Here is a 43,243-nt window from a genome sequence, read left to right on the forward strand (position 1 = left end):
GGAATCCGTGATCTTTTTTACGTGCCTGCCCTTGATGCGCTATCGCGGCAGGCACAATGAAAGGGACATGGAGGGACCGAAATGGACGAAAAACCGGATAAAAAACCACATGTTTCCATCCATTACTGCACGCGCTGCAACTGGCTGCTGCGCGCGGCATGGATGGCACAGGAACTGCTTGCGACATTTGGCGAGGAACTGGGCGCCGTGACCCTTGTACCGGGAAGCGGCGGCCGTTTTGAAATCCATGTCGGTCCCCACCTGATATGGGAACGCAAACGCGATGGCGGCTTCCCCGGCCCGAAGGAACTGAAGCAGAAGGTCCGCGATGTCATCGCGCCCGAACGGGACATGGGGCATATCGACCGGTAGAGAAGACACGATCCCCGCCATTGTCTGCGCCGCACCGCCACCCCATATGCGCAGTCATGGCACATACCGCTTCATCCTCGCCCCCGTTCACGACCCGCCCGTCCCTTGACGGCACGGAAATCAGGCGCCGCGTCCAGCGCCTGCGGCGGCTGGCGACCCTGCTGGACGCAGCCTTTACGATACCGGGCACGCGCGTGCGCTGGGGGCTCGATACGCTGATCGGAGCCCTGCCGGTGGCCGGAACTGCGGTGATGGCGATCCCCTCGCTTTATATCATCTGGGAAGCATACCGGATGAACGTGCCGGGGAAGGTCATCCTCAGGATGCTGGCGAACGTGGGGGTGGAATTGCTGTTCGACTTCGTTCCCGTCCTCGGTGACCTCGCGGATACGGTGTACAAGGCGAACCTGCGCAATATCGACCTGCTGGAACGTCATTTCGGCATGACGGTGGACGTTCCCCCTCCCGGACGCTGAACCTGTGCAGTGATCCCTGTACGCTGATCCCTGTGCACCGACCTTGCGATCCGGCGCCTGTACGGATAACCCGGAACAGGATTACCGCCTGATGGGACCGCCGTTCATGTTCTCTGCGCTTTCGCCCTCCATCGCCACGGTCGCCCGGATCCTGCATCAGCAGATGGGTGAACGGGTCACGACCAATGAATCGATCCGTGAACAGCACAGCCATGGCGAGGGATGGAAACGCGCCAGCCTGCCCGCGCTGGTGGTGTTCGCCGAAGGCACCGAGGACGTGGCGCTGGTCCTGCGCACCTGCCATGAACATGGGGTGGCGGTCGTGGCCTTCGGGGGCGGCACATCGGTCGAAGGCCACGTCACCCCCGCAACGGACGCCATCAGCCTTGATCTTTCGCGCATGACCCGCGTCCTGGCGGTCAATGCCGATGACCTCGACTGTCGGGTGGAAGCCGGGGTCACGCGCCAGTCGCTCAATGCGCATCTGCGCGATATGGGCATGTTCTTTCCGGTCGATCCGGGTGGGGAGGCCACGTTTGGCGGGATGTGCGCCACGCGTGCCTCCGGCACGGCGGCCGTGCGTTACGGCACCATGCGCGAAAATGTGCTGGGACTGCGGGTCGTCATGGCTGACGGGCGGATCGTCGATACGGGCGGGCGGGTGCGCAAGTCATCCACCGGTTATGACCTGACCGGCCTGTTCATCGGTTCGGAAGGCACGCTGGGCATCATTACCGAAATCCAGCTGCGGCTGCATGGCATCCCCGAAACCATTGCCGCCGCGACGTGCCAGTTCGAAGATCTGGCCGATGCGGTGCGCACGGCGGTCTCCACCATTCAGGTGGGCGTGCCGATCGGGCGGATCGAGCTTCTTGACGACGCCCAGATGGAAGCCTGCATCGCCTATTCCAAGCTGGAGGACTACCGCCCCATCACGACCTTGTTCTTCGAATTCCAGGGGTCGCCGGAGGCCGTGCGCGAACAGGTGGAAATGGTGGAGGCCATCGCCGCCGACAATAACGGCCTCGGCTTCATATGGAGCACGAGCCAGGAAGAACGCACCCGTCTCTGGAAAGCGCGCCACAGCGCCTATTGGGCGGCCCTTGCCGCGTATCCCGGTCGCAACGGCATCGCGACGGACGCCATCGTTCCCATTTCCGCGCTGACGGAACTCATCACGGGGGTCAAGGCGGATATCGAGGCATCTGGACTGCCGGCCCCCATCGTGGGGCATGTGGGGGACGGGAATTTCCATACCATCATCATGGTGCCCCCCGAACCCGATGGATATGAACGGGCGATGGAACTGGACCGCAGGATCGTGCGCCGGGCGCTGGCGCTGAACGGGTCATGCAGCGGCGAACACGGGATCGGCAGTGGCAAGATGGAGTTCATGGCCGCCGAACACGGCGAAAATGCGCTGGAGGTCATGCGCGCAATCAAGAAGGCCCTCGATCCGCAGAACATCCTGAACCCCGGCAAGCTGCTTCCGCCCGCCCCAGACGCGACGGCCGCCTGAACCTTTCACACGGGGGGATGGCCGTGGCGAACGCATCGGACAAGACGGCAGAACGCACGCAGCGGCTGCGCCAGGCGATGCAGAACCTGGACGCGGGACATTTCGCGCAGGCCCGCGCGCTGGTCGAACCGATGTGCGGCGACGGACGGGCCGATATCATCCTTGCCCATGCGCTGGCGGGCAGTGGTCGCGCAGCCAGGGCGGCGCGGCTGCTATGCCGTCTGGCGCATGACAATCCGACGGCAGGTCATCCCGCGCAGGACATGATGGCGCTTCTTTTGCGTCATTCGCGCATCGCGGAAATCGAGGCGACGCTGCACGCGACCATGATGCAGACGCCCAACGATATCCGCCTGTATGACCTGCTGGGTGAATTCCTGCTGTTGCAGAACCGCATGACCGATGCGGTTGAGGTGCTGGTGGAAGGATGCAGGCGCCATCCCGCCGCCCTGCGGACCGGCAACCTGCTGGCGGTGACACAGAATGAACTGGGTCAGGCCCGCGACGCGCAGGCGCTGCTGCGTCACCTGCTGGAATATCATCCGCGCAGCGCGATGACGCATGCCAATCTGGCGCATATCCTGACCATCGACAACCAGATGGATCAGGCCCTGCATCATCACCGGCAGGCGCTGGCGCTGCGTCCCGATGACCCGCAGATCCACCTCAATCACGCCATGACCCTGCTAAAGGCGGGGCGGCATGCGCAGGGCTGGCCCGAATATGAATGGCGCCTGCGCATGCCGGGACGCCAGAAACACCCGTTTGAACGTCTTCTGCCAACGCTGGAGCAGAATACGGACCTGACGGGACAGCGCATCGTGGTCCTGTCAGAGGCCGGGCTGGGCGACATGCTGATGTATCTGCGCTTTGTCCCCGCGCTGGTCCGGCGTGGCGCGCGCGTTATCCTTCAGCTTCCGCGTGAGATACTGCCCCTTGGCACGCGTATTTACGGGGTGGAACGGGTTATCGATCCGCTGCGCCCGCTGCCCGCGCATGACTGGCACTGTCCGTTCGGAAGCCTTGCGCGCGCCCTGGGCCGCACATCCGATATCGTCGGCGCGCCAATCCCCTACCTGCAGGCCGACCCGGAAAAAATCCTGCGATGGGAAGAATACCTGCCGTCGCGCCCGGGCCTGCGGGTCGGGATCGTCTGGGGTGGCGCCAGCCGTCCGGGCGTAGCACAGGCGCAGGCCATCGACCGCAAGCGTTCGATGCACATTTCCCAGCTTGCGCCCCTGACCACGATAAAGGGGATCCATCTGGTCAACCTGCAACGTGGCCAGCATGCGCAGCAGATGACGGACATGCCCGAGGGCATGCAGCTTTATGATCCCATGGATGACGTGCGCGACATGGATGACACCGCCGCGATCATCATGAACCTCGATATCGTCGTATCGGTCGATACGTCGGTCGTCCATCTTGCCGGTGCACTGGGCAGGCCGACCATCATGATGGACCGGTACGACAATTGCTGGCGATGGCAGTCCGGCCGTCATGACAGCCAGTGGTACCCACAACTGCGTATCGTACGCCAGTCCCGTCCGGGGGACTGGGAAGGCGTCGTGGCACAGGTCCGCGAACTGCTGGCAACCGCCGCCGCCAGCCATTCCTGAAAAAGTGGCCGTCTAGGCCTGCGACATCGCCGTCAGCAGGGGCGTTACGGCCTCCCGCGCCGCGCGCTCCGCCCCGGCGGGGTCCTGATTGCGGATCGCATCAAGGATCCGCACATGTGCCGCCAGTCCCGGTTCCGGCAGGGCGGGCTCCATCACGGCGGTATGGGTGCCGCGCCGCACTTCGGAGACGAAATAGCGATAAAGCTCGCTCAACGCCCTGTTATGCGACGCTTCTGCAATCGCAAGGTGAAAGGCCGTGTCACGCGCGACAAAAGCCTCCATGTCCACACTGCCGGACACTTTTTCGCCCCGCGCCTCCAGCAGCTTTTCCAGACGCTTCAGGTCGCGCTCCGTCCGGCGCAGGGCGGCCAGACGCGCGGCCTCGGCCTCCAGCACGACACGCAGCTCGAAATGATCGCGCAGCCCTGATCGGCTGATGCGGTGCATCACATCGGCAGGGTCGGTCCGTGAACGGACATAGGTGCCATCGCCCTGCCGCACCTCCAGCATGCCGGCATGGGATAGGACACGCACCGCCTCGCGCACGGTGTTGCGCCCGACCTGCAACAGCTGCGCCAGTTCCGTTTCCTTGGGAATGCGTTCGCCCAGCGCCCATTCCCCTTTCGCGACGCGTTCGCGCATGACTGCAATGGCCTGTTCCACAAGGGAATGTCGCGGAAGGGGAGGAAAAGAAGACATAGGCTGTTTCATATCCCAAAGATGACGCGTGGGACAGTCCGTCGCCGCCAGCACGTCATCAGAGCCTCAGTCAAGGCGCACCGCAGGGCGGACAAACACGTCCAGCCAGTCCACCAGACATGATATCATGCCCCGGAAAGGTCCATAGAGTTCGAACTGGTGCTGGCGATAGAGCATCAGATGGACCAGCCGGGCGGAAAGGCCATGAAGCCATCCGCCACCAAAGACGGTGCCGCCGGGGAACGTGCCCCAGCCGTTATAATCGCCCAGCGCGACCACCGCCCCCTTGTTGTTGAACACGAACGGCGGCAGCGGACGCCCGTCCATCCATGCAGGCAGGTGACGCGCCAGATGGTGTGCCTGCTGCCGGGCGGCCTGCGCCGTCGGGGCCACAGGCTTTTCCGCGATGAAGGCGCAATCCCCCATGGCAAAGACATTGTCGTCATCCATCACCTGAAGCGTGGGACGCACCTCAAGCTGTCCCGAACGCGAAAGCTTCATGCCCCCGAATTTCGTGGTCACGTCGGGGGCCTTCACCCCGGCGGCCCAGACACGCAGCGTGGCGGGCACGCGGCTTCCGTCCTTGAGCATGAAGCCATTTTCGTCCGCGCCGCTGACCATGGCGGAGGTCTGCACGGTCACGCCGATGGCCTCCAGCTGCTTCATCGCGGCCTGCGATACCTTTTCGGGAAAGGCGGGCAGGATGCGCGGCCCGGCCTCCAGCAGCGTGATCTTAAGCGCGGGGGGCTTTTCTCCGAAACTGTAAAGCGCGGCAAGGCCCAGCGCCTTGTGAAGTTCGGCGGCAAGCTGCGTTCCGGTCGCCCCGCCACCGACAATGGCGATGTCGAGTTCGCGGTGATAGGCAAATGCCTTGAGCAGTTCCATGCGGAAACGGTCATTGAAGCCGTTTGCATCGACAAGGTTGTCAATGAACATGCAGTGCTCGGCCACGCCCGGCGTCCCGAAATCATTGGCGCGACTGCCAATGGACAGGATCACGGCGTCATATTCCAGGCTGCGTTCCTCCAGGATCGTTTCCCCATTGGGGTCGATCACCGGAGCAAGGGTAATGGTCCTGGCCTTACGGTCCATGCCCGAAATCTCGCCGGGCCAGAAATCGAAATGATGGCGGCTGGCCTGCGACATGAAGCTGATGCGGTCATTCTCGTTCGCCGCAGTGCCCGCGGCGAAGCAGTGGAGCATCGGCTTCCATACATGGGCAAAGCTTTTATCCACGAGGGTAATTTCCGCGCGTCCGGATTTCCCGACCGTCTTGCCCAGGCGTGTGGCCAGCGCCAGCCCCGCGACCCCCCCGCCAACAATCACGATCCGAAACTTCTGCGCCATCTTGCTCTGCTCCAACCCATTCGCACGACATGCGGGACGTCCCTGCGATACCCGCCGTCTCTCGTATTTCGTCGCCATCACACTCAAGGCATGGCCGTTCCTGTCCGGACACACCCTATTGCAAAATGCGCCATCGACAATGCCACGTCCCAGGGCACGGCGAAGGTTATACCCCATTCCCCTTGACAAAAATCAAAAAACGGCGCGCGGACACGGCCATATCCGCCCCGAAGTGCGGCCTGCGCCGCGTGGCCGCCGGCAGGAGGCGCACAATATCTTTATCCATTCCGAACCGGTGCGATGCGCATGCAGAATGCGTGATATGCCAATTGTCCACACGATCCCGCGCCGTGACAGGAAAGCCGTGACTGGGAAAGCGGAAATGACCACGCCACCGATGCCTCTTCTCGATAACCTTCTCCCCCATTACCAGTTTCAGGAATGTCACCGGATCGCCATCCGCGCGCCTGCCGCTGCCATCATGCGCAGCATCCACGCCTATCGCGCCCTTCATGATCCGCTGGTCCGGCTGGCGATCGGCCTGCGCGAAGCTCCGGCCCGCCTTATGGGGCGCAGGCCGGGGCCGATGCTGGATCTGGACGATTTCACCATCCTGGGACACGAAGGAGAACGGGAAATCGTTTTCGGCCTGATGGGCGCGTTCTGGAAAGCCGATTATGGGCTGGTTCCCCTGGCATCGGCCACCGGCTTTCGTGAAGGCCCTCACCCCGACCTGTGCAGACTGGCCATGGGGTTCGTCATCGCGCCCGGTTCCGGTAATGCCTGCCGGGTTACGACACGGACCCGCGTCTTCTGCCCGACGCCGGCATCGCAACGGCGCTTTTCACCTTACTGGTACGCCATCCGGCCCGTCAGCGGCCTGATCAGGCGCCGGATGCTGGGTCGCATCCGTGCAATGGCGGAAAGTCCGCCTGTTTCCTGACCCGCACCCTGTCCCGCGATGCATCGGCGCGTCAGGAAATGGACTGACCTCTGACAAGGTATAATATTTACGTGCGATAATATTTTTGATTTTTCAGCGATAATGGTCCCGTCGCCGTCCCGTCAGGATGAAAAAACGGGATCACATGCCGGAAATGCCGCCTTCCCAGCCCGTATCAGGGCGCCTCGTCATCCGATGACCTGCTTGCCACGTGCAATTGCACGTTGTTTGCCTTGAGGATCTGGCGGATCCGCGCGGAGGGTTCGCGGTCGGTGAAAAAACCATGGATGTTGGACAGGTGTCCCAGCCGCCCCATCGGACGGCGACCGAATTTGCCCTGATCGGCCAGCAGAAACACCTTGCGCGCATTGCGCATCATCGCCTGCGCGACATTGATTTCATCGGCGTCAAAATCCAGCAGGGTGCCGTCTTCCTCGATTCCGCTTATGCCGATGACGGCAAAATCCGTCCTGTACTGGTCAATGGACGTGCTTGCGGTCGACCCGGTAATGCCGCCGTCGGAAAACCTGACCTGCCCCCCCGTCACGATGACCTGAAAATCGGTCCGTGACGACAGGGTGGAGGCCACATGCAGGTTGTTCGTGATGACCCGCAGGGCCTTGTGCCGGCGCAATGCCTGGGCAAAGGCCTCGGTCGTGGTGCCGATACTGATGAACAGGGAGGAATTGTCGGGAATGGCGCGGGCCGCGATGCGCCCGATCGCCTCCTTGGCATTGCGGTTCAGGACCTGCCGTTCCGCATAGGCGATATTTTCAACCGAGGACGCCAGCCCCGCCCCGCCATGATGGCGGGTCACCTGCCCCTGTCGCGCCAGGGCGTTGACGTCCCGACGGATGGTCTGCACCGCCACATTCAGCCGCTGGGCCAGATCCTCGTTCGAGACGTACCCCTGCAGGCGCACCAGTTCCATGATTTCGCGGTGTCGTTCCTCTGCCGATACGCTGGCCATATATTCCTGATCCTGCCCTTGCCACATCATTTCCGGCACACGATCCCGCGCGCCGACGCAAGTGCAATCTACTGCAATTGAGGACCACACAAAACCACGGGCGCGAGGCTGACGGAGGGAGGGTATCCCCCTTCCCCCGTTCCTGTCATTGTCTCAGGCGGAAACGGCCAGCGTCCTGCCCGTCGCCCCCAGGTCGGCAAATGTCTTGTCCAGACGGGCGACGATGCCACATTCGCCCACGCGCAGCCATTTGCGCGGATCATAAATCTTCTTCAGCGGCTTGCCCGTCGATGGGGAAATCTGGTGGCGGAACGCCTCGGAATGTTCCAGCACGTATCCGCCCACGCTTTCGGCAAAGGCAAACTGGATGTCCGTATCAATGTTCATCTTGAACACGCCGTAGGAAACCGCCTCCGCGATCTGGCGCTGTTCCGAACCGGACCCCCCATGGAAGACGAGCGCGAGCGGCCGTTCCCCCTGCCCCGTCGCTTCCGACACCGCCTGTTGCGAATGCAGCAGGATTTCCGGGCGCAGCTTGACATTGCCGGGGGCATAGACTCCATGCACGTTACCAAATGACGCCGCGATCGTCACGAATCCCAGCGGGGAAAGTTCGTTATAGGCACGCAGCACATCCGCCGGCTGGGTATAGAGGTGGGCATTATCGGCGCCATCATCCAGATCGTGCCCGATCCCGTCCTCTTCCCCGCCGGTCACGCCAAGTTCGATTTCCAGGCCGATCCCCAGCGGCGCCATGCGGCGCAGGAACCGGGCGCATTCGGCGATGTTTTCCTCCAGCGGTTCGGCCGAAAGGTCGATCATGTGCGATGAAAACAGCGGACGCCCGGTTTCACGCACCGCGATTTCGCTTTCATCAATCAGGCCCGACACCCACGGCAGCAGCTTCCGGTCGGCGTGATCCGTATGCAGGATCACGCAGATGCCGTATTCCGCCGCAAGCGTATGCACATGCCGCGCCGCCGCGACCGCGCCAAGGATACGCGCGCGGTTCTGGTCCTTCATCCCCTCGCCCGCGTAAAAGCGCGCGCCGCCATTCGACAGCTGGATGATGACATCCGAACGGTTGCGGGCCGCGGCCTCCAGCACGGCATTGATGCTGTCGGTCCCGACAACATTGACCGCAGGCAGGGCATATCCCTCGCTACAGCATGTCGCGACCAGCCTGCGGTAATCCGCGCCCGTGACGACACCGGGCGACAGGGATGCACGCGCGGACAGGGGACGTTCCTGATTTGTCATGATCGAACCAGCCTTTCGTGGTTTTTGTTTTTATCGCCAGGTCTTGGTGGAATAATCGTGATGTCCTTCGACAAAACGCAGGGTGCCGGATTTTGAACGCATGACCAGCGAATGGGTGATCGTCCATCCGTTGCTCTGCGTGATACCGCGCAACAGCGTGCCGCCCGTGACGCCCGTCGCGGAAAACAGCACGTCGCCGCTTGCGATATCCGTCAGGTCCAGCTTGCGCGACGGGTCGGCGCCGGGGTTCATTTCCTTCGCGCGGGTGATCTGGCTTTCATCCTCGAACAGCAGGCGGCCCTGCATCTGCCCATGCACGCAGCGTACCGCCGCCGCCGCCAGAACGCCCTCCGGCGCGCCGCCCGACCCCAGATAGATATCGACCTCGTTATTTTCCAGACACGCCGCGATGGCCGCCGCGACGTCCCCGTCGCTGAGCAGCGTCACGCGCGCGCCCATCGCACGCGCGCGACCGATGATCTCCTCATGGCGCGGACGATCCAGCGTGCACAGCATCAGGTCGCGGATATCCTTGTCTTTCGCCTTTGCAAGGGCCTTCAGGTTGGCCTCCACGCTGGCGTCGAGATCCACGACATTCTCGGGCAGGTCGGGGCCGACCACGATCTTGTCCATGTAGATGTCAGGCGCGTGCAGGAAATGCCCTTCTTCGGCCAGGGCCACCACCGTCAGCGCATTGGGTAGGTTCTTGGCGCACAGGTTGGTGCCCTCCAGCGGATCGACGGCGATGTCCATCGCCGGGCCGCCCGCGCCCACATGCTCCCCGATGAACAGCATCGGGGCCTCGTCCATCTCGCCCTCGCCGATGACGACGGTGCCGTTGATCGCCACGGTGTCAAACGCGCGGCGCATCGCCTCGACCGCCGCGCCGTCGGCCTCGTTCTTCTTTCCGCGTCCGGTCCAGGCGGATGCCGCAACCGCCGCCGCCTCCGTCACGCGCACCAGTTCGAGGGCAAGGTTACGGTCAGTGACCTGATAGGGGGTCGGCGTGACGGTCATGTAACAATCCTTCCTGTAGGGTTCTTATCGTCGTTCAAGAGGCAACAGTACTGGTCAGGGTACGCTTCACGGCCTGATGCCATCCCCGGACCAGCACATCGCGCTGATCCGCGGACATCAACGGCTGGAACAGACGCCCCCGCGTCCAGGTTCCGGCCAGTTCGGGAATACTGTCCCATACCCCGACGGCAAGTCCCGCAAGGAATGCCGCCCCGAGCGCCGTCGTTTCCACCTGCCGGGGACGTTCCACCGGAGTCTGGAGCATATCCGCCAGAAACTGACAGAACCAGTCATTGACCGACATTCCCCCATCAACACGTAGCGCGCTGAGCTTGCCGCCGCCGTCCTCGAACATGGCACCGACCAGATCAAGGGTCTGGTACGCCACGGATTCCAGCGCCGCGCGCGCGATATGCGCCGCCGTCGCATCCAGCGTCAGCCCGCAGATCAGGCCACGCGCATCGGGATCCCAGTGCGGCGCGCCCAGCCCGACGAAACCCGGCACCATATAGACGCCGTGGCTGTGCGGCACGCGGGTTGCCATGTCATCCGTCTGGGACGCATGGGTAATCAGGTTCAGGCCGTCACGCAGCCAGCGTATCGCCGCCCCCGCCACGAAAATCGAACCTTCGAGCGCATAGGTCGTCGTATCGCCGATCCGGTAGCCGATGGTCGTCAGCATCCGGTTGTTCGACATGACCGGACGATCACCGGTATTGAGCAGGGCGAAACACCCCGTGCCATACGTCGCCTTTGCCATCCCCGGCGTGAAGCAGGCCTGCCCCACCAGCGCCGCGTTCTGGTCCCCCGCCATGCCAGCCACCATGATCGGGCATCCGAACAGTTCCGGATCGGTTTCACCGAACGGTTCGCTGTTGCCCTGTATGCGCGGCAGGATCGCGGCGGGGATGCGGAACAGGTCCAGCAGGTCCCTGTCCCACTCCCCGGTATGGATGTTGAACAGCAGGGTGCGCGCGGCGTTGGTGATGTCGGTCGCATGCACCCGTCCGCCCGTCAGGCGCCACAGCAGGAAACTATCGATCGTGCCGCATGCCAGTTCCCCGGCCTCCGCCCGGTTGCGGGCACCGGGAACGTTGTCGAGGATCCATGCAAGCTTGGTCGCCGAAAAGTACGGGTCCAGCAGCAGGCCGGTGCGTTCGCGCACCAGTGCCTCATGTCCTTCCTGGCGCATGCGCGCGCACTGCGCCGTGGTGCGGCGGTCCTGCCACACGATGGCGCGATGGATGGGTTCGCCCGTCCTGCGGTCCCATACGACAATGGTTTCGCGCTGGTTGGTGATGCCGATGGCCGCGATCTGCTCCGGGCCGCCCACCTGCTCCATCGCTTCGCGCGCGGTGGAGACAACATTGCCCCAGATCTCGACCGGATCATGTTCGACCCAGCCCTGATCGGGATAATGCTGCTGGAATTCAACACGCGCCGTGGCAAGTGCCGCGGTGTCACGGTTGAACACGATGCTGCGTGTCGATGTCGTACCCTGGTCAATGGCCAGAATTTTGTTCTTCTTGTTCATTGTCGTTTCCTGTCCCATCAGGATCGAGATATCGATAGCACGGCTTGCATGGCCGCAATGAAATGGATCAACGCGCCTGACGCTGCCGGATATAGGCGTCAAGGCGGGCGGCATCCTCATCCGTGACATGCAGCCCCATGCGCGACCGCCGCCACAGGACGTCCTCCACCGTTTCGGCGCGTTCATGGTCCATCAGGTAATCGATTTCGCGTGCCGTCAGGCCACCGCCAAAACTTTCGCCCATATCTTCCGCCGATTTCGCATCGCCCACGATATCCATCGCGCACGACCCGTAATTGCGCACCAGACGCCAGTGCTGGCTGGCATCAAGGAATGGCGTCGCCCGCGCGAAACGGGCCAGCGCGCCATCGAACCCGCCCGCGCCCAGATCACCGCCCGGCAGCACACGATCGGCCGTCCACCCCGCCGCCGACAGCACCGGCAGGAAGGGCCGCAGCTTTTCCAGCGCATGTTCGGCAAGGCGGCGATAGGTCGTGATCTTGCCCCCGAAAATCGACAGCAGCGGCGCCTGTCCGTTGGCCGCGTCGATATCAAGGACATAATCGCGCGTCACGGCCGATGCATTTTTCGACGCGTCGTCATAAAGCGGCCGCACCCCGGCATAGCTCCAGACTACATCATCGGGGGTCACCGGTTTCTTGAAATAGCGGCTGACGCTTTCACACAGGTAACGGATTTCCTCGGGTGAGATCTCGACCCGGCCCGGCGCCTGTGTCCACGGCACGTCGGTCGTGCCGATCAGGGTGAATTTCTGCTCATAGGGAATGGCAAACACGATCCGCTTGTCAGGATTCTGCAGGATATAGGCCTGCTCCCCGTCGAACATGCGCGGCACGACGATATGGCTACCCTTGACCAGGCGGACATGCTTGTCGGTCTGGATACGGGCACGGTCACGCAGGATTTCACTGACCCACGGGCCGCCGGCATTGACCAGGACACGGGCACGCACGGTCTCGCGTGAGCCGTCGCGCACGTTCTCGATCACCACCGACCATACACCATCGGTGCGCTGCGCGCTGACCATGCGGGTGCGGGTGCGGACATCCGCGCCACGGGCCACCGCGTCCATGGCGTTGAGCACCACAAGCCGGCTGTCCTGCACCCACCCGTCAGAATAGGCAAAGCCCTTGACGCAGTTGCCGTTCAGCGGAGCCCCGACGGGACTGGTGGTGAAGTTCACCGACTTTGACTTCGGCAGGGTCATGCGGCCGGCCAGATGGTCGTACAGGAACAGCCCCATCCGCAGCATCCACGCCGGTCGCGCCTGCGGGGTATAGGGCAGGATGAAACGCATCGGCCAGATGATGTGCGGCGCAATGCGCAGCAGCCGCTCACGCTCGATCAGGGCCTCGCGCACCAGCCGGAATTCATAATATTCCAGATAGCGCAGGCCACCGTGAATCAGCTTGGTGCTGGCGGACGAGGTATGGCTTGCGAAGTCATCCTGCTCCACCAGCATGACGGAGGCACCACGGCCGACCGCATCGCGCGCGATGCCGGCGCCGTTTATGCCCCCGCCCACAACCAGCATATCGACCGTCTTGCCATTGTCGCGCGGCATCTGGGACGATGGCTGGGACGTTTCATCCATGGACAGCATGTGCGTAATTCCTCCTGAAAATGTTCGTAAACGAACATCGTGGGGTTTTCAATATGCCTTCTGCACTTATTCCATCGACACGATCCGACGGCGGAAATTCACAAATTCCATTCCATACAAACCATTTCTGGCGGAAATCCGGTATCGGACGGCTTTGCCCATACAGCCACGCATTGCGCGATATCGCGCATTTTCTGTCTCTGGTACCATCCGGGCACCCCATGCTGCGATGCACAAAATACTTTATTGTAATACGTTAGTTCCCGGTTTTGTTTGCTGCATAAAATTTTTTATAATGTTCCCGGCAAATTGTACCTTGCCCGCGAAAATAATCATTTTGAAGCGGCGAATGTTCATTTAAGAACATAACTGATCGCAAAGATCGGCGTCCAAGGGCCGATACCGGCCTGTTTCCATTGACCGAACAAAAAAGAACAAAGTAGGTCCGATGTTCATAAACAGACAATTCTTCGGGGAACTGATCTCCGAATGCCTCGCCGTCATGATTATCGTGCTGATCGGCGATTCCGTCGCCGCCATGTACACGCTGTATGATCCCAGCCCGTACAAGCTGTCCTACTGGGGGGTGTGCATCGTGTGGGGGCTGGGGGTCACGATCGCCATCTACATCACCGGCAGCGTATCGGGCACCCATGCGAACCCGGCGGTTTCGGTGTCGCTGGCGCCGTATCGCGGTTTTCCATGGCGCAAGGTGCTGCCCTATTGCGGGGCGCAGGTGCTGGGGGGAATGATTGGCGCGATGCTGGTCTATGTCATGTATCAGCCGGTGATCGACCATTACAATCTGGCGCATCACCTCGACCGGGCCAGCGATGGCGGGGCGGCGGGCGTCTTTTTCACCCATCCCGGGGAATTCGTGACGCCAATGCATGCCCTGCTGGATGAAACCATCCTGACGGCACTGCTGCTGTTCGGCATCTTTGCCGTGACGTGCGAATATAACACGCAGGCCCCGCAGGCGAATTCCAGCGCCCTGATCATCGGCCTGCTTGTCGCGTCCATCGGGGCGTGCGCGGGCTATCTCGAAAGCTGGGCCATCAATCCGGCGCGTGATTTCGGGCCCCGGCTGTTCTGCTTCCTGGGTGGATGGAAATATTCCGCTCTTCCGGGACCCGACGGTTTCTGGTGGGTGCCCATTGTCGGCCCGCTGTGCGGGGGCGTGATCGGCGCCGGGGCCTACCAGTTCCTGGTACGTCCCTTCATTCCCCGTCCCACCCCGGAAATCCCGGTGATTCACAAGGCCGCGGTGCGCGAGGATATCGCGCCCCTGCCGGTAACAGGGGCCAGAGAGCAGGAGGCCTGAGAAAGCCATCCCAAACAGGCCGGGCAACACCACGTCCGGCCTGTCCTGCGATTCGCGCATCAGGACAGTTTGCGGATGACGGTCCTGATGGCAAAGTTGCTCTGGATACGGGCCACGCCCGGCATGCGCGACAGTTCCTCCTTGTGGATGCGCTCATAATCGGCCGTATCGCGGGCCTCCACCCGCAGCAGGTAATCCGCATCCCCCGTCATCAGGTAACATTCGCGCACGTCAGGGCATTCGCGGACCCGCGCCTCAAAACGGCGCTGACATTCATCGGTCTGCCGTTCCAGGGTGATCTGCACGATCACCGTCGTCATGCCATGAACCGAACGTTCGTCGATCATGGCGCGATAGCCGCAGATAACCCCCTGATTTTCCAGAAGCCTGACACGACGCAGGCAGGCCGAGGGCGACAGCCCCACCTTCTGCGCCAGTTCCGCGTTCGTCATCCGTCCGTCATGGGACAGATGACGCAGGATGGCATCATTCACCCGGTCCACGATCATGATACAATATTCCGCCATTATGCGCATTTTCTTGCGCGACAGAAGAATGCGTTAGCACCTTCTGCCATTGAATGGCAGGACATTTCATTTCGATCCAACATAGGATTTTCCATGCCTTCCCCCATGCCGGAACCTGTGCCCGTGTCGATACAATCCCCCGCCAGCACATCCTCCCCCAACGCCTTCTCCCACTGGCCGCGCCACCGCGCGGGCGCCAGCCTGAGAATCGACCTTGGCGCGATTGCCGACAATTACCGCCTGCTCCGCCAGAAGGTCGGAGCGGGGACGACATGCGCGGCGGTGGTGAAGGCGGATGCCTACGGGCTGGGTCTGGCGCAGGTCGCACCGGCGCTGGAACGTGCGGGGGCGGATCATTTCTATGTCGCGCACCTGGAGGAAGGAATCGCCCTGCGCCGCCATGTCGCCCCGACGGTGCGGATCTTTGTCCTTCATGGTCCCCTGCCGGAAACGGAAGAGGAATTCGTGGCGCACGGCCTCACACCCGTCCTCAACTCCATGGAACAGATCGCGGGCTGGCGCGCGCTGGCGCGACGTGAAAACCGGGTCCTGCCCGCAGTCATCCAGCTTGATACCGGCATGTCGCGCTTCGGGCTTTCGATGTCCGACGTGCGCACCATCGCGGATGACGCCACGCTGCTGGAGGGCATCGATCCCTGCCTGATCATCAGCCACCTCGCCTGTGCCGACACGCCGGATAATCCCGCCAACGCGCAGCAGCGCGCGCAGCTGATCCGCATGGCAGCACTGCTGCCCCCCGCGCCGCTGGCGCTTTCGGCGTCATCGGGGATTTTCCTTGGCCCCGACTATCATTTCGACATGGTCCGTCCGGGTGCGGCCCTGTACGGCATCGCCCCCAATGAAACGGCGCCCAATCCGCTGCGTCCCGTCGTGAAGCTGAGCGCCCGCATCCTGCAGATCCGTGACATCGCGCCGGGCGATGGCGTGGGATACGGCCTGACCTATCGCGCAACGCGCCCGCGGCGCATCGCCACGATCGGGGCCGGATATGCCGACGGATGCCTGCGGCAGGGCGCGGGCCACGGAGCGGCATGGTTCGGGGAAATACGCCTGCCGATCCTTGGCCGTATTTCCATGGATTCCATTACCATCGACATCACGGACGTACCTGAGGGGCAACTGGCCCCCGACATGGGGGTGGACCTGCTGGGTCCCCATCATGACGTCGATGCCGCGGCACGTGCCGCCGGCACGATCGGGTACGAGATCCTGACTTCCCTCGGCCATCGTTATCACCGCACCTATGTTGCCGGGGGCTGAGACCTGTCTTCATCATCTTTTGCACGAAAGCATAAGCGCAATGAAAATCATCGTTCTGGGTAGCGGTGTCGTCGGCGTCACATCGGCGTGGTATCTGGCACAGGCAGGCCACGAGGTCACGGTCGTGGACCGTCAGCCCGCCGCGGGCCTGGAAACCAGTTTTGCCAATGCGGGGCAGGTTTCGCCGGGATATTCCGCCCCGTGGGCCGGGCCGGGCGTGCCGCTGAAATCCATACAGTGGCTTCTGATGAAATACCGTCCCTTCGTGTTCTGGCCGATGCCCGACCCGCACCTGTGGTCGTGGCTGCTCAAGATGCTCGAAAACTGCACGACCGCCGCCTATGACCGCAACAAGGGACGCATGGTGCGTCTGGCGGAATACAGTCGCGATGTCATGCGTGACCTGCGCGCCAGCACGGGCATTACCTACGACGACCGCCAGCAGGGCACGCTGCAGGTATTCCGCACGCAAAAACAGGTGGACGCCGCCGCCAAGGATATCAGCGTGCTCGAACAGTACAAGGTCGGATACGAGGTACTGGATGCGGCCGGATGCATCGCCGCCGAACCCGGCCTGGCAAGCGCACGTGACAAGATCGTGGGTGGCCTGCGCCTGCCGGGGGACGAAACCGGCGACGCATTCAAATTCACCCAGACCCTTGCGGCCATGGCGGCAAAGGCCGGTGTCGAATTCCTTTATGACACGCAGATCCGCGCCCTGCATGCCGATGGCGGCAGGATTACGGGCGTGCAGACCAGCCGGGGCCAGCTGACGGCAGATTCCTATGTCCTGTCCCTTGGCAGCTACTCCCCGGCGCTGGTGCGCTCCCTCGGGCTGGACCTGCCGATTTACCCGGTCAAGGGATATTCGATCACCGCGCCGATCATCAACGAGGACCGCGCGCCGGTTTCCACCATCATGGACGAAACGTTCAAGATCGGCATTACGCGCCTGGGATCGCGTACCCGCGTCGGGGGCACTGCCGAACTGGCCGGCTTCAGCAAGCGCCTGCGCAAGCCCCGGCGCGAAACGCTTGAACACTCGCTGACCGATCTTTTCCCCGGCGGCAACAACCTGTCAGAGGCAACCTTCTGGACCGGCCTGCGCCCCATGACACCCGATGGCACCCCCATCATCGGGCGCACGCGTTACGACAACCTGTTCCTCAACACCGGGCATGGCACGCTGGGCTGGACCATGGCCTGCGGATCGGGCCGTGTGCTGGCGGACATCATGTCGGGACGCATGCCCGAAATCCCGCACGAAGACCTCGGGCTGGTGCGCTACGGACACTGACCATACCTTCCGGCAGGCGGGCCTTGCGCACCTCCGCCTGCCGGTTATCCCACACCCATCCACCACAGCGCGGCGCACAGGATCAGGCCGCTCACCCCGATCAGCGTCTCGATGACCGACCATGTGGCGATTGTCTGGGGCACGGTCATGCCGAGTGCCTCCTTCACCTGCCAGAATCCGGAATCGTTCAGCGGCCCGAACATCACGGCCCCGGACCCGGTCGCCAGCACCATCAGTTCAGGCGACACCCCATGCCCCTGCAGCATGATCGGACCGACCACCCCGGCCGTGGTTCCCATCGCGACCGTGGCCGACCCCACCGCAAGGCGCAGCGCGGATGCCATCAGCCACGCCAGCAGCAGCAGCGGGATATGCATGCCGATGGCTGCCCCCGTGATGATCTCTGACAGGTTGCTTTCCATCAGTTCCTGCCCGAATCCGCCCCCTGCCCCGATCATCAGGAACAGCGATGCCAGCGGGGCGAGGGATTCATTGCTCAGCCGCAGCATGTCCTGGCGCGTCAGCCCCTGTCGCGCCCCCAGCGTGTAGAACGACAGCAGCACCGACAGCACCATCCCCACATTCGGATCCCCGATGAAGCGCAGGACGATGCTGGCAAGACTGTCCGGCGCGCAGACCAGCCGCGCGATGGAACCACCCAGCATCAGCACGACAGGGGCAAGGATGGTCAGCAGTGTTATGCCAAAGGATGGCAGGGCACGGCCATCGGGCCGGTCATCAGGATGCTCCCCCGGACGCGCATCGGCACCCTGTGGCGCCTCCCCATGTCCCGCGGGCATGGGCACCGCACCAAGGCGCGGCACGACAAATCCGGCATAAAGCGGCCCGGCAATGATGGCGATGGGAATGCTGAGCAGTATGCCCCATACGATCAGGCGTCCCACATCGGCATGATAGGCCGCCAGCGCGAACATCGCCCCCGGATGTGGCGGAACCAGCCCCTGCACCACCGAAAGGGCCGCCGTCATCGGCAGCGCCACCCTGAGCATCGGAAGCCCCGTCTGCCGCGCGACCGACATCGCAAGCGGGACCAGAATGACAAAGCCGACCGTAAAGAAGACCGAGATCCCCACCAGCAGCCCGATCAGCATCATGGCCCATGCCATGTTCCGCCGCCCCGACAGGCGCACGACCGTCAGCGCGATCTGGTCCGCGCCCCCCGAGACCTCCAGCATCTTTCCCAGCATCGCGCCAAGGGCGATCACCGATGCGATCTGCCCCAGCACCTCCCCCGCCCCGTTTTCAAAGGCGCTGATGACATGGGCGGGCGCCATGCCGGCGCATGTTCCCAGAAACAGCGACGTCAGGAACAGGGCGATGAACGGATGCAGTCTGCCGCGCTGGATCAGCACCACCGCCATGGCAATGGAAACCGCGACAATCGTGAACGCCAGCGAAACAGACATCCGTCCCCTTCCTTTCCCTCAAACAGGTCAGTGGTGACGGCGGGATGTGGACTGCGGACGAAGCGGCGGGGCATCGTCACTTTCATGCTTCCATCCACCACCCAGCGCACGGGCCAGATGGATGCTGGCAAGCGTCTGCATGTCCTGATTGCGCAGCACCTGTTCCTGCGCGTCGAGCGCGTCCAGGCGGCTGCGCAGGACATCGTGCATCATCCGCTGTCCCCCTTCATACAGCCCGGTCACGTCATGCACGTTCGTCTGCGCCTGCGTCACGGCGGTCGCCAGGTCATGCGCGCGGGCATCCGCGCTCATCCGCGCCTCATAGGCGTCCTCGACCTCCGCCAGCGCGCCGAGTACACTCCTGTCATATCCCGCGACCGCCGCGTCCAGACGTGCATGGGCGGCATGGATGCGCGCGCGCACCCGCCCCGCCGTGAAGATCGGCAGATACGTCGTCAGCGCCATCAGTCCCCCCGTTCCGGACAGGCCGGGAATGCCGTCAAAACGCAGGCGCCCGTCTCCACCGAAGAACTCAAGTCCGAAGCGCGGCAGCAGGTCGGTCTTGACGCTTTTCAGGTGCTGCAGCGCCGCCTCCACCTGATCGCGGCGGGCAAGGACATCGGGGCGTCGTTCCAGAACGGTGTCGGGCATCTCCCCCATCGGGGGGGCGGGCACGAAGAACGCGCCCGGCGCAGGCAGCGGACCGGCGCTTTCGGGCGTGCGGCCCGACAGGATCGCAAGCCTGCGGCGATGAAGGTCATATTCCTCGACCAGCAGGGGACGCCGCGCCCGCTGGAGCGAAAGTTTCTCGTCAACATCACGCACGTCGGCGGACACCGCCTGCCCCGCCGCGAACCGCGCCTGCGTATAGGTCCGCAGGCGTTCCAGTATGGCGATGCTGCGGTCCAGCAGATCCATCTGTCGCCGCACGCCCTGCGCGCGCAGGTAATTTTCCGCCACGTCGGCGGCCACCAGCATCTGCATGCCGTGATATTCGGCCTGCTGCCCCAGCATCAGGGCGCGGGCCGCGCGGCTGTCGGCATGACGGCCGCCAAACAGGTCCGGCTCCCACGATGCCCCGATCCCCGCCAGATGGGCGTCCGTGGCGGGATCCCCATCGGACAGTTGCGACAGGCCGGCGGGATTGCGCCAGCTCATCCCGCCGCCGCCGATATCCCCCGTCGCGCCCACGGTGGGATACAGCGTGGAACGGGCAATCACATGCGCGGCGCGGGCCTGCAGGACATTGTCGCGGGCAATGCGGATATCGGGATTGGCCGCCAGCGCGGCCTCCACCAGTCCGGTCAGGACGGGGTCATTCCACGAACGCCACCATGTCGTAAGGTCGGTGCCCGCATCCGTTCCGGCCGGGGCCTGCGTAAAGCGTCCCGGCACCACCACGCGGGAGGGAGGCGCGCTGGTATGAAAGGGCGAACAGGCCGCCATCGCCCCGATGGCCGCAAGACAGATGATGCGTGAAAGTGTCTTTTTCATTATCCCTGCCTTGCCAGCATGGAGCGAAAGCGCAGGAGCGCACAGAACAGGAAAACCACCCCCGTCACGACGATCGTCAGCAGCGGGGCTGCGATCGTCGCGATCCCCGCATCGCGATAAAGGATGGCCTGCGACAGGTTGACGAACTGCGTCGTTGGCAGGAAGCGCACCACCATGCGGATCAGGGAGGGCATGTTTTCCACCGGCGTCGCTGCCCCCGACAGCAGGTACGCCACGGCATAGACCGGCACCGCAAGCAGCCCGAACTGCGGCATGGTGGGGGCCACCGTCGCCAGCATGATGCCCAGCGACGTCACCGAAAACAGGTAGATCAGCGCGCATCCGCCAAACAGCGGGATCGACCCCACCAGCGGCACGCCCAGCCATACATGCACCACCAGCCATAGCGACAGCATGGTGGCGACGAAGATGACGAAGCCGTTGGTCACGATTTTCGAAAGCGCGATCTCACTCGCCGATACCGGCATGACCAGCAGGTGTTCGATCGTGCCGTGTTCGCGTTCGCGGATGACCGCCGCCCCCACCAGTATGATCGACAGGATGGTGATATTGGTCACGATCTGCATGACGGAGGTAAACCACTGCGATTCCCCGTTGGGATTGAAGCGGATGCGGCTTTCGGCGCGAAAGGGGATGGCATCGGTCAGATGTCCGGAATGCAGGACGGATTCGACCTCGCCCATGAAGATCCCGTTCAGGTAGGTCGTGCCCAGCCCCGCCTGCGTCATGGCGGTGGCATCGACCTGTATCTGCAGCGACGGGGATCGCCCCGACAGCACGTCGGCCTCGAACCGGGGGGGAATATCAACGACAAAAATATAATCCCCCCGGTCCATCAGGCGCGACGCGTCCTCCCGCGCGATCAGGACCGGCGGCTTGAAATAGGGCGGCAGCACCGCATCGCGCAGGCGACGCGACAGGGGGGAGTTATCCTCGTCCACGAAGGCGATGGTCGCGTTGGAGACATCGACCCGCACGCCATTGGCCACCAGAAGCACACCCGCCGTAAAGGCGAAGACGATCAGCCCCAGCAGAATGACATCATTGAACAGGCTGCGGAATTCCTTGCCACACAACAGGCCGACATTGATGATCCAGCGTCCCATGGGCGGTTATGCTTCCTGCTTCTTCAGCAACAGCCGCGCGCCCAGCATGTAAAGGGCGGCAAACCCCGCCAGCGCCGCGTACATCCGCATGAAGGCAAGCATCCCCATCCCTTTGGTAAAGCTGCCAAGGCTGATGAGCTGGAACCACGAGGCCGGAAAACCCAGCCCCACAAGACGGCTGAACCCCGTCAGGGTGGAGGACGGATAGAGCATGCCGGAGAAGTTCACCGCCGGGATCAGGCATATGATGGCGGTGCCGAAAATGGCTGCGACCTGCGAACTGACAAAGGTGGAAATCAGCATCCCCAGCCCCGTCGCCCCCAGTATGAACAGCAGCGCGCCAATGCTCAGCGCCACGAACGACCCCTTCAGCGGCACCCCGAGCACAAGGACGGACAGCACCACCAGCACCACGTAACTGCAGCCCGCCAGCGCGACATAGGGGGTCTGCTTGCCCACCAGGTACTGCCCCACCGTGGCGGGGGATGCATAAAGGTTGACGATGGAGCCGATTTCCTTTTCCCGCACGACGCCAAGGGCGGTCAGCATCGTGGGGATCAGGATCAGCGCCAGCATGACCATGCCCGGCGTCATGGCATAGATGCTGCGGAATTCCTGATTGTAGATGAACCGGGGTTCCAGCGTGATCGGCACGTCCGCCGTCTGGGGCAGTTCACGGCCCAGCGTCGTTGCATACCGCAGCAGCACCCCTTCGACATAGGCCCGGACATCCGCCGCAAGGAACGGCACGGCCCCGTCGATGACAACGCCCACGGCGGGACGGCGCCCCGCCTCCATGTCACGGGCGAAACCCGGCGGGATATCCAGCGCCAGCTGTACCGCGCCATCCTGCACGCGCCGGTCCATCTGCGCCGGATCGGCAGAGGGCGCAGTCTCCACGAAATAGGGGGATCCGCGGAAGCTGTCGATCAGGTCCTGGCTGATATGCGTGCGGTCCTGATCGCACACCGTGAAATACACGCCATTGACATCGAAGGAGATGCTCGACGCCGCAATCAGCAGAAGTACGACCGGCCCGATGATCGCGAATGTCAGGCGCATCCGGTCACGCAGCAGTTCCACCGCCTCGCGCCGGGCAAAGGCCCATGCACGCGGCAGCCATGTGCCCCCACGCCATCCCCGCCACGTCCATGCATGCTTCCGATGGCGCGACGGTGCCTGCTGTGCCGCGCCGTCCGGTTCGGCCTCCGCCTCCTTGAGGTAGGCGATGAACGCGGCTTCCAGATCCTTCGCACCCCGCCTGCGCACCAGTTCGGCGGGCGTTCCGACCGCCAGCACCCGCCCGCGATGCATCAGCGAGATGCGGTCGCAGCGCGCGGCCTCGTTCATGAAGTGGGTGGATACGAAAATCGTGACGTGCCGCTGGCGCGAAAGGTGGATCAGATGCCGCCAGAACATGTCGCGCGCCGCCGGATCGACGCCGGAGGTCGGTTCGTCAAGGATCAGGATTTCGGGATTGTTGATGCACGCCGCCGCAAGCTGGAGCCTCTGGCGTATGCCCAGCGGCAGCGCGGAAGGGCGCACGTCGGCAACGTTGTCGAGTTCGAAATCCGACAGCGCCTGATTGACGCGCTGCGTCGCCTCATGCGCGGGAATGCGGTACAGCCGCGCCTGAAGCCGCAAGTTCTGCCGGACGGTCAGTTCCTCGTACAACGAAAAGGACTGCGACATGTAACCGATGCGCATGCGCGTTGACATGTCGCCCGGCGTGATGACCTTTCCGAACAGTTCCGCCGTCCCGCTGCTGGCGTCGAGCAGGCCGGTCAGCATTTTCATAGTGGTCGATTTGCCGCAGCCATTGGAACCGAGGAAGCCGAAAATCTCCCCCCGTCCGATGCGGAAACTGACATTGTCCACCGCGACGAAACTGCCGAACCGCTTTGTCAGGCCCTGCGCCATGATGGCGGGCGCGCCGCCGGGATCCTGATAGGGCGGGATGGAAAACCCGGTGGCATTCGCCCGCTTCTCATCCGGCAGCAGGGAAATATAGGCCTGTTCCAGTGAGGTGGAATGGGTGCGCGCCAGCACGCGCGGCGTCTCGTCCGCGATCAGCACATGCCCCGCATCCATCGCGACAAGATAGGCGAAACGCTCCGCCTCCTCCATATACGCGGTGGAGACAAGCACCGTCATGCCCGGCCGTTCGCTGCGCAGCTGGTTGACCAGCGTCCAGAACTGCTGGCGCGACAGCGGATCGACGCCGGTAGTGGGTTCGTCAAGGATCAGCAGGTCGGGATCATGCACCAGCGCGCAGCACAGGCTGACCTTCTGCTTCATCCCGCCAGACAGGTGGCCCGCCGGCCGGTCGGGAAACGGCGCAAGGCCCGTTGCCTCCAGCAGGCGGGAAATCCTTTTGTCACGCTCTTCCGCCGCAAGGCCGAACAGGCGGGCGAAAAAATCCACATTTTCCCATACCGACAGCGTGGGATACAGGTTGCGGCCCAGCCCCTGCGGCATGAAGGCGACACGCGGCAGGAACGCCTCACGCGCGGCGCGGTCGGCCATGTCCGTGCCCAGCACGTCCACCTGTCCCGACTGTATCCGCCGCACCCCCGCGATCAGGCCCAGCAGCGTGGATTTGCCCACCCCGTCGGGACCGACAAGGCCGATGGTCGTCCCCGCCGGCAGGGAAAGCGAAATGTTGTCAAGCGCCTTTACCGGGCCATAGCGATGCGAAAGCCCCCTGATGACAATCCCGCCGTCATGTTGCGTGGCCGCGTCCATCATCACTTCGCATTGGCAAGAAACAGGCTGTCGGGCCAGCGGGTCGCCGGATCCAGGCGGACATAACCATCGCCCGTCATGCCGGATTTCAGCATCGTCCCGTACTGCCGCGCCGTCTGTGGCGCCACCTGCAGCTTCACGCGATAGACCAGCTTTTCACGCTCGCTCGTCGTCTCGACATATTTTGGGGTGAACTGCGCCTCGGGAGCGACAAAGGAAATGGTGGCGGGAATGACCTGCCGGTGCAGGGCGTCGAGCACGATGCGCGCCTCATCACCCACATGCAGCCCGCCTGCGACCTCTGACGGGTAAAACACCGTAAGATACATGTCCGAGGGATCGAGCATGGAGCCGATGCGCCCCCCACCGGGCACCACGGCGCCTTTTTCGACAATGCGGTATTCCACCCGCCCGGACACGGGGGCATGGATGGTCATGTCACCCACGACCGTCGCGGCCCGCCCCGCCTGGGCCTGCGCCGCATCCTGCGCCGCCGCAGCAGCCGCCACGGCATGATCCGCCGCCTGCAACGCCGCCTGATGGGCGTCGAGATCCGTCTGACGCTGCTGAAGCTCCATGTCGGAGACAAGGTGCTGCCGGTACATCACGCGGGCATGGTCAAGTTCAAGCTGCGCCAGATGAACCGCCGCCTGCTGCGCGTCGCGTTCGGCGCCCGCGCGCTGTCCCGTTTCCCGGGCCTCGGTCACCTGCGCCTGCGCGGCGGCAAGCTGGTCACGCGCCTCGGCATCGTCTTCATGCGCCAGAACCTGCCCGGTCGTGACCTCGTCACCTTCGGAAAAGTCCAGGTCGGTGACGCGGCCGGGATATTTCACCGCGATATCCAGACGGGTCAGTTCCAGGCGTCCGTTGGCCCGCGCGATTCCGGCAGGCAGTTCATCGCGGTGCGCGACATAGAACCAGGCGGCCCCGCCGCCGGCAATCACGATGGCAATCCCCGCGCCAATCAGCAGATCGCGCGTATTCACGCGCACCGGCCGATGCATGCACGTAAAATATTGCGGAAAATACGCGACAAGTATCTTGCTCCCCTGAATCTTTTACGCGGTTCCGGCGCGCGATGTTCCAGATGGCATGGACCATGTTACAACGCCATTACAGTCTCGGGACAGCATGGGCAACAGGCGATTACCTGCAAAATCAATGCAGGAAAACCATACCGTCCCCCTTCCCCCGTTCCATCATCGTCCCTTCAGCCGCGCGGACCGCGAAAAGCCATGTCCCCACGCGCATTTCCTTCGTCCTGCGCCAGCAGTTCGGCACGCCCCAGTATGCGTGACAGGACATCCACCGTCCGGTCCATCATGTCGGCCGGAATGTCATGCAGGAAGCGTGCCTCCACCTCCGCGCATATTTCATGCAGGCGGGCGCACCTGTTTTTTCCATCGGCGGTCAGGACAAGCCTCTTGGCACGCCGGTCGGCCGGGTCCGCCCGCCGTTCAACCAGCCCCTCATTTTCCAGCAGGTCCAGCACGCGCACCAGCGCGGAGCTGTCGGTATTCATGGCGTGCGCCAGGTCGCGCTGCGACACGCCATCGGGCAGCATCATGAGGTAGGCGAGCGGACGCATCATCGCCATGCTCATCCCCTCGGGACGGATCGCGCGGTCCAGAAGCAGCCGCCACGTATTGGACAGGCGCATCGTCAGGAACGTCATGCGCATGTCCTGAAAGCCGGTTCCTTCAACATCGGGCAGTGGGGAATGTGCTGACATGATGCTCCAACGTGTCGGTCTATCGCCTACCCCTTCGATATCACGAAGGAAGACAGGAGTGGATGCGGCGATTCCACACGGCATCCACGCATCCGTGCGACCTGTCGGGATTCAATGCATCCAAAACATTGACATGGCAATAATTGTTATGGACTTAATGCACCGTGTTTCGCAGCGGATCCCCTGACATGCCATTTCCCTTCGCGCCTTTTTCCGGCCCGCCTTCGTCCCATGACGGGGCCGCGTCTTGGTAAGATTCCTGCCCGGAATGTTCGATGCCTTCCGTGACGATGCACGATGGCGTGCCCACATCGGCACTGCCGCCTTCAGCGCGCGCGTCATGCTGTCGGTGTGCATCGCGCTGTTCCTGGCCTTCAGTTTCCAGCTCCAGTCCCCGATGAGTTCGGTGACCACCGTCATGATCGTCGCCAATCCGGCGGTAGGCGCACTGGTCTCGAAAAGCATATGGCGCATGATCGGCACCGTGATCGGCGCGATCATCAGCGTGGCGCTGATGGCGATGTTCGTGCAGTCGCCGATCCTCTACATCATGGCGCTGTCGGTCACGGTGGGGCTGGCCTGCATGGCTGCGACCTTCCTGCGGCTGTTCCGTGCCTATGCCGCCGTGCTAACGGGATATACCATCGTCATCATCGCCGCCCCCGCCTTTGGCGATCCTGATGGCGTGTTCCTCAGCGCGCTTTCACGGCTGTCCGCCGTGGTCGTGGGCATCGTGACCACGGCGGCGGTCTTCATGGTCACGTCGCCCCGCCGGTCCGATCCGCTGATCGAACGGATCCGCGCCATATTCCGCGATACCGTCGGTTATGTGCTGTCGCGTCATGACACGGGCGCCGACGCAATGACGCAGGCTGCGTTTCACGCCCGACGCGCCGGACTGCTGTCGCAGCTTGCCAGCCTGTCGGACGCCGTAGAATACGCCGCAACCGACAATTACGACATCAGCGTGCGCCACCGTGAAATCCGGGCAGGGCTGGCACGGCTGTCGGGAATTGTCGCGGCCTATCACCCGCATGCCATCATCGCGTCGGAGCATGGGGGCATATCGGATGAACAGCCATCCCCCGACGGACTGATCGCGGACCTGATGCGCGACCTGCTGAGGGTGAGCGAACATGCCTCGCTCGGCGAAGTCTGCGCCACGGCCTGCCTGCGCATCGAACAGACACGCCAGGCATTGCTGGTGCGGGCGGAAAATGATTTGTCCCCCCGGCAGCTTCTGTTCCTTGACGATGCGCGCGACCTGCTGTCGCGACTGGAAAACGCCCTGCACGATCTTGCCCATCGCGGGGGCCGCGACCGCACGCTGCGGCTGCGCCCGTTCATGGAATGGCCCACGGCGCTGCGCAACGGCGCGCGCGGGGCGCTGACGACGCTGATCGCGGGGCTGACATGGTATATCCTGCACTGGACGGCCGGACCGATGATGATGCTGTATGTCGTCGCGGCCTCCAGCCTTCTGTCCACGGCGCCATCGGCATCGCGTGCCTCCGGGCTGCTGGCCGGGGGGACCGCGCTGGGCGTGCCGGCGGGGCTGCTGTGCCATCTGTTCGTGTTGCCCCGGATCGATGGATATCCGCTGCTGTGCGCCAGCCTGTGCCTGTTCCTGCTGCCGGGGATATGGCTGCAGTTCAGTCCCCGCCTGGGTATCGGGGCCTTTGGATATTCCGTGTTTTCCACCATCATGCTGCAGATCAACAATCCCATTCACTACAACGACATCTCCCTGATGAATGAATGGGTGGCGATCCTGGTGGGATGCTGCATGCTGGTGCTGTCGTTCCGCGTCATCCTGCCCCCCAATCATCGCCTGGACGGGGCTAGGCTGGTCTCCTCCCTCTCACGCAGCGTCCGGCAGCTTGCGCTGGGGCGTTCATCCCTGCAGGGGCAATGGATCGTGTGGGAAAACCTGCAGCTTCAGAAAGTGGCGCGCCTTGCCATGCGGCTGTCTTTCTGCGCGCCCGCGCCGGTTGCGAACCTGTATGTCGATGCGGCGCTGGCGACCATTTCGCTGGGGCGTCTGGTCGCGCGGCTTCGCCATCTTGCCTTCGATGCCGCCACGCCCCAGCCGGAACGCGAGCAACTGCGCGATGCGCTGTCCACCTTTGGCGAACTGACGCGCATGCCCCTGCAGACCGCGCGAAACCTGCGCGAGATCTGCGCGCGCATCAGCGCGGGACAGGCCCTGACATCCCTGCCACCCCGCCGGATGGAGGCCATTGCCTGCATGGAACAGGCGGAACGGATCATTCGCGACATTCCCGACTTCCTTGACCGTAACGGCCCGATCCAGTGGTCGGACGCCTATCCCCGCGCGCGGGCGTTCCTCGCCATGCCTCAGCCGGACGGCAGGTTGCCGGAATGATGGGTGCAGCCGGGATCATGGTCGATAATCATGCCCATCGCCTGCATCCATGCATAAACGATGACCGGCCCCACGAAACGGAACCCCCGCGCCCTGAGCGCCCGTGACATGGCCTGCGACAGGGGCGACTGTGCCTGCACCGTCCCGCTTTCGTTGCGGACCGGCCCATCGGGCGTCATGCTCCACGCGAATGTCGCGAAATCCTCGCCCCGCGCCTGCATGTCCAGATAGGCCCGCGCGTTACCGATCGTGGCCACGATCTTGCGGCGGGAACGGATGATCCCCGGATCGGCCATCAGGCGCGCGACATCCTCCTCCCCGAACCGGGCGACACGGGCCGGGTCGAAACCGGCGAAGGCGCGGCGGAATCCCTCACGCCGTTTCAGCACCGTCACCCATGACAGGCCGGCCTGAAACCCCTCCAGCATCAGTCCTTCCCAAAGGGCGCGGCCATCATGCACCGGCCGCCCCCATTCTTCATCGTGATAGGCCGCCAGCAGCGCACTGCTGCCCACCCATGCGCACCGACGCGGCAGGGATGCGCTCATGCGTCGGACTCCACCTCCACCGTGGGGGGCCGGGCATATCCGAAGACCGAGCGTCCCCCGTATTCATGGGACCTGCGCCGTTCCGCCCCGATGAAGCCCGAAAGGGAGGGCCCGGTCGCATGCTGCTCCAGGCGTCGGGCCTGCCGGTCCAGCCGGCGCAGGGCATCCAGACGCTCCTCATTGCCCAGGCGCGCCGCCGCCACCGCTGCCTTCATGACGGAGATGGTGCGGTCATACACCGCGACAGGAACGGGATAGGGTTCGCGGTCCTTGCCGCCATGGGCCAGCGAAAACCGCGCCGGATCGGAAAAGCGGCACGGCGCGCCATGCACCACCTCCGCCACCTGCGCCAGCGACAGCACGGTGCGCGCACCCACGCCGGGAACCAGCAGCAGGTCCGCAAAATCCTGCGGACCGCAATGGGCCGCCGCCGCCAGGGCGCCATGCAGACGCCGCAGCACCACGTCGGACGAACGCACGTCATGATGTTCCGGCATCACGAGATGGGGCAGGAACGGCATGTCGGCGGGCGCGGTACTGCGCGGGCCACGCAGGGCCGAAACCTCCCTGACGATACGATCGGGACCGAATTCATGCAGCAGTTCAAGCTGCCCGCGTCGGGACGCATCGGCGCGCCGGTCAGTCAGGTTGACGATCTGCCCCTGTCGACGCCCCTCGATGGCGGCATGAGGCATTTCGACGAAGCTCCGCACCCCTTCGGACAGCCAGTGATAGCGGCGAGCAAGGCGCTGCGTGCCGTTCATTCCCTGCTGTATGACCGTCCAGCGCCCGTCATCGGTGACGATGAACCCATGAAGATACAGGTCGAAACCGTCCTGAACCGCAGCACTGTCCACCTTTGCCACCAGGCGGCTGGCCCTGACCCACGCGGCGGCGTCTCCCCCCGTTTTTTCCCCCACCGACAGCAGTTCGTCGGGCGTGCGGCGCGAATGACGCCCCCTGCCCCCGCAGACATGAACGCCCAGTTCGGCGGACAGGGGCGCAAGGCCACGCTTGAGCGCGCCGATCACGCTGGTTGTAATGCCGGAAGAATGCCAGTCCATGCCCATGACGGCGCCAAAGGACTGGAACCAGAAGGGATGCGCCAGCCGACGCAGGAATTCGTCACGGCCATAATGATGGATGATCGCCTGCGCGATGACGCCACCGAGACGGGCCATCCGCTGCCCCAGCCAGTGGGGCACCCGTCCCCCATGAAGCGGCATATCCGCGCTGCCTGCCCGTCGTGCCACGCTCCACGCCCCTGCAAGAACATTAAGGAAACATTGTCCCTAGCACGAAGCACGCGTCGCAGGCCACAGGGAACGCGGCCAAGGGGTGGAATTACCCCTCCGTCACCTGGGCAAGGGCGAAAATCCGCCGCAGGACAATGCTGTCATCTTCGGTCAGCAGACTGCCGAGCGTCGCATCATCCAGCACCGCCATGAACGCACCGACCGCCTGTCCCAGCAACCCGCGCAGGCGGCACTGTCGCGCCAGGACGCATGCGCGTCCATTTTCGTCCATCGGTTCGCAGGCGACCAGCGTCATGTCCTCTTCGGTATGGCGGACCACATCGCCAATGCGGATGTCATCCGGCGAACGCGCCAGCGTCAGCCCGCCGCCACGTCCGCGCACGGTCTGGATAAAGCCGCCACGCCCGAGCCTGTGTATGACCTTGACGAGGTGATTTTCAGAAATGCCGTAGGCCGTCGCCACCTCATGGATGGAGACCCGGCGCTCGCTATGGAGCCCTACATAAAACAATGTCCGCAAGGCATAATCAGTATGTAAGGTCATCCACATGACAAATACATAACACCCGCATCATGCATGAAAAAGAGGAAACAAAAGATACTATAATTATCTATGTTTTAATGAAATATTAAAATCTTCGGGATTTCTGAACTTCGACAGCAGTTTTTCCGTCCACAACCAGATAATACGCGCACGATTACCAGAATTCACTTATTCGTGACATCTGATCTGACCGGCATATTTCCGAACGCCGGATTTCCTGCCTTTCCATGTCCGCGCCCTTCCGCGGCCATCGACCGTTTCCAGTCGGAAACCATCAGCAGGAACTTTTCATATCCTTCCTGATATCATCAAAGCTTTTCTTATTCCGGTCACTTTTTCAAAGCTGTCCCGTTTTCCATCCTGCGCAGGGGCGGATGCGCGATCATGTCGATGATGGCGGCCGCCGTTTCCTCGACCGAACGATGCGTGACATCGATAACCGGCCAGCCATGCCGGGCACACAGCCGACGCGCCCAGACAAGCTCCTCCTCCACCCGCGTCGGATCGACGTAAGGACGCATGGACTCATCGGATATCCTGCGCCGGGCGAATTTACGGCCCGGCAGCATCATTCCCACCCGCGAACGCCGGATTTCCACCAGTGTATGCGGGTCGATCATCAGGCCGACAACGGTTCCCCGGTACTCCAGCAGGCCAGCGGGAAGTGGAACATCCTGCACCAGCGGAACATTGGCCGCGCGCACCCCGCGATTGGCGAGATAGAAGCAGGTGGGGGTTTTCGACGTTCGCGATACCCCCACCAGAATCACGTCCGCGTCCTCCAGCGACTTGGCCCGCTGCCCGTCATCATGACCGATGACGTACTGCATGGCGTCAATGCGACGGCGATATTCATCGTCCATGACATACTGGCCGCCCGGGTGACGTTCCGCCCGCCTGCCGGTTTCGCGTTCCAGAAAATAGATGGTGCTGTCGAGGATGTTTTCGACATGCACCCCCATGCGGTGGCACCCCGTCCGCAGCGCATCGCGCAGGACGGGCGTCGTCAGGGACGACAGGACCGGCCCCGGTTCCGCCGCAATCCCGGCCAGGACACGCCCGACCTGAATTTGCGAGCGGACCAGATTCCAGCTGCGTTGCACGAAAGACGATTCCGGAAACTGCGCGCCACAGGCACGCACGACCGCCTCCAGCGTCTGGCCCGTGGCCTCTGACACCAGATGCAGGACAATCGGCTGACTGTTCATATATTTTCGCAGTGCAGCGCCATCATCAGACGGCGCTGCCTGCCCCCACGCTGTGGTCAGGCGACCGCGTTTTCCTCACGATGGGCCAGCGCCGCCTGGGCCGCAGCCAGACGTGCCACCGGCACACGGAAGGGCGAGCACGAGACGTAATCCAGACCGACCTCGTCAAAGAAGGCAATCGAATCCGGATCCCCCCCATGTTCGCCGCAGATGCCCAGTTTCAGGTCCGGACGCGTCGCACGCCCCCGTTCACTGCCCATCCGCACCAGCGCCCCGACGCCGTCCCGATCGATCGACACGAACGGGTCCTTCGACAGCAGTCCGTGATCCACATAGAACGGCAGGAACGATCCGGCATCGTCGCGCGACAGGCCAAAGGTCGTCTGCGTCAGGTCATTGGTCCCGAACGAGAAGAAATCGGCACATTCCGCGATTTCCCCCGCCTGTATCGCCGCGCGGGGCAGTTCGATCATCGTGCCGATCCGATAGTCGAGCGCGGCGCCACGTTCGCGCAGGACGGACGCGATTTCCGCCTCCGCCGCGCGGCGGACCACCTCCAGCTCCGCACGGGTCGCAACCAGCGGGATCATGATTTCCGGCACGATCCCCTTGCCCGTCTCGTCCGAGACCTGCAACGCGGCCTCGATGATCGCACGGACCTGCATTGCATAGATTTCCGGATTGGTCAGGCCCAGCCGACAGCCGCGATGACCAAGCATCGGATTGGCCTCCGCAAGGGCGGCGCAACGGGCGCGTACCTCTTCGACCGTCCGGCCCAGCGCGGCGGCGACCTCGGCAATTTCGGCATCGGCATGCGGCAGGAATTCATGCAGTGGCGGATCAAGCAGCCGCACCGTGACCGGAAGCCCGGCCATGATGCGGAAGATGCTGACGAAATCCTCCCGCTGGAAGGTAAGAAGCGCATTGATCGCGCGCTGGCGCACCGCCTCTTCATCCGCGATGATCATCTGGCGCACATGTCCGATCCTGTCAGGGCCGAAGAACATATGTTCCGTGCGCGCCAGCCCGATTCCTTCCGCCCCGAAACGGCGCGCCGTACGGGCATCGTCGGGTGTTTCGGCATTGGCGCGCACGCCAAGGCGACGGATGGAATCGGCCCATCCCATCAGGGTGTTGAAGTCATCCGACAGGACCGGGGGAATCGTCGCGACGCGCCCCAGATAGACGGCCCCCGTACTGCCATCGAGGGTGATCCAGTCACCTTCGGCGATGGAATGACCGTCAATGGTCATGACCATGGTGGCATAATCGATATGGATGCTTCCCGCGCCGGCGACGCAGACGCGTCCCATGCCGCGCGCGACGACGGCGGCATGCGACGTCATGCCGCCACGCGCCGTAAGCACGCCACGGGCGGCGTGCATGCCATGCACGTCTTCGGGCGACGTTTCCACGCGCACCAGGATCACGTCCTCGCCACGCGCGGCGCGTGCCTCGCACTCCTCTGCGGTGAACACAACCGCGCCGGAGGCCGCGCCGGGCGACGCGGGCAAGCCACGCGTCAGCTGAATACGCTCGGCCTTCGGATCAAGGGCGGGATGCAGCAACTGGTCGAGCGAGGTCGCCGGGACGCGACGGATCGCGTCTTCCTTGGAAATCAGCCCTTCGCGCGCCATGTCGATGGAGATTTTCAGGGCGGCGGCGGCCGTCCGCTTGCCGTTACGGGTCTGCAGCAGGTACAGGACGTTGCGCTGGACCGTGAATTCGATGTCCTGCATGTCGCGGTAATGACGTTCCAGCAGGGTGCGGACCCGCAGCAGTTCGGCATACGCGTCAGGCAGCACCGTTTCCATGGGATGCTGCCCTTCCTCCGCACGGGCATTGGACATGGGCTGCGGGGTGCGGATCCCGGCGACCACATCCTCGCCCTGCGCATTGATCAGGTATTCGCCATAGAAGACATCCTCGCCCGTGGCAGGATCGCGGGTGAAGCACACGCCCGTGGCACAGTCGTCGCCCATGTTGCCGAACACCATCGACTGGACATTGACCGCCGTCCCCCAGGAGGCCGGGATATCATGCAGCCTGCGATAGGTATTGGCGCGCGGGTTCATCCAGGAACCGAAGACCGCGCCAATGGCCCCCCACAGCTGCGCCTGCGGATCGGAGGGGAATTCCTGACCGGTATGTTCGCGGATGATCTCGTGATAGGCGCCGACGACCTCGCGCCATTGCGCGGCGGAGATGGCGGTGTCGTCAAGAACGCCCAGCGTCCGCTTGAACTGGTCGAGGACATCCTCGAAATGGTGGTGGGTGACCCCCATGACCACGGATCCGTACATCTGCACGAACCGGCGATAGCTGTCCCATGCAAAGCGCGGATCGCCGGATGAACGGGCCAGTCCTTCCACCGTCCTGTCATTGAGGCCGAGGTTGAGGACCGTATCCATCATTCCCGGCATGGACACGCGGGCCCCGGAACGGACCGACACCAGCAGCGGTGCATTTTCATCGCCGAAACGCAGCCCCATCGCCGTCTCGATGCGCTGCATGGCCGCATCCACCTGGGCGCGGAGATCGTCGGGATAATTGCGCCCGTTTTCATAGAACGCCGAGCAGACATCCGTCGTTATGGTAAAGCCGGGCGGGACCGGCAGGCCGATCGACGCCATTTCCGCAAGATTCGCGCCCTTCCCGCCGAGGAGATTGCGCATTTCCGCGCGTCCTTCGTTCAGGCCGTTTCCGAAACTGTATACCCACTTCGTCATGTCTGCTCGTTCCCACTTGCGATAGCGCCACACCCCTGAAATCCCATTCTGGCGCAAGGAATGCAAAGGCAGGCCACCATATTCTTCATATTATTGTTTTCAGCAGGGCCAGATAGAAAAATTATGCGAGTTCCCGAATTTCGGCAACAGATATTTTCGCGCCACGGGCATGACAATACATCAGGAATGCGAACATATCGCAAATGGACGCCATTAATGACAGACAAGAGTGGTCCGGTTCTGTTGCATTGCAACATATTTATTTCAATATCTTGCAGTGGGCATGGTGGCTTTGCGGTTTTCTACTTCAACAGGATTTTGCCATGACCGGATATCGGTGATACCAGCCCGGATACTGCAACGGTGGCATTCCTTTGCGTCTGCCGCCGTGGAACATTACACTGGGCCGTGGCATTCAGTACACGCCGCCCCCCAATCACCAAGGACAGGAAACATGATCCGCGATCCGAAGATCATCGAACATCTCAATACCCAGCTTACCAACGAACTGACGGCCATCAACCAGTATTTCCTGCATGCCCGCACGCTCAACCACTGGGGCGTCACCCTGCTGGGCAAGAAGGAATACGAAGAATCAATCGAGGAAATGCGTCATGCCGACTGGCTGATCGAACGCATCCTGTTCCTTGGCGGCCTGCCCAACGTCCAGCGCTACAACCAGATCCTCATCGGCCAGAATGTCGAGGAGATCCTGAAATGCGACCTGAAGCTGGAAGAAAAGGCGATCGCGGACCTGCGGGAGGCCATTGCCTACTGCGAAAGCGTGCGTGACTATGTCTCACGCGATCTGTTCCTGAAGATTCTGGACAACGAGGAAGAGCATGAGGACTTCCTCGACCGTCAGTTCGACCTGATCAAAATGATCGGCATCGAACGCTATATCCAGCTCAACTCCGGCTCGGCCGAACAGGACTGATCCATACCTGCGCGTCGGCCATCCTTCGGGCTGGCCGGCGTTATCCCTGCATGGCGAAGACGGGTATGTGCCGTGACGCCGCTTGCCTTCAGGCCAGCAGGGAACTTTCCGCGCCACCCGACAGGCCAAGCTCCGCGCCCTGTCCCTCATGCGCCTGGCGCAGCGCGCGGCGCAGCAGACACAGCACGCCCGGAACGCAGTTACCGCACTGCGCCTTGCACCCCTTCGCCGCATAAACTTCCTTCGGACGGGTTGCCCCCTGATTTACCGCCATATCGACATCTGTATCCGTCAGCATGTTGCACGAGCAGACAAACATGAAACACCCATCCATTACCGCGAGTCCGTTCACTATATATGAGAACAATTCTCACTATCAATGGGTGGATGATAATTTTTCGCAATTGGATGGACACGCCCGTGCGAGCACCTTCCCGCACCCCATGACCGGCGCGCGAAAGGCATGACAGCAGACCGTTTTGCAAAGGGAGCAGGTCATGTCCGACAGCCGCCCGACAAGGGCGTGCAGCCATCGACATGTATGGACATGCCGTCACCCGACCGCTCCGGCATCGGGTGACGGGAAGCAGAACGCCCCACATGGATATCGATCCATGCGGGGCGCGTGTCTGCAGATATCAGCCCAGCTTCTTGCGCAGGCGCGCATCGAGCACGTCCAGGAATGGCTGGGTATCCAGCCATTTGGTGCCGTTGCCCACCAGCAGGGCGAGGTCCTTGGTCATTTCCCCGCCTTCAACCGTTTCAACGCAGACGCGTTCCAGCGTTTCGGCAAAATGGATGACATCGGGGGTGTCGTCGAAACGCCCGCGATAGGCCAGCCCCCGCGTCCATGCGAAGATGGAGGCGATAGGATTCGTGCTGGTCGGGCGTCCCTTCTGATATTCGCGGAAATGACGGGTCACGGTGCCATGCGCGGCTTCCGCCTCCACCACGTCGCCCGTGGGGTTCAGCAGGACCGAGGTCATCAGGCCAAGGCTGCCGAACCCCTGCGCGACGATATCGCTCTCCACATCGCCGTCATAGTTCTTGCAGGCCCAGACGTAGCCGCCGCTCCATTTCAGGGCGCAGGCCACCATGTCGTCAATCAGGCGATGTTCGTATGTCAGGCCCAGCTTTTCGAAATCCGTGCGGAATTCGCGGTCATAGACCTCCTGGAACACATCCTTGAACATGCCGTCATAGGCCTTGAGGATCGTGTTCTTGGTGGACAGGTAAACCGGCAGCTTGCGATCACGGCCATAGGACAGCGACGCTCGGGCAAACCCCTCGATCGAGGCACGGGTATTGTGCATGCCCAGCGCCACGCCCGGCCCCTTGAAATCATGCACGTCAAGGACCTGCTCCTCTCCGCCATCGGCGGGGACATAACGCAGCGTGACCTTGCCGGGGCCGGGAATACGGGTTTCGGCCGCGCGGTAGATATCCCCATAGGCATGCCGCCCGATGACGATCGGCCTGGTCCAGTGCGGCACCAGACGCGGCACATTGGAACAGATGATGGGTTCGCGGAAAATGGTGCCGTCCAGGATATTGCGGATCGTCCCGTTGGGGGAGCGCCACATTTTCTTAAGGCCGAATTCCTTGACCCGTTCCTCGTCCGGGGTGATCGTCGCGCACTTGACGCCCACGCCATACCGGCGGACAGCTTCGGCTGCCTCGACCGTGACGCGATCGTCCGTCTCGTCGCGATGGACAATCCCCAGGTCGAAGTATTTCAGGTCGATATCCAGATAGGGCAGTATCAGGCGTTCCTTGATGAAATGCCAGATAATGCGCGTCATTTCATCCCCGTCCATTTCAACAACGGGATTTTTTACCTTGATTTTGGCCATGAATGTGTCCGCTCTTTATTGTTACATCCATGCAGGCATGGACATTTCCTTGGGGCGAACATTAATAAAGGCCACTCTGGCGAAGAATAAAGAGATACAGGCACCTCCCCTCTTCACAAACATGACAGCACGAAAAGAAAGGCCGGACCGGCGTGTCTTGTGCCTTACCCACGTGCCTGCCGTAACTGGCGCGAAAGCATGCCCAGTACAAACATCAGGATCACCCCGAATGGCACAAGCCATGTGAAAGCAATGGCATGCCCACGGGGATGGACGAACATCATGACGCCGCAGACACTTAGCAGCGTCAGGATGAAGGCAGGCAGCACATCCCTGACATCCGCACGCGGCAGGAACATGGCGAACAGGAACGCCCCCAGCATCGCGCCATAGGAACAGGCGGCGACCGAAAGTCCGAACACCACCGCAGGGCCATGACTGCGTGAAAAGCCCAGGGCGGCCAGCACAAGAATCACGGCCCAGCCCAGCGTCACCACCCGCGCGAATGCCAGCGGACGCAGGCGCAGGCGACGTGCCGCATCGGCACACGGTCCGGAAAAGTCGAGCAATGTTGCGCTTGTCATCGAATTGAGCGTCGCGGACAACGACCCCATCGTGGCGCTGAGCAGCCCGGCGATCAGCAGCCCGGCAAGCCCCTGCGGCAGTCCGCGCACGATAAAGTCGGGGAAAAGTTCGTCGGACGCATGAAGTCCCACCTCCGCCAGCGACCGGCCATCGTTATGCGCCCACAACAGGATCCCCACCAGCGAGAGCAGCGCGAACAGCCCCCCGACCATGAACCCGCTGCCAATCAGCGCCTTGCGGGCATCGGCAAGGTTCCGCGCCGCCAGGACGCGCTGCACCATCAGCTGGTCCGTCCCGTGGGATGCCATCGACATGATCGCCCCGCCCAGCACAGCGGCGAAGGGTGTATAGGGATTGAGGAAAAACATCGACGAACGCTGGAACAGATGAAACCTGTTGGAATGCGTCAGCATGTGCGTCTGCCCCGCCGTTTCGTGATGGAACAGCAGAAAGACACAGGCAGCCGCCCCCGTCACATAAACCGCAAGCTGTATGGCGTCGGACCAGACCACGGCCCGCAGTCCGCCAAACAGCGTATAAAACAGCGTCAGCCCCATGATCAGGAGCATCACGACGACATCAGGCAGCGGGAAATGCATTGCGGCCAGGATGGCGGCCACGGGCAGCATGCCCGCGAACATCCTGATCCCTTCGGCAAGGACGCGCATCAGAAGAAAGGTGACCGACACCGTACGTTCCATCGAGGAACCGAAACGCTGCCCCAGATACTGATAGACGCTGCTGAACTTTCCGGAAAAGTAATGCGGCAGGAACAGCCAGGCCACCAGCGCGCGCCCCACGACATATCCCGTTGCCAGACCGACAAAGACCATGCCGTTGCCATAGGCGATGCCGGGAATGCTGATGACCGTAAGGGTTGAGGTTTCCGTCGCGACAAGGGACAGGCAGATCGCCCACCACGGCAGGTCGTGCCCCCCGCCGACATATGCGGAAACGGAATCCTGCCGTCCCGACAGCGCGAACGCGATGAACGGCAGCGTCAGACAGTAGATGCAGATAATCGCGAGATCGACAGGAGACATGCCGGTTCCATCACACTTCAGAAACATGGATCATATGACCAAAGCAATACCATATGAACGCCGAAGGCCATCCTGCCCCGAAACATTTTTTTTGTCATTCCGAAACGGAACCATCCCATGAAAAAATAAACCATGCGTGTTTATCGCAGGAATTTCATGGAAATCCGCATTCCCGGATGGAACGACAGGCATGGAACAGGATTGTCATTTCATAACCACAATGGTATTTATTCTGTATCAGGCATATGCATGCCTCCCCTGTCACCGGATCCCTTGCCCATGCATGCTTCCCCTGTCGCGCGACATCCTCGCCGCCGTCATGTCCTCACGCTCGGGGGGGCGGCCATCCTCACGGCCTGCGCGCGCACCGGCCGTGGCCAGCAGATGAAATCAGGCATGGCGGATGTGGATCACCTGCTGAAACAGGCCGTCGCGACACATGCGACCCCCGGCGTGGTCTGCGCCATCGGGCATGGGCAGCAGATCGTGCACCGCGCCGTCTATGGACAGCGCGCCGTCGTCCCGACGCCCGAGCCCATGACGTGGGATACCGTGTTCGACATGGCCTCCCTGACCAAGGCCGTCATAACCGCACCATGCGTGATGCAGCTGTGGGAGGAAGGGCGGCTTGACCTCGACGATCCCGTATCGCGCTATCTGCCGCAATTCGCGACCGCCGGAAAAGGCGACATCACGATCAGGCACCTGCTGACCCATTATTCAGGACTGCGGCCTGATCTGGACCTGACACAGAAATGGCAGGGCCGTACCGCCGCCTTTCAGCGCGTGATGGATACCGTCCCGTCCCACCCGCCCGGCAGCGGTTTCGTCTATAGCGACATCAATTTCCTCACGCTGGGCTTTCTGGTTGAAAAACTGTCCGGCATGACGCTGGATGTCTATGCCGCGCGTTATATCCTGACCCCGCTGGGCATGAACCACTCCCGCTTCCTGCCGCCTCCGGCATGGCAGGGACAGATTGCGCCGACCCAGTTCGACGATGACGGGCACATGCTGCGCGGGGTGGTGCATGATCCTTCCGCGCGTCGCATGGGCGGGGTGGCGGGACATGCCGGCCTGTTCTCCAACGCTTCGGACATGTGCGTGTATGCGCAGGCCCTGCTTGACCGCCGCGCCGGCAGGCCCTCTGCCTTTCCCCTGCAGCAGCAGACGCTGATGATGATGACGACGCCACAGCAGCCGCAGGATAAAACCGACCTGCGCGGGCTGGGCTGGGATATCTCCACCCCTTATTCCTCCCCGCGCGGGGACCATTTCCCGGTGGGGTCCTTTGGACATACGGGCTTTACCGGCACCTCGCTCTGGCTGGATCCGCAAAGCGACAGTTATGTCCTGATCCTTGCCAACCGCGTCCACCCCGACGGGCATGGCAATGTAATCCGGCTGCGCCATGATGTCGCGACAGCGGCCGCCCTGGCGCTGGCTTCGCCCCGGACCTGATCCGCCCTCCTTCTCCCTTGTCAGGAGCCCGCGCCCCATGACCCTTGATGCCCTTCCCCCCTTTTCCTCCCTGACCGAGGGGCAGGATCCGCGCTATGCCGATGTCGATCTGTGGCCTGTCGCCTCCGTGCTGGATGCGCTCGTCGAATCCCAGATGAGCGCCATCGCCGCCGTCCGCGCGGCCGTCCCCCATATGGAAAAGGCCGTGACCGCCGCCCTGCCCCGCCTGATGGCGGGGGGCCGGCTGTTTTATGTCGGCGCGGGCACATCCGGACGCATCGGGATGCAGGACGGGGTGGAACTGCTGCCGACCTTCGGCTGGGAGCCCGAGCGGCTTGTCCTGCTGCTGGCTGGCGGCAATGACGCCGTCTATCAGGCCGCCGAGGGCGCGGAAGACCGCGACGATGTCGCCCGCGCGGAAATACTGGCCCATGATCCCTGCGCCAATGACGTGGTCCTTGGCATCGCGGCAAGCGGCAGCACCCCCTATACCTGTGCCGCCATCGGCGCGGCGCGCACCGCCGGCAGTCTGACGATCGGCATTGCGTGCAACCCTTCGTGCCAGCTGCTGAACATGGCGGAGGTGGGCATACCGGTCGTGACGGGGATGGAGGTCATCTCCGGCTCCACACGGCTGAAGGCGGGAACCGCGCAGAAGGCGACGCTGAACCTGATTTCAACCACGCTGATGATCCGCATGGGCCATGCCTATCGCGGGCAGATGGTGGATATGCGCGTCGTCAATGACAAGCTGCGCCGTCGCGCCTGCCGCATGGTGCGCAGCCTGACCGGCTGCACGGAACAGCAGGCCATGGCGACGCTGCAGGCCGCGAATTTCAACGTCAAGCGGGCGGTCATGCTGTACTGGGGAATTCCCGCCGATCAGATCGAATCCCTCCTCAACGCGCATGACGACAACCTGCGCGGCGTCTTTGCGCAGCTTCATGCATCCGGCGCCAGCGGGGACTGAACCGGGTGAGCCCTCGTACACGGATTGCAGATTCGCTTCAGCCTGATCCCGACAGCCGCATGCCGCTCTATCTTCAGCTGGAGGCACGGCTGCGGCATATGATTGACAGTGGGCAGCTGCGCCGGGGCGACGTCATCCCTGCCGAACGGGAACTGGCCAGCATGACCGGGGTTTCGCGCGTGACCGTGCGCAAGGCCATGGGCAAGCTGGTGCAGGATGGGCTCGTGATCCAGAAAACAGGCGCGGGCACGTTCGTATCCGGCCGTTTCAGCCAGCCACTTTCGGAACTGAGCGGCTTTTCCCAGGACATGCGGGCACGCGGCTTTACGCCGGGTTCGCACTGGCTGGACAGGCAGCACGCCATGGCCGGCCCGGACGAAGCCATGGCGCTGGGGGTTGCGCCGGGCACGCGGATCACGCGGCTCAAACGGATCCGGACCGCCGATGACGAACCCATGGCGATCGAAACCGCCATCGTGACGGCGCGCGACCTGCCTGATCCGTCGATGGTCCAGGATTCGCTCTATGCCGCCTTCAGGGCGCGTGGTCTGGTGGCGGTCCGCGCCCTGCAACGCCTGCGGGCGGGGCTGGCAACCCAGCAGGAGGCGCAGTGGCTGCACCTGAAACCGCACGCCGCCATCCTTCGGATCGAACGCCGCGCGTTCCTAGCCGATGGCCGCGTGCTGGATGTCACCTACTCCACCTATCGTGGCGACATGTATGATTTCGTGGTGGAGCTTACGGCCTCTTCCACGACCCTTTCCTGAGTTTCCGTTTCAAAACAGCACAGGTTTCCGGGGCGGATTTTTCAAAAAAGCGTTGTTAACTGAGGATTTTTGAAAAAATCGTCACAAGATTCCCTTGGACACAGGGCCTATCAATCTGCTGTTCCATGCTTGGATCGGCAGCACGAGCAGCCATGACCAATCTCAATGGCACCCTTTACCGGGTCAACTCATCGCACACACAGTCTTTCGAATGCCATGACAATGAGATTGTCCGGCCTGGTGCCTGAATAATCAATATCCTCATACCGGCCTGTACGTCTCTCCCTCCGGTTTTTACCATTGGGGATCCTGACGCATTAATCGTAGCGGTACGGCAGGGGTTACCAGTCCTGATGTATCTTCGGCCAGTCAACGTCGCTTGTCCCCCAAATGACGATTGGCCTGATACCCATGCGACCCTGCTGTGGCACAGACACCCGTTGGGCACATGACGCCAGCGGCGGTCAGTCACAGTTTTTTCTGGCGGCATTCGGCCGTCTCACCCAATCGGTATCGATTGGAAAACCAATTACCACGGGCAATGCGACTTATCGCAACGACCAATGTGTCGCTAGGCTCAGGACTCATAGCCAGAAGATGACGGTTGCAGCGAGGCAGATTG

Annotated in this window: 35 protein-coding genes; 13 read left to right on the top strand and 22 right to left on the bottom strand. The window is 62.8% G+C overall.

Annotation, left to right across the window (positions count from 1 at the left end; translation table 11 throughout):
• The first annotated feature begins 81 nt into the window (after positions 1–81).
• From NJLHNGOC_RS11720 to NJLHNGOC_RS11735, 4 genes are all read left to right on the top strand, one after another.
• Positions 82–372, top strand: coding sequence for a SelT/SelW/SelH family protein (locus tag NJLHNGOC_RS11720; protein ID WP_113596523.1), 291 nt, complete (start codon positions 82–84; stop codon positions 370–372).
• Between the two features lie 56 nt (positions 373–428).
• Entirely contained in the window at positions 429–848 is a 420-nt protein-coding gene (locus tag NJLHNGOC_RS11725; protein WP_113596524.1) for a DUF4112 domain-containing protein, read from the top strand.
• A 163-nt stretch (positions 849–1,011) separates the two neighbouring features.
• Positions 1,012–2,367 carry an FAD-binding oxidoreductase gene (locus NJLHNGOC_RS11730; protein WP_408890872.1) on the top strand — a complete coding sequence of 452 codons (1,356 nt, stop codon included), beginning with the start codon at positions 1,012–1,014 and terminating at the stop codon, positions 2,365–2,367.
• 23 nt (positions 2,368–2,390) lie between these two features.
• Positions 2,391–3,986 (top strand): glycosyltransferase family 9 protein, encoded by a 1,596-nt coding sequence (locus NJLHNGOC_RS11735; RefSeq protein WP_239021501.1) that lies wholly within the window; start codon positions 2,391–2,393, stop codon positions 3,984–3,986.
• Between the two features lie 12 nt (positions 3,987–3,998).
• Here the strand turns inward: NJLHNGOC_RS11735 and NJLHNGOC_RS11740 are convergent, their stop codons facing one another.
• Together NJLHNGOC_RS11740 and NJLHNGOC_RS11745 are read right to left on the bottom strand one after the other, a co-directional pair.
• Positions 3,999–4,685, bottom strand: a complete 687-nt coding sequence (locus NJLHNGOC_RS11740) for a FadR/GntR family transcriptional regulator (RefSeq protein ID WP_239021502.1) — start codon at positions 4,683–4,685, stop codon at positions 3,999–4,001.
• 66 nt (positions 4,686–4,751) lie between these two features.
• A complete protein-coding gene (locus tag NJLHNGOC_RS11745; protein ID WP_113596526.1) occupies positions 4,752–6,032 on the bottom strand; it encodes an NAD(P)/FAD-dependent oxidoreductase in 1,281 nt (426 codons plus the stop codon).
• A 397-nt stretch (positions 6,033–6,429) separates the two neighbouring features.
• Between NJLHNGOC_RS11745 and NJLHNGOC_RS11750 the strand changes: the two genes are divergently transcribed.
• On the top strand, positions 6,430–6,975 hold the full coding sequence (locus NJLHNGOC_RS11750; RefSeq protein WP_113596556.1) for a hypothetical protein: 546 nt from the start codon (positions 6,430–6,432) through the stop codon (positions 6,973–6,975).
• A 175-nt stretch (positions 6,976–7,150) separates the two neighbouring features.
• On the opposite strand, the gene NJLHNGOC_RS11755 is transcribed toward NJLHNGOC_RS11750, so the two are convergent.
• From NJLHNGOC_RS11755 to glpD, 5 genes are all read right to left on the bottom strand, one after another.
• Complete coding sequence (locus NJLHNGOC_RS11755) at positions 7,151–7,945, bottom strand: DeoR/GlpR family DNA-binding transcription regulator (protein ID WP_113596557.1); 795 nt, start codon at positions 7,943–7,945, stop codon at positions 7,151–7,153.
• 153 nt (positions 7,946–8,098) lie between these two features.
• Positions 8,099–9,205, bottom strand: coding sequence for a class II fructose-bisphosphate aldolase (gene fbaA / locus NJLHNGOC_RS11760; RefSeq protein ID WP_113596527.1), 1,107 nt, complete (start codon positions 9,203–9,205; stop codon positions 8,099–8,101).
• Positions 9,206–9,235: 30 nt separating this feature from the next.
• The gene (glpX, locus tag NJLHNGOC_RS11765) at positions 9,236–10,222 is read right to left on the bottom strand and encodes a class II fructose-bisphosphatase (protein WP_113596528.1); all 987 of its coding nucleotides are present in this window, start codon (positions 10,220–10,222) and stop codon (positions 9,236–9,238) included.
• A gap of 34 nt (positions 10,223–10,256) precedes the next feature.
• Entirely contained in the window at positions 10,257–11,756 is a 1,500-nt protein-coding gene (glpK, locus tag NJLHNGOC_RS11770) for a glycerol kinase GlpK (RefSeq protein WP_113596558.1), read from the bottom strand.
• Positions 11,757–11,823: 67 nt separating this feature from the next.
• Positions 11,824–13,380: a glycerol-3-phosphate dehydrogenase gene (gene glpD, locus NJLHNGOC_RS11775; protein ID WP_206059784.1), complete on the bottom strand. Its 1,557-nt coding sequence runs from the start codon at positions 13,378–13,380 to the stop codon at positions 11,824–11,826.
• 448 nt (positions 13,381–13,828) lie between these two features.
• On the opposite strand from glpD, the gene NJLHNGOC_RS11780 reads away from it, so the two are divergent.
• Entirely contained in the window at positions 13,829–14,704 is an 876-nt protein-coding gene (locus NJLHNGOC_RS11780) for an MIP/aquaporin family protein (RefSeq protein WP_239021503.1), read from the top strand.
• A 59-nt stretch (positions 14,705–14,763) separates the two neighbouring features.
• On the opposite strand, the gene NJLHNGOC_RS11785 is transcribed toward NJLHNGOC_RS11780, so the two are convergent.
• The gene (locus NJLHNGOC_RS11785) at positions 14,764–15,213 is read right to left on the bottom strand and encodes an Lrp/AsnC family transcriptional regulator (protein WP_110530719.1); all 450 of its coding nucleotides are present in this window, start codon (positions 15,211–15,213) and stop codon (positions 14,764–14,766) included.
• 111 nt (positions 15,214–15,324) lie between these two features.
• Between NJLHNGOC_RS11785 and alr the strand changes: the two genes are divergently transcribed.
• Positions 15,325–16,512: an alanine racemase gene (alr, locus tag NJLHNGOC_RS11790; RefSeq protein WP_113596529.1), complete on the top strand. Its 1,188-nt coding sequence runs from the start codon at positions 15,325–15,327 to the stop codon at positions 16,510–16,512.
• 40 nt (positions 16,513–16,552) lie between these two features.
• The gene (locus tag NJLHNGOC_RS11795) at positions 16,553–17,809 is read left to right on the top strand and encodes a D-amino acid dehydrogenase (RefSeq protein WP_113596530.1); all 1,257 of its coding nucleotides are present in this window, start codon (positions 16,553–16,555) and stop codon (positions 17,807–17,809) included.
• Between the two features lie 44 nt (positions 17,810–17,853).
• Here NJLHNGOC_RS11795 and NJLHNGOC_RS11800 read toward each other — a convergent pair whose 3' ends face one another.
• The 6 genes from NJLHNGOC_RS11800 to NJLHNGOC_RS11825 all read right to left on the bottom strand — a co-directional run bounded on the left by NJLHNGOC_RS11800 (position 17,854) and on the right by NJLHNGOC_RS11825 (position 26,334).
• Positions 17,854–19,236: a GntT/GntP/DsdX family permease gene (locus NJLHNGOC_RS11800; RefSeq protein WP_113596531.1), complete on the bottom strand. Its 1,383-nt coding sequence runs from the start codon at positions 19,234–19,236 to the stop codon at positions 17,854–17,856.
• A gap of 27 nt (positions 19,237–19,263) precedes the next feature.
• Positions 19,264–20,730: a TolC family protein gene (locus NJLHNGOC_RS11805; protein ID WP_113596532.1), complete on the bottom strand. Its 1,467-nt coding sequence runs from the start codon at positions 20,728–20,730 to the stop codon at positions 19,264–19,266.
• Positions 20,730–21,857, bottom strand: coding sequence for an ABC transporter permease (locus NJLHNGOC_RS11810; RefSeq protein ID WP_113596533.1), 1,128 nt, complete (start codon positions 21,855–21,857; stop codon positions 20,730–20,732). The genes NJLHNGOC_RS11805 and NJLHNGOC_RS11810 overlap by 1 nt, the downstream gene beginning before the upstream one ends.
• Positions 21,858–21,863: 6 nt before the next feature.
• Entirely contained in the window at positions 21,864–24,602 is a 2,739-nt protein-coding gene (rbbA, locus tag NJLHNGOC_RS11815) for a ribosome-associated ATPase/putative transporter RbbA (protein WP_113596560.1), read from the bottom strand.
• Positions 24,603–24,604: 2 nt separating this feature from the next.
• Positions 24,605–25,588, bottom strand: coding sequence for an HlyD family secretion protein (locus tag NJLHNGOC_RS11820; RefSeq protein ID WP_113596561.1), 984 nt, complete (start codon positions 25,586–25,588; stop codon positions 24,605–24,607).
• A 224-nt stretch (positions 25,589–25,812) separates the two neighbouring features.
• Positions 25,813–26,334 (bottom strand): MarR family winged helix-turn-helix transcriptional regulator, encoded by a 522-nt coding sequence (locus tag NJLHNGOC_RS11825; RefSeq protein ID WP_239021504.1) that lies wholly within the window; start codon positions 26,332–26,334, stop codon positions 25,813–25,815.
• Between the two features lie 268 nt (positions 26,335–26,602).
• On the opposite strand from NJLHNGOC_RS11825, the gene NJLHNGOC_RS11830 reads away from it, so the two are divergent.
• Positions 26,603–28,720, top strand: a complete 2,118-nt coding sequence (locus NJLHNGOC_RS11830; protein ID WP_113596534.1) for an FUSC family protein — start codon at positions 26,603–26,605, stop codon at positions 28,718–28,720.
• On the opposite strand, the gene NJLHNGOC_RS11835 is transcribed toward NJLHNGOC_RS11830, so the two are convergent.
• From NJLHNGOC_RS11835 to ppdK, 5 genes are all read right to left on the bottom strand, one after another.
• Entirely contained in the window at positions 28,693–29,268 is a 576-nt protein-coding gene (locus tag NJLHNGOC_RS11835) for a DNA-3-methyladenine glycosylase I (protein WP_113596535.1), read from the bottom strand. The two genes, NJLHNGOC_RS11830 and NJLHNGOC_RS11835, sit on opposite strands and share 28 nt — an antisense overlap.
• Entirely contained in the window at positions 29,265–30,521 is a 1,257-nt protein-coding gene (locus tag NJLHNGOC_RS11840) for a DUF763 domain-containing protein (protein ID WP_113596536.1), read from the bottom strand. The genes NJLHNGOC_RS11835 and NJLHNGOC_RS11840 overlap by 4 nt, the downstream gene beginning before the upstream one ends.
• A 91-nt stretch (positions 30,522–30,612) precedes the next feature.
• A complete protein-coding gene (locus NJLHNGOC_RS11845) occupies positions 30,613–31,074 on the bottom strand; it encodes an RrF2 family transcriptional regulator (protein ID WP_113596537.1) in 462 nt (153 codons plus the stop codon).
• A gap of 323 nt (positions 31,075–31,397) precedes the next feature.
• Positions 31,398–32,276, bottom strand: a complete 879-nt coding sequence (locus NJLHNGOC_RS11850) for a pyruvate, water dikinase regulatory protein (RefSeq protein WP_113596538.1) — start codon at positions 32,274–32,276, stop codon at positions 31,398–31,400.
• 56 nt (positions 32,277–32,332) lie between these two features.
• Entirely contained in the window at positions 32,333–35,005 is a 2,673-nt protein-coding gene (gene ppdK / locus NJLHNGOC_RS11855) for a pyruvate, phosphate dikinase (RefSeq protein WP_113596539.1), read from the bottom strand.
• Between the two features lie 454 nt (positions 35,006–35,459).
• Between ppdK and bfr the strand changes: the two genes are divergently transcribed.
• Positions 35,460–35,942: a bacterioferritin gene (gene bfr / locus NJLHNGOC_RS11860; protein ID WP_110530742.1), complete on the top strand. Its 483-nt coding sequence runs from the start codon at positions 35,460–35,462 to the stop codon at positions 35,940–35,942.
• A gap of 88 nt (positions 35,943–36,030) precedes the next feature.
• Here bfr and NJLHNGOC_RS11865 read toward each other — a convergent pair whose 3' ends face one another.
• From NJLHNGOC_RS11865 to NJLHNGOC_RS11875, 3 genes are all read right to left on the bottom strand, one after another.
• Positions 36,031–36,261 (bottom strand): (2Fe-2S)-binding protein, encoded by a 231-nt coding sequence (locus tag NJLHNGOC_RS11865; RefSeq protein ID WP_113596563.1) that lies wholly within the window; start codon positions 36,259–36,261, stop codon positions 36,031–36,033.
• Between the two features lie 319 nt (positions 36,262–36,580).
• A complete protein-coding gene (locus NJLHNGOC_RS11870; protein WP_113596540.1) occupies positions 36,581–37,795 on the bottom strand; it encodes an NADP-dependent isocitrate dehydrogenase in 1,215 nt (404 codons plus the stop codon).
• A gap of 164 nt (positions 37,796–37,959) precedes the next feature.
• Positions 37,960–39,423: a sodium:solute symporter gene (locus NJLHNGOC_RS11875; RefSeq protein WP_113596564.1), complete on the bottom strand. Its 1,464-nt coding sequence runs from the start codon at positions 39,421–39,423 to the stop codon at positions 37,960–37,962.
• Positions 39,424–39,702: 279 nt separating this feature from the next.
• Here NJLHNGOC_RS11875 and NJLHNGOC_RS11880 point away from each other — a divergent pair, with 279 nt between their 5' ends.
• The 3 genes from NJLHNGOC_RS11880 to NJLHNGOC_RS11890 are packed head-to-tail and all read left to right on the top strand — an operon-like array spanning position 39,703 to position 42,621.
• Complete coding sequence (locus NJLHNGOC_RS11880) at positions 39,703–40,884, top strand: serine hydrolase domain-containing protein (protein WP_113596541.1); 1,182 nt, start codon at positions 39,703–39,705, stop codon at positions 40,882–40,884.
• 37 nt (positions 40,885–40,921) lie between these two features.
• Entirely contained in the window at positions 40,922–41,854 is a 933-nt protein-coding gene (locus tag NJLHNGOC_RS11885) for an N-acetylmuramic acid 6-phosphate etherase (RefSeq protein WP_113596542.1), read from the top strand.
• 5 nt (positions 41,855–41,859) lie between these two features.
• The gene (locus NJLHNGOC_RS11890) at positions 41,860–42,621 is read left to right on the top strand and encodes a GntR family transcriptional regulator (protein ID WP_239021505.1); all 762 of its coding nucleotides are present in this window, start codon (positions 41,860–41,862) and stop codon (positions 42,619–42,621) included.
• Positions 42,622–43,243: the final 622 nt, after the last annotated feature.

Origin of the sequence: Novacetimonas cocois (assembly GCF_003311635.1) — a bacterium.
Classification (GTDB): Bacteria; Pseudomonadota; Alphaproteobacteria; order Acetobacterales; family Acetobacteraceae; genus Novacetimonas; species Novacetimonas cocois.

Coding starts and splice junctions, on each gene's coding strand:
- NJLHNGOC_RS11725 (WP_113596524.1), top strand. CDS start 429: ATGGCACATACCGCTTCATCCTCGCCCCCGTTCACGACCCGCCCGTCC.
- NJLHNGOC_RS11835 (WP_113596535.1), bottom strand. CDS start 29,268: ATGAGCGCATCCCTGCCGCGTCGGTGCGCATGGGTGGGCAGCAGTGCG.
- fbaA (WP_113596527.1), bottom strand. CDS start 9,205: ATGACAAATCAGGAACGTCCCCTGTCCGCGCGTGCATCCCTGTCGCCC.
- NJLHNGOC_RS11800 (WP_113596531.1), bottom strand. CDS start 19,236: ATGTCTGTTTCGCTGGCGTTCACGATTGTCGCGGTTTCCATTGCCATG.
- glpK (WP_113596558.1), bottom strand. CDS start 11,756: ATGAACAAGAAGAACAAAATTCTGGCCATTGACCAGGGTACGACATCG.
- NJLHNGOC_RS11870 (WP_113596540.1), bottom strand. CDS start 37,795: ATGGCCAAAATCAAGGTAAAAAATCCCGTTGTTGAAATGGACGGGGAT.
- glpX (WP_113596528.1), bottom strand. CDS start 10,222: ATGACCGTCACGCCGACCCCCTATCAGGTCACTGACCGTAACCTTGCC.
- NJLHNGOC_RS11880 (WP_113596541.1), top strand. CDS start 39,703: ATGCATGCTTCCCCTGTCGCGCGACATCCTCGCCGCCGTCATGTCCTC.
- NJLHNGOC_RS11730 (WP_408890872.1), top strand. CDS start 1,012: ATGGGTGAACGGGTCACGACCAATGAATCGATCCGTGAACAGCACAGC.
- rbbA (WP_113596560.1), bottom strand. CDS start 24,602: ATGGACGCGGCCACGCAACATGACGGCGGGATTGTCATCAGGGGGCTT.
- NJLHNGOC_RS11850 (WP_113596538.1), bottom strand. CDS start 32,276: ATGAACAGTCAGCCGATTGTCCTGCATCTGGTGTCAGAGGCCACGGGC.
- NJLHNGOC_RS11780 (WP_239021503.1), top strand. CDS start 13,829: ATGTTCATAAACAGACAATTCTTCGGGGAACTGATCTCCGAATGCCTC.
- NJLHNGOC_RS11805 (WP_113596532.1), bottom strand. CDS start 20,730: ATGAAAAAGACACTTTCACGCATCATCTGTCTTGCGGCCATCGGGGCG.
- NJLHNGOC_RS11785 (WP_110530719.1), bottom strand. CDS start 15,213: ATGATCGTGGACCGGGTGAATGATGCCATCCTGCGTCATCTGTCCCAT.
- alr (WP_113596529.1), top strand. CDS start 15,325: ATGCCTTCCCCCATGCCGGAACCTGTGCCCGTGTCGATACAATCCCCC.
- NJLHNGOC_RS11875 (WP_113596564.1), bottom strand. CDS start 39,423: ATGTCTCCTGTCGATCTCGCGATTATCTGCATCTACTGTCTGACGCTG.
- NJLHNGOC_RS11865 (WP_113596563.1), bottom strand. CDS start 36,261: ATGTTTGTCTGCTCGTGCAACATGCTGACGGATACAGATGTCGATATG.
- NJLHNGOC_RS11745 (WP_113596526.1), bottom strand. CDS start 6,032: ATGGCGCAGAAGTTTCGGATCGTGATTGTTGGCGGGGGGGTCGCGGGG.
- NJLHNGOC_RS11845 (WP_113596537.1), bottom strand. CDS start 31,074: ATGTGGATGACCTTACATACTGATTATGCCTTGCGGACATTGTTTTAT.
- NJLHNGOC_RS11750 (WP_113596556.1), top strand. CDS start 6,430: ATGCCTCTTCTCGATAACCTTCTCCCCCATTACCAGTTTCAGGAATGT.
- ppdK (WP_113596539.1), bottom strand. CDS start 35,005: ATGACGAAGTGGGTATACAGTTTCGGAAACGGCCTGAACGAAGGACGC.
- glpD (WP_206059784.1), bottom strand. CDS start 13,380: ATGCTGTCCATGGATGAAACGTCCCAGCCATCGTCCCAGATGCCGCGC.
- NJLHNGOC_RS11830 (WP_113596534.1), top strand. CDS start 26,603: ATGTTCGATGCCTTCCGTGACGATGCACGATGGCGTGCCCACATCGGC.
- NJLHNGOC_RS11825 (WP_239021504.1), bottom strand. CDS start 26,334: ATGTCAGCACATTCCCCACTGCCCGATGTTGAAGGAACCGGCTTTCAG.
- NJLHNGOC_RS11755 (WP_113596557.1), bottom strand. CDS start 7,945: ATGGCCAGCGTATCGGCAGAGGAACGACACCGCGAAATCATGGAACTG.
- NJLHNGOC_RS11810 (WP_113596533.1), bottom strand. CDS start 21,857: ATGGGACGCTGGATCATCAATGTCGGCCTGTTGTGTGGCAAGGAATTC.
- NJLHNGOC_RS11885 (WP_113596542.1), top strand. CDS start 40,922: ATGACCCTTGATGCCCTTCCCCCCTTTTCCTCCCTGACCGAGGGGCAG.
- NJLHNGOC_RS11795 (WP_113596530.1), top strand. CDS start 16,553: ATGAAAATCATCGTTCTGGGTAGCGGTGTCGTCGGCGTCACATCGGCG.
- NJLHNGOC_RS11740 (WP_239021502.1), bottom strand. CDS start 4,685: ATGTCTTCTTTTCCTCCCCTTCCGCGACATTCCCTTGTGGAACAGGCC.
- bfr (WP_110530742.1), top strand. CDS start 35,460: ATGATCCGCGATCCGAAGATCATCGAACATCTCAATACCCAGCTTACC.
- NJLHNGOC_RS11720 (WP_113596523.1), top strand. CDS start 82: ATGGACGAAAAACCGGATAAAAAACCACATGTTTCCATCCATTACTGC.